Below are 54,544 nucleotides of genomic sequence, written 5' to 3'. Positions count from 1 at the left end.
ATGCCGAAAAATCCTCCTTGGCAATGCGTTCGAAATAGGAGCGCACGAGGCTCATGTAACGCACGTCGTCGAGCAGGAAGGCGTCGTGCCCGTGCGGGGCATCGATTTCCGCGTAGCTCACGCTGCGGCGGTTGTCGAGCAGCGCCTTCACGATCTCGCGGCTGCGCGCGGGCGCGAAGCGCCAGTCGGTCGTGAAGCTCACGAGCAGGAAACGGGCGGTGGCCGGCGCGAGCGCGGCACGCAGATCGCCGCCATGCGCGCGGGCGGGATCGAAGTAGTCGAGCGCACGCGTGATCAACAGGTAGGTGTTGGCGTCGAAGTACTCGCTGAACTTGTCGCCGTTGTAGCGAAGGTAGCTTTCGATCTGGAACTCGACCTCTTGCGTCGAGTAGAGGAAGTCCGTGCCGGCGACCTCGCCCTCCACGGCACTGCGCAGCGCGCGGCCGAACTTCTCGTTCATCAGGTCGTCGCTCTGGTAGGTGATGTGGCCGATCATGCGGGCGATGCGCAGGCCGCGCTTGGGGATGACGCCGTGCTCGTAGAAGTGGCCACCGTTGAAGTCGGGGTCGGTCACGATGGCACGGCGGGCGACCTCGTTGAAGGCGATGTTCTGCGCCGTCAGGCTGGGCGCACTGGCGATGACGACCGCATGGCGCACGCGCTCGGGGTACTGCAGTGTCCACGACAGTGCCTGCATGCCGCCGAGGCTGCCGCCCATCACCGCAGCCAGCGTGTCGATGCCGAGTGCGTCGAGCAGGCCGGCCTGCGCGCGTACCCAGTCCTCGACGGTGACCACCGGGAAGTCGGCGCCGTAGATGCGCCCGGTCGAAGGATTGACGTGCATCGGGCCGGTGGAGCCGAAGCAGGAGCCGAGATTGTTGACGCCGATCACGAAGAAGCGGTCGGTGTCGACCGGCTTGCCCGGGCCGATCATGTTGTCCCACCAGCCCTCGGACTTGCTCTGGCCCAAATACACGCCCGCGACGTGGTGCGAGGCGTTCAGCGCATGGCACACCAGCACCGCATTGTTGCGTTGTGCGTTGAGCGTGCCGTAGGTTTCATAGGCCAGGCTGTAGTCGGCGATGCTCGCGCCGCTGCTGAGCGGCAGCGGGCCCGGGAAAGACATCGATTGCGGAGAAACGACCAAGGACATGGAAAAGAAAAACCCGGCCTCGCCAAAAACGAGCCGGGTCCGGCATCCGTCTTTAGCAGCATTTGTAAAGCGCCCGCAAGCTGGAGCAAATCGGCGCGTCGGGCGAGTATATGCCGCTCAACCCCAGCCGATCAACGCACCCACGCCGAGCAGCAGGAACAGCGCCGCGGAGACGCCGTGCACCAGCTTGATGGGCACGCGCTTCACGATGCGCTCGCCCAGCCACACGACGGGCGCGTTGGCCAACATCATGCCCAGGGTGGTGCCGAGCACGATCCACGCATACGCATCGGCATAGCGCGCGGCAAGCACGACGGTGGCGATCTGCGTCTTGTCGCCCATCTCGGCAAGAAAGAAGGCAATGAGCGTGGTGCCGAAGACGCCGAAGCGCGACGTCTTCGGCAGCTCGTCCTCGTCGAGCTTGTCGGGAATCAGCATCCACAACGCCATGGCGATGAAGGACCCTCCCAGGATCCAGCGCAGCAGTTCGGGCCCCAACGTGTGCGTGACCCAGTTGCCCACCGCTCCGGCGAGCGCGTGGTTGACGACAGTGGCGGCAAAGATGCCCAGCACGATCGGCCATGGCCGGCGAAAGCGCGCCGCGAGCACGAGCGAGAGCAACTGGGTCTTGTCGCCCATTTCGGCGAGCGCGACCACGCCGACCGCGACGAGAAAAGCTTCCATGTGAAAGGGATTCCTTGGGCCGAAGGACGCAATTGACCGTGCAGCACCTTCGGCCACATCCGAAGCTGCACGGTCAAAGGTCTCGCCAGGTTGAACACTGTCTGCGCCATGTCCGGCGCGCGGGCCGGACAAGTCTGTTGACGCACACCCTTCTCGCGATGGAAGGCGGCTACTCCCCAATGACGGGGGCGATTCTAGCCGTGCGCATGAGCTGCTTTGTGAGCGTGCGCAAACTTCCCAATTATTTTTCGTGGGGGTAGCGCTGCGGGCAAATTCCTACTTGCGCGCCAACCATTTCACCCATAATGCACGAGCCTCTCACTTAAGTTCTAGGGGGAGCGGCGATTCGGTGATCGGTCAGTTTCGCGCGGCCCAGCGGCTTTTTCGTGGGTGGTGCTCCCGGGACTCCATCGCTTTTTCTTTGTGTTTATAGGAGTCCCTTCATGGGCAACAAACTGTACGTCGGCAACCTGCCCTATTCGGCACGCGACGGTGATCTGGAGCACGCCTTCAGCCAGTTCGGCACGGTGACCAGCGCCAAGGTCATGATGGAGCGCGACTCCAGCCCGCCTCGTTCCAAGGGTTTCGGCTTCGTTGAAATGGGCAGCGACGCGGAAGCGCAAGCGGCCATCAAGGGCATGAACGGCCAGGACATGGGCGGCCGCAGCGTCGTCGTCAACGAGGCGCGTCCCATGGAAGCACGCCCGCCACGCAGCGGCGGTTACGGTGGTGGCGGCGGTGGCTACGGCGGCGGCGGTAGTGGCGGAGGCGGAGGCGGCTACGGTGGTGGAGGCGGCGGGGGCCGTAGCGGCGGTGGCGGCTATGGTGGTGGTGGCGGCGGCCGCAGTGGCGGCGGCTACGGTGGTGGTGGCGGTGGTGGCGATGGCGGTTTCCGCAGCCCCTACGGCGCCGGCCCACGCGGCGGCGGTCGTGGTGGCTACGGCGGCGGCAGCGGCGGTGGTGGCGGCGGCAACAGCGGCTACTGATCGCGCCCTGCAGATATCAGGAAAGGCTCCCTCGGGAGCCTTTTTCGTTTTGAGGCGCCGCAGTCCGCTCGTCGGGGCCAGGCTCAATCGCTGCGCCGCTTTTTCCGCCCGCGCCCCTGGGCGGCGAGATCGAACAAGGCGTTGGGCAACAGCCGCATGAGCTTGGCCACCACGCCCATCTGCCACGGAATCACACGGTAGCTGGCGCCCGCCTCGATCGCGCGGAAGGCGCGATCGGCAAACGCCTCGGGCTGCAACAGGAAGGGCATGCCGTAGCGATTGCCCCGCGTGAGCGGCGTATCGACGTAGCCCGGCAGCAGGGTCACCACCTTGACACCGCTCGCGCGCAGCTCGCCCCGCAGGCTCTCGCAATAGGCCACCACGCCAGCCTTGCTGGCGCAGTACGCGCCGTGGCCGGGCAGGCCCCGGATGGCCGCGACGCTTGCGATGCCCACCAGCCGGCCGCTGCCGCGCGCGCGCATGGCGGCGACGAAAGGATGGAATGTGGCAGCCAGGCCGACGTTGTTGACGGCCAGCGTTTCGGCCAGCACATCGAGATCGCGCCGGTCTTCTGTATCGATGCCGACGCTGATGCCGGCATTCGCGATGACCACATCGGGCACACCCTGGCGCTCGATGCAGGCGGCGCCGGCCGCCACGATGCTGTCGATCTGCCCCACGTCGGCGCCATAGACCTCGAAATCGCCCGCGCCCAGGCCGCGCGAGGCGGCCCAGGCCTCGATCTCGGCGGTCCGCCGCGCCACCAGCGCAAGCCGATAGCCTGCCTCGTGGAAGCGCGCGGCCAGCGCCTGACCGATGCCGCTCGACGCTCCGGTGATGAAGGCCAGCGCCTTCAATGCTTGACCCCGGGCGTGGAAGGCATGAGCAGGCCCCGCACGCGGCCCTGCAGGTTTGCCACACCCGTGAGATTGTCGTAGTCCATCGAATCGGCAGTGAACCGGTCGGAACCGCGGATCAGCGTGACGGGCTTGTGCGACCTGACCCGCTCGGTATCGAGAAAGGCATGCAGGAACTCGCCGCGGAACTCCAGCCGGGGCATGACCTTGCCGTCCGCCGTGGTGGCGGCTTCCCGCACCACGATCGCGTCGCCGAAGAGCTGGATCTCGCTGCCGTCGGCATTCGAGAGGCCCCGGTTGGCAGTGGCGCGCGTGGTCAGGCCCTCGGGGGACACGGAGCGCACGCGCACCTGGTCGACCTCCATCGTGTCGGTGTCCGGATAGTGTCGGCCCTCGGTCCCGAACAGCTCACTGCGCAGCTCGCCGCTGGGCAGGAAGTTCTTGATGACGAAGTCGCGCATGAAGTAGTCGGGCTCGTGCATCGGGACCTCCTTGGGCACCGGCTCGAGCAGCTTCGGCGCATTGCGCACCAGCCAGTAGGTGCCCAGCGCGAGCAGGGCCGTCAGGATGATCGGCAGGTAGATCGTCACCCTGTCGAAGGCGTCGCGCAGCAGGTCCCAGGCCGCCTTCGCCTTCATGCAGCCGGGCCTCGCGCGATGTCCAGCAGGCGGCGGTAGTGGCCGCCGGCCGTGAGCAGCAGGTCGCAGAATTCGCGCGCCGCGCCCTCGCCGCCGCGAGCCGAGGTCACATGGTGGGCGACTGCGCGAACCTCGGCATGCGCGTTGGCGGGCGCCGCAGCAAAAGCGACGCGCGTGAGCACGGGCAGGTCCGGCCAATCGTCGCCGATGGCTGCGGCCTGCGTCCATTCGAGGCCAAGCAGCGCGACGATCGCCTGCGCGGCCGGCAGCTTGTCCTCGATGCCGAAACGCACATGCTCGATACCCAGCGCCTCGAGTCGCAGGCGCAGCGGCTTCGAGTCCCGGCCGGTGATCACCGCCGGCGTGATGCCCGCCAGGCGCAGCAGCTTGAGGCCATAGCCGTCGAGGATGCTGAAGCGCTTGAGCGTCTCGCCGTGCTCGCTGAAATAGACACCGCCATCCGTCAGCACGCCGTCGACATCGAAGAAGGCGACACGGATGTCTTGTGCGGCGAGCAAAGTCTCCGCCTCGAATGCAAGAGCCATCAGATGACTTTCGCGCGCATCAGGTCGTTGATGCTGAGCGCTCCGATCAGCACGCCCGCCGCGTCGACCACCAGCACGCTGGTGATCCTGTGCTGCTCCATCAGCTCGGCCGCCTCCGCCGCCAGCGCATCGGCGGGCAGCGTGCGCGGACCGGCGTGCATCACGTCGACCGCAGTCAGGGCGCGCAGGTCCGCGCCGGTCTCGATCTGCCGGCGCAGGTCGCCGTCGGTGAAGATGCCGATCGCGCGGCCCTCGCGATCGACGATCGCGGTGGCGCCCAGGCCCTTGGAACTCATCTCGCGCATCAGCTCGCTGAAGCTGGCGCCGGGTCCCACCCGTGGCACCGCGTCCCCGGAGCGCATGACGTCGCCGACATGGGTGAGCAGCTTGCGGCCCAGCGCACCGCCCGGATGGGAGCGCGCGAAGTCCTCGGTGCCGAAGCCGCGTGCATCGAGCAGGGCGACCGCCAGCGCGTCCCCCATGGCCATCTGCGCGGTGGTGCTGGCGGTGGGCGCGAGATTGAGCGGGCAGGCCTCTTTCTCGACGCCGCTGTCGAGCACGATGTCGGCGTGGCGGGCGAGCGTGGAGTCGCCGCGCCCGGTGATGGCGATCAGGGGCACGCCCTGCCGCTTCACGACCGGCAGGATGACCGTGAGTTCGTCGACTTCGCCGCTGTTCGAGATGGCGAGCACCAGGTCGACCTGCTTGATCATGCCGAGGTCGCCGTGGCTCGCCTCGGCCGGATGCACGAACATCGCGGGCGTGCCGGTGGATGCGAGCGTGGCCGCAATCTTGCGGCCGACATGGCCGCTCTTGCCCATGCCCATGACGACCACGCGGCCGCGCACCTCCAGGATCTTCTGCACGGCTTCGACGAAGCTCGCGCCGATGCGCTCCTTGAGGCCGAGAACGGCCGCGGCTTCGATGTCGAAGGTGGTGCGGGCCCGCGCGAGCATCGCGTCGGAGGAGGCCATAAGGGCCGGGTCGGGGCTGGAGCGCATCGCGGGATTTTATCGGCCGCGCGTGAACGAAGGCGCCAGGAGGATTCCATTCAGTAGCATCGGCCCATGTCCTCCTTCGATCTCGCGCTGATGTATCTGCTCGCCGCAGTGATCGGCGTGGTCGCCTGCCGCTTCCTTCGGTTGCCGCCGATGCTGGGCTACCTCGGGGCTGGCGTGCTGATCGGGCCGCATGCGCTGTCGCTGGCGCAGGACGCCGAAGGCATCCGGCACCTGGGCGAGTTCGGTGTCGTCTTCCTGATGTTCGTGATCGGCTTGGAGTTCAACCTGCCCAAGCTGCGGGCCATGCGCAAGCACGTGTTCGGCCTGGGACTGCTGCAGGTCTTGCTGACCATGACGATCGCCACGCTCGGCGCCCTGCTGGTGGCTTCTTGGCTTCCGCCGCCCTGGCGGCTGGGGTGGCAGACCGCGCTGGCGCTTTCCGGGGCGCTCACCATGAGCAGCACCGCGATCGTCGTGAAACTGATGGCCGAGCGCCTGGAGCTCGAGAGCGAGCACGGCAAGCGGGTAATGGGCGTGCTGCTGTTCCAGGATCTGGCAGTGGTGCCGCTGCTGGTGCTGATCCCGGCGCTGGGCGCGCCGCCGGAGGCGATGCTGAAGGCGCTGGGCATCGCCTGGCTGAAGGCCACCTTCCTGGTCGCCGTGCTGCTCTATGGCGGGCCGCGCGTGATGCGCTGGTGGCTGACCCTGGTCGCGCGCCGGCGCAGCGAGGAACTCTTCATGCTCAACCTGCTGCTGGTCACGCTGGGCCTGGCCTGGCTGACGGAGCTCGCGGGGTTGAGCCTGGCCCTCGGTGCCTTCGTCGCCGGGATGCTGGTCTCGGAGACCGAGTTCAAGCACCAGGTCGAGACCGACATCCGGCCCTTCCACGACCTGCTGCTGGGGCTCTTCTTCATCTCGATCGGGATGTCGCTCGACTGGCACATCGTCTTCGAGCGCTGGGCGCTGGTGGGCATCCTGCTGCTTCTGCCGCTGGCCTTCAAGCTGGTGCTCGTGACGCTGCTGGCGCGGCTGCTCGGGGCGACGGCCGGCGTGTCGCTGCGCACCGGGCTGTACCTTGCGCAGGCGGGGGAGTTCGGCTTCGTGCTGCTGAGCCTCGCGCAGGGCCGGAACCTGCTGCCGGACTGGCTGGCGAACCCGGTGCTGGCCTCGATGGTGCTGTCGATGCTCGCGACGCCCTTCATCGTGATGTACAGCGATCGCATCGTGCGCAGCCTGGTGGCGAGCGATTGGCTGCAGCAGTCGCTGCAGATGACTTCGATCGCGCGCAAGACCATCAACACCGCCCGGCACGTGATCATCTGCGGCTATGGGCGCTGCGGGCAGAACCTGGCCCGCATCCTCGAGCGCGAGGGCATCCCCTACCTGGCGCTGGACCTGGACCCCGATCGCGTGCAGCAGGCCGCCGCGGCCGGCGACTCCGTGGTTTTCGGAGATGCGGCGCGGCTGCAGGCGCTGATGGCGGCCGGCCTGGCGCGCGCCAGCGCGGTGGTGGTGACCTACCTCGACACGCCCGGCGCGCTGAAGGTGCTGGCCAACACGCGGGCGCATGCGCCGCAGGTGCCGGTGATCGTGCGCACGAAGGACGACCGCGAACTCGAGAAGCTCCAGGCCGCCGGCGCCACGGAGGTGGTGCCGGAGGCGATCGAAGCCTCATTGATGCTGGCCAGCCACGCGCTGGCGCTGGTCGGCGTGCCGATGCGGCGGGTGATCCGCGTGGTGCAGGACCAGCGGGATGCCCGCTACAACCTGCTGCGCGGCTACTTCCATGGCGCCGACGACGACAACGCCGACGAGCTCGACCACGAGCGCCTCAACACCTTCACCCTCACTGCCGACGCCTGGGCGGTGGGCCGGCCGCTGGACCAGCGGGCGCTGGAGGCGGTGGGCGTTCGGGTAGCCAGCCTGCGCCGGCGCAACGGCAAGGCGGAGACGGTGAGCGACGATCTCATGCTGGCCGACGGCGACACACTGGTCCTGTCGGGCAAGCCCGGCGCCCTCGCCATTGCGGTCGAGCAGTTGCAGAAGGGCTGAGCGCGTGCCCGTCGCTCGGGAGCTGTGAACGAACGTGCGCGGCAGGCGGATTCGTTCCGCCTTGCTTCTCAGTTGGCGAGGCTCGGATTGCGCTTCTCTTCGTCGATCTGCTGCTGACGCCGCACCGCGTCGCACTGGCCATGGGTCCTGTACTCGGCCTTGGCGCACTGCGCAACCATGCAGCGGGTGCGGCCGAAGAATCCCTGGCCGGCGCATGCGACATCCGGATTGGGCGGAGCGGCCGGTTCGATCGGCATCGGCGCCATGGCGACGACTGCGGGGGACGGCGACGGCGGTGACGCAGCTGCCGGGGCAGGTGCGGCCGGTGCAGGCTTGCGTGGCTTGGGCGCCGCGGCGACCACGGGCTTCACCGGCGCTTCGGTCTTGGCGCGCCGCGGGGACGGCGCGGGTGGCGCGGGTGACTCGGCCTTCGCGGCCGTCGTGGCCGGCTGCGGGGCCGAGATGGCTGCTTCAGCTGCTGCGTTCTGCACAAGAGGCGGTGGGCGCGTCGGCTCGGGCGCAGGAGCGGGAGCGGGAGCGGGAGCAGGAGTGGCCGAGGCCGCATCGGGCACGGGAGCAGGCGCCGCGACGGTGACCGGCCCCGCTGTGGCAGCGATCTGGCTCATGGCAGGCGTCCCGGCACCGCGCCGGCTCTGCACGAACCAGCCGCCCGCGGCGACTACGACCAGCAGCAGGGCCAGGACGCCCCATCGCGCGGTAGACCGACGCGGCGCAGCAGGAGCGGCGAGCGCGGCGGGCCGCGATGCCGCCTTGGGGCTGTGAACGGCAGGCGGCGGCGGGACCGACGCAGGGCGGTGTACCGGTGGTGGAGGGGCGGGCGACCGGCTGATCGCAACGGTCTTTTCATCCCCGGCGGAAGAGCTTGTCCCGGGTTTTTCGGGCAGCGGAATCGGCTCCGTGATCGGCCATCCCTCTGTCGCAGCCCGTGAGTCCGCGGCGGCTGGCGCTGGCGCCGGCGCCAGCCGATGGCCACAGCCTCTGCAGAACCTGGCGCCATCGCGGTTGTTCGCCCCGCAGGACGCGCACTCCACACCCATCTTGGAAGTCCTCAACTTGTACATACCATCTTCCAAGCAGCGGGAGATGGCGATCGATGCACTCGGCAGGCCGAGAGGCTCAGGTCACCGCCACGCGCTTGGGCTTGTTGACCATTCTCTTCGCAATCACCGCGCCCAAGGCCATGGTGAGCTCCAGAGCGAGCGCAGGCTGGCGGTTGGACATCTCGGCGAAGCGGATGGCGGTCAGCCGCCAGACGCGGGCCGCGCCGGTCGCCACCACGTTCGCAGAACGCGGCAGCCTGGAGAAGAAGGACCCTTCGCCCACTACCGAGCCGGGGTTGAGGATCGCGAGCCGCATCTGTCCCTGGCTGCCGATCATGTGAACGCTCAGCGCGCCGCGCTCGATGAAAAAGAGCGTGCGGTCATTGGCGCCCTGGTCGATGAGCACCTGGCCGGCATTGAGGTCATAGGGCTGCAGGTAGCCCGCAACTGTTTCCCACTGCAGGGCATTGAAGGCCGGAACGAAAGCGTCGTAGCTGGTGTTCTGTGCGATGGCGCGGCAAAGATCCTGGATGCTCGAAGACATGTTGAGTTCACCTGCTGTGGGGTGCCGGAGCGCAGTATCAACGATTGTGGCAAATCCAAGTGACACAAGTCACGGCTGCTAACTCTTTTCGTCTACTTTCCGATACAGAATCGCGAAAAGATCACACCCAGCAGGTCATCTGCGCCGAACTCGCCGGTAATTTCGTTCAGCGCGTTCTGTGCCAGCCGCAACTCCTCCGCGAGCAGCTCGAGTGACTGGGCACCAGCTGCCAGGTGCTCGGCGGCCCGGGCAAGATGCTCCTCGACCCGCGACAGCGCCTGCACATGGCGCGCCCGCGCCAGATAAAGGCCCTCGGGCACCGCCTGCCACCCTGCCACTTCCAGCAGGCGCTGCCGGAGTGCCTCGATGCCGAAGCCGGTCTTCGCGGACAGGCTGATGCCCGTGGCCGGCGCCGCCGACGGGGCTGCATCCTGCTTGCTCCAGACATCGAGCACCGGCACACCGGCGGCCAGCTTGTCGCTGAGCAGGCGCAGGATGTCTGCGTCCGCCTGCGCGTAGTCGGCCCCGGCCGAACGCGTCAGGTCGTGCAGGAACAGCACGGCGTCGGCGCCTTCGATCTGCCCCCAGGCACGAGCCACACCGATCTGCTCCACCAGGTCGGTGCTGTCGCGCAAGCCGGCGGTGTCGACTACGTGCAAAGGCACGCCCTGGATCTGGATGGTCTGCGACACGACGTCGCGGGTCGTGCCAGGTATCGGGCTCACGATAGCGAGCTCTGCGCCCGCCAGTGCATTGAGCAGCGAGCTCTTGCCCGCATTGGGCTGGCCGGCGATCACCACCTTGATCCCTTCGCGCAGCAGTGCGCCCTGGCGCGCGCGCTTTTGCACCGCGCCCAGCTGTGCCTGGAGCGCGACGAGCTGGCCCTCGGCATCGGCCTTCTGGAGAAAGTCGATCTCCTCCTCCGGGAAATCCAGCGTCGCCTCGACCAGCATGCGAAGGTGGATCAAGGCGTCGCGCAGCGTGTGGATCTCCTGCGAGAAGGCACCCGAGAGCGAGCGCCCGGCGCTGCGGGCCGCCGCCTCGGTGCTGGCGTCGATCAGGTCGGCGATGGCCTCGGCCTGGGCCAGGTCGATCTTGCCGTTGAGAAAGGCGCGCTGGCTGAACTCCCCCGGCTCGGCGACGCGCAGGCCGGCGAGGCGGGGCCGCCCGGTGCTTGCGTCGATGTCGGCGGCGGCTTCCAGGCAACGGGCCAGCAGCAGTTGCAGCACCACCGGGCCGCCGTGCGCCTGCAGCTCGAGGACGTCTTCGCCGGTGTAGGAATGCGGCGCCGGAAAGTGGATGGCCAGGCCATGGTCGATGGCGCCGCCGCCAGCATCGCGAAAGGGCAGGTAGGTAGCCTCGCGCGGCTTGAGGCTGCGCCCGCAGATTGCGGCGATCAGAGGCGCCAGCCGCGCGCCGGACACGCGCACGATCCCGACCGCGCCGCGGCCGGGAGCCGTGGCGATGGCGACGATGGGATCGTTGGTTCGCGCCAGCATGGAGTGGATGATGCTTCAACGAGAAGGGCCGCATTCTGCGGCCCCTGCTCGAGTTCGCCTGGCTCGCGCGCTACTTGCCGAGCACGCCCAGGCGCTTGTTGATGAACCACTGCTGCGCGATCGACAGCACGTTGTTCGTGATCCAGTACAGCACCAGGCCGGCCGGGAAGAAGACGAACATCACGCTGAAGGCCAGCGGCATGATCCACATCAGCTTGGCCTGCATCGGATCCGGCGGCGTAGGGTTGAGCCAGGTCTGGAACAGCGAGGTCAACGTCATCACGATCGGCAGGATGAACCAGGGGTCCGGTGCCGAGAGGTCCTTGATCCAGAGGACCCAGGGCGCATGGCGCATCTCGACAGAGGACAGCAGCACCCAGTACAGCGCGATGAACACCGGGATCTGGACCAGGATCGGGAAGCAGCCGCCCATCGGGTTGACCTTTTCCTCGCGGTAGATGCGCATCATCTCCTGCTGCATCTCCTGCGGCTTGTCCTTGAGCCGCTCGCGCATCTCCATCACCTTGGGATTGATGGCCTTCATCTTCGCCATGCTGGCGTAGGCCTTGGCATTGAGCCAGTAGAACGCGGCCTTCAGCAGCACCACCAGCGCCACGATGGCCCAACCCCAGTTGCCCAGCATGGTGTGCAACTTGTCGAGCAGCCAGAAGAGCGGCTTGGAGATGATGGTGAAGATGCCGTAATCCTTGACCAGCTCGAGCCCCGGCGCCGTGGCCTCCAGCGTCTTCTCGGCCTGCGGGCCCACGAAGAATTCGGCATCGACCGCCTTGGATGCCCCGGGCTCCACCGGGCCCGCCGGCGTGATCATGCCGACCGCGTAGAGGTTGGTGTCGACCTTGCGCGCGAACAGGTCGCGCGGGATGCCGTCCTTCAGCAGCCAGGCGCTCGCGAAGTAGTGCTGCACCATCGCGACATAGCCGTTGGTCGCTTCCTTGACGAAGTCGGCCTTGTTGTTCTCGATGTCCTTGAATTCGATCTTCTGGTACTTCTTGGCCTCGGTGTAGACGGCCGGGCCGGTGAAGGTGGAGTAGAAGGAGGACTCGCCCGGCGGCTTGTTGCCGTCACGCACGATCTGCATGTAGACCTGGGGCGACACCGGCGCGGTGCCGGTGTTGACGATCTCGTGGCGCACCCGCATGTCGTAGCCGCCGCGCTTGAGCGTCCAGGTCTTGACCAGCTTGACGCCGCCCACGTCGGGTGACTCGAAGCGCAGCACCAGCTCGTTGGCCCCTTCCTTGAGCGTGCGCTCGCCGCTGACGCTCATCGGCGTCTTGTGCGTCGGAAAGCTTCCGCCGATCAGGCCGGTCTGGGCCACGTAGTAGCGGTTGGGACTCTGGTCGAGCAGGATGAAGGGCTTGTCTTTCTCCGTGAGGTCGTCGTGCTGGATGAATTCGCTTTGCACCAGCGAGCCGCCCTCGGTGTCGAAGGTCAGCTTGAGCACGTCGGTGGTGACGACCACGCGCTCGCTCGCGGTGGGCGCCGTCGTCTTGCCGTCGGGCACGGTCGCGGCGCCGCTCGCGCCGGCCGGGGTCGTGTTCGTGGCCTGCGGCACCGCGCTCGAGGTTGCACCAGGAGGCGTCGGCGCAGGCGCCGTGGCGGTTACGGGCGGCTTGGTCGACGGCAGGAAGGTGGGATTGCGGCCATTGAAGACCTGCCATTGGTCCCACAGCAGCACCAGCGAGAAACCAAAAACCACCCACAGGATGGTGCGGCGAATATCGTTCATGAAGAAGACTTCTTGTCGTCGGAGAGGAGGGAGGAGAACAGCGCACGCGAATCGCGGGCTCCGGGCTCCTTCCTTGGGGGAACTGGATCGTGGCCGCCCTGGCACCACGGCTGGCAGCGGGCGAGACGGCGCAGAGTGAGATAGCTGCCGACCGCCGCGCCGTGGCGCTCGAGCGCCTCGATGGCATAGACGGAGCAGGTGGGCTCGAAGCGGCAGGCTTGGCCGAGCCAGGGGCTCAGCAACAGGCGGTAGCCTTTGACCAGGCCGATGAGCAGGGCTTTCATGGTGCGCGCACGGCAGCGGCCCGCTCCAGCAACTGCTGGAGTTCGGCACGAACGGCGGCGTTGAGCTTGTCGGAACTCGCGCTTTGGAATTCCTTGCGGTCGAAGCCCGCGCGCAGGCGAACCACGTGCGCGGCGGGCGGCAGCAAGCCCTCCGCGGCCGTGCTCATGCGATAGATCTGGCGCTTGATCGCGTTGCGCGTGACCGCACGGCGCGCCCAGCGCTTGGGCACCATCGCGCCGACCCACACATCCTGCGTGGCGAACAGCAGCGTGGCTCCATGCTGCGCGTCGAGCGCGCAGCGGTGCAATGCGAAATGGGTGGTGCGCGCCACGGTAGCACCTGCGAGGACGGCCTGGAATTGCGCGCGGGTCTTGAGCCGCTGCATGGAAGCCAACCGCAAGGCGCCGGCAGACGATGGCGGCGGCGGTACGACTGGCAACAGAGCCGACGGCGCCTTAGACGGCGAGGCGCTTGCGGCCCTTGGCGCGGCGTGCGTTGATCACGGCGCGGCCGCCACGGGTCTTCATGCGGACCAGGAAGCCGTGGGTACGGGCGCGGCGGACTTTGGATGCTTGGTAAGTGCGTTTCATGATCTGATTCCTGATGGGACCCGGAAGGCTCGGCGGCCACCGGGTTCTGCTGCCATTTGGCTAATGCCGGCTAAACGTAGCTAACCGGCTGAATACCCCGAAACACACAAAGAGGTTTTCAGGGAAACCCGCGATTATCGCAAACATTCGGTCCCGCAACAATCGACAGGCGCCCAGAGGCAGATTCGCCCCATCAGAAAACCATGTGGATAAGGTTTTGACAAGTTAGAATCGTCGGCCCGTCCCAGGGGCCACTATCCACAAGCAGAACGACAAAATGACCGAGGGATCCTCCACCTTTCAGACCCCCCATGCCGAGTGAAGGCATTGGCGACAGCCTTTGGCAGGCCTGTGTCGACCAGCTCGCACAGGAACTGTCGGAACAGCAGTTCAACACCTGGATCAAGCCGCTCACCGCCAGGGTTGCGGACGATCTTTCGCGGGTCACCGTCTTCGTCGCCAACCGCTTCAAGCTGGACTGGATCCGGGCGCAATACGCGGGGAAGATCGCTGCGATGGCCGAGAAGCTCTACGGTCAGCCGGTCATCATCGAGTTAGCGCTTGCTCCGCGGGAAATTGTTGCCAGGCCTATGTCGATGGCAGTTGCTGTCGAGAGCGACGTGCCCCGCGACGTGGCCGGCCCGGGAGAAGATCCGGCAGGCGGCGCCTTCAAGAACAGGCTCAATTCCGGTTTGACTTTCGAGACGCTGGTCGAAGGCACGGCCAACCGGATGGCTCGTGCCGCTGCGATGCACGTGGCGAGCACACCCGGGCATCTCTACAACCCCCTCTTCATTTACGGCGGGGTCGGCCTTGGCAAGACCCACCTGATGCACGCAGTGGGCAACCGCCTGCTGTCCGACCGCCCCGACGCCAAAGTTCTCTACATCCACGCCGAGCAGTTCGTGTCGGATGTGGTCAAGGCTTATCAGCGCAAGACATTCGATGAGTTCAAGGAGCGCTACCACTCGCTGGACCTCCTGCTGATCGACGATGTCCAGTTCTTCGCCAACAAGGACCGGACGCAGGAAGAATTCTTCAACGCCTTCGAGGCCCTGCTGGCCAAGAAGTCGCACATCGTCATGACCAGCGACACCTACCCCAAGGGGCTGGCGGACATCCACGAACGGCTGGTCTCGCGCTTCGATTCCGGGCTCACGGTGGCGATCGAGCCGCCCGAGCTCGAGATGCGCGTGGCAATCCTGATCAACAAGGCGCGCGCCGAGAACGCCGAGATGCCCGAGGAAGTGGCCTTCTTCGTGGCCAAGAACGTGCGTTCCAACGTGCGCGAGCTCGAAGGCGCGCTGCGCAAGATCCTCGCCTACTCGCGCTTCAACCAAAAGGAAATCTCGATCGCCCTGGCACGCGAGGCGCTGCGCGACCTGCTGTCGATCCAGAACCGGCAGATCTCGGTCGAGAACATCCAGAAGACGGTGGCCGACTACTACAAGATCAAGGTCGCCGACATGTACTCGAAGAAGCGGCCGGCCTCGATTGCCCGGCCGCGTCAGATCGCGATGTACCTGGCCAAGGAGCTGACCCAGAAGAGCCTGCCCGAGATCGGCGAACTGTTCGGCGGCCGCGACCACACGACGGTGCTGCACGCGGTGCGCAAGATCTCCGGCGAGCGCCAACAGCTCACCGAGCTCAACCAGCAGCTGCACGTGCTGGAACAAACCCTCAAAGGCTGATGCATGCCTGTCATCGCAGATTCATCGAGGCCTGTCAAAGGACAACTCTGGGGAAAGTTCCGGCACAAGCGGGCGGTTGTCCACAGGCGAGTCGCGCTGCCGAAAGTTGTGCGCCTTGGCGCGACACCGCGGAAGCACGCCTGCACACAGGCAGCCGGCAACCGCAAGTGGCTGTCGGCAAAGCGGAAAATCGCCCTGTCCACAGCGGGGCCCGCCCCTTATCTACTACTACTAATTTGAATTAAAGAAATAAAGGAAGAGGTAAGTCATGATCGTTTTGAAGGCCACACAAGACAAAGTCCTCGCCGCCCTGCAGTCGGTGGCAGGCATCGTGGAGCGGCGGCACACGCTTCCGATCCTGGCCAATGTGCTGATTCGCAAGACCGGCCCGCGGCTGCAGCTGACCACCAGCGACCTGGAGATCCAGATCCGCACCCATGCCGAGCTCGGCGGGGACGACGGCAACTTCACCACCACCGTGGGCGCGCGCAAGCTGATCGACATCCTGCGCACCATGCCGGCCGACCAGACCGTCAGCCTGGAGTCGAGCGCCAGCAAGCTGGTGCTCAAGGGCGGCAAGAGCCGCTTCACGCTGCAATCGTTGCCGGCCGAGGACTTTCCGCTGGTGCAGGAGTCGGCCAACTTCGGCCCCGTGTTCAGCGTGCCGCAGAAGACCCTGAAGGACCTGCTGGGCCAGGTGTCCTTCGCGATGGCGGTGCACGACATCCGCTACTACCTGAACGGCATCCTGTTCGTGGCAGAGGGCAAGCAGCTGAGCCTGGTCGCCACCGATGGCCATCGCCTGGCCTTCGCCTCCGCCATGCTCGACGTCGAAGTGCCCCGCCAGGAGGTGATCCTGCCGCGCAAGACGGTGCTCGAGATGCAGCGCCTGCTGTCGGACGCCGAGGGCGCGATCGAGATGCAGTTCGCCAACAACCAGGCCAAGTTCGCCTTCGAGGGTATGGAGTTCGTCACCAAGCTCGTGGAGGGCAAGTTCCCGGACTACAACCGGGTGATTCCCAAGAACCACAAGAACTCGGTGACGCTGGGCCGCGCGACGCTTTTGGCCAGCCTGCAGCGCACCGCGATCCTGACGAGCGAGAAGTTCAAGGGTGTGCGCCTCAACATCGAGCCCGGCACGCTGCGCATCGCCTCCAACAACGCCGAGCAGGAAGAAGCCCAGGACGAGCTCGACATCGACTACGGCGGCGACGTCATCGAGATCGGCTTCAACGTGAGCTACCTGATCGACGCGCTGGCCAACATGGGCCAGGACATGGTGAAGCTCGACCTCGCCGATTCCAACAGTTCGGTGCTGATGACGATCCCCGAGAACGCTTCCTTCAAGTACGTCGTCATGCCGATGCGCATCTGACGGCGTTCGGCAGGGAGTGAGGAGACCGCCCGCGGCATTCCGCGGGCTTGGTCTTTGACGAGACGAATAAAACCCGGTTTCCGAGAGAGAGAGAGAAAGATCCTGATGAGCGAAGACAACAAGCCGGACGTGCCGCACACCGAGCCCGTCTACACCCCCGAGATCGACAGCGCCATTCCGATCGAAGTGACCCCCGCCGCCGCGGACACCTACGGCGAAGGCTCCATCACGATCCTCGAGGGGCTGGAGGCAGTGCGCAAGCGCCCGGGCATGTACATCGGCGATACCTCGGACGGCACCGGTCTGCATCACCTGGTCTTCGAGGTGGTCGACAACTCCATCGACGAGGCGCTGGCGGGCTATTGCGACGACATCGTCGTCACCATCCACACCGACAACTCGATCTCGGTGGTCGACAACGGCCGCGGCATCCCGACGGGCGTCAAGATGGACGACAAGCACGAGCCCAAGCGCTCGGCCGCCGAGATCGCGCTGACCGAGCTGCATGCCGGCGGCAAGTTCAACCAGAACAGCTACAAGGTCTCGGGCGGCCTGCACGGCGTGGGTGTGAGCTGCGTGAACGCGCTGAGCAAGATGCTGCGTCTCACGGTGCGGCGCGAGGGCAAGGTGCACGTGCTCGAGTTCAGCAGGGGCTTCGTGCAAAACCGCATCGTCGAGACCGCGAACGGCGTCGAGGTGTCGCCGATGAAGATCACGGGCGATACGGAGAAGCGCGGCACCGAGGTGCACTTCCTGCCCGACACCGAGATCTTCAAGGAGAACGCCGACTTCCACTACGAGATCCTGAGCAAGCGGCTGCGTGAGCTGAGCTTCCTCAACAACGGCGTGCGCATCAGGCTGCTGGACGAGCGCACCGGCAAGGAGGACGACTTCTCCGGCACCGGTGGCGTCAAGGGTTTCGTCGAGTTCATCAACAAGGGCAAGACGGTCCTGCACCCCAACGTGTTCTACGCCGCCGGCGAGCGGCCGGCCGATACCTACGGCGGCATCCCGGGCACGCACATCGGCGTCGAGGTCGCGATGCAGTGGAACAGCGGCTACAACGAGCAGGTGCTGTGCTTCACCAACAACATCCCGCAGCGTGACGGCGGCACCCACCTCACCGGCCTGCGCGCCGCGATGACGCGGGTGATCAACAAGTACATCGAGGAAAACGAGCTCGCCAAGAAGGCCAAGGTCGAGGTCACCGGCGACGACATGCGCGAGGGCCTGTGCTGCGTGCTCAGCGTGAAGGTGCCCGAGCCCAAGTTCTCCAGCCAGACCAAGGACAAGCTGGTCTCCAGCGAGGTGCGCGCCCCGGTGGAAGACATCGTCGGGCGGCTGCTCGGCGACTATCTGCAGGAGCGCCCCAACGACGCCAAGATCATCTGCGGCAAGATCGTCGAGGCCGCGCGTGCTCGCGAGGCGGCCCGCAAGGCGCGCGAGATGACGCGCCGCAAGGGCGTACTCGACGGCATGGGCCTGCCCGGCAAGCTGGCCGACTGCCAGGAGAAGGACCCGGCCCTGTGCGAGGTCTACCTGGTCGAGGGCGACTCCGCCGGCGGCTCCGCCAAGCAGGGGCGAGACCGGAAGTTCCAGGCCATCCTCCCGCTGCGCGGCAAGATCCTCAACGTCGAGAAGGCGCGCTACGAGAAGCTGCTGACCAGCAACGAGATCCTGACCATGATCACGGCGCTGGGCACCGGCATCGGCCGGGCGGGCGCGACCACGGCGGGCGGCGGCGCAGACGACTTCAACGTCGCCAAGCTGCGCTACCACCGCATCATCATCATGACGGACGCCGACGTCGACGGTGCCCACATCCGCACGCTGCTGCTGACCTTCTTCTATCGCCAGATGCCCGAGCTGGTCGAGCGCGGCCACATCTACATCGCGCAACCGCCGCTCTACAAGGTGAAGGTCGGCAAGGAGGAGCAGTACCTCAAGGACGGGCCGGCGCTCGACGCCTTCCTGCTCAAGGTCGCCCTCAAGGACGCCAGCATCCAGACCGGCGGCGACAAGCCGACGACGCTCAGCGGAGAGACGCTGGCCGAGCTGGCGCGCAAGCACCAGCTGGCCGAGGCGGTGATCGCGCGACTCGGCAACTTCCTCGATGCCGAGGCGCTGCGTGCCATCGCCGACGGCATCTCGCTCGACCTCGACACCACGCCCACGGCGGAGGCCTCGGCCGTGGCGCTGCAGGCGAAGCTGCGCGAACTCAGCGCGACCGGCGTTCCAGCCGAGGTGGCCAGCGAGTTCGATGCGCGCACCGACAAGCCGCTCTTGCGCATCAGCCGCCGCCATCACGGCAACATCAAGAGCAGCGTCATCACGCAGGACTTCGTGCATGGTGCCGACTACGCCGCGCTGGCCGAGGCCGCCAAGACTTTCCGCGATCTGCTGGGCGAGGGCGCCGTCGTTCGCCGCGGGGAGGGCGAGAAGGCCAAGGAAGAGAAGGTGGGCGATTTCCGCGAGGCCATGCGCTGGCTGATCGGCCAGGCGGAGAACGCCACCTCCCGTCAGCGCTACAAGGGCCTGGGCGAGATGAACCCCGCGCAGCTGTGGGAAACCACCATGGATCCCAACGTGCGTCGCCTGCTCAGAGTGCAGATCGACGATGCGATCGAAGCCGACCGCGTGTTCACCATGCTGATGGGCGACGAGGTCGAGCCGCGGCGGGAGTTCATCGAGCAGAACGCGCTGCGGGCAGCGAACATCGACGTGTAAGGCAGCGACGGCGGCCGGCATTCCATGAGAGCCGCAAAAAGTGCCGCATTCGGGGTCTCGCTGCGCCGCACTGCGCGTAAACGCTATACCTAGCCTGACTTTTGCTAAGCAAGAATTTCGGCCGATTGGACGCCGTTTTTTGGAGCGAGGTAGAAGCGATGAAACCGAACCGGTTCGGGTGGCCCCTGGCGGCACTGGTCTTCCTGGGTGCATGGACTTCGGCGCAGGCGCTGCCTTCGAACCCGCCGATCCTGATGACCCAAGGCATCGAGTACATGTGCGGCGGCAAGAGCAGCGCGGAAGCTGCGTTCATGCGCATGGTGTCGCCGCGCTGGGCGGCCACGCTGGAGTTTTCGGTCAACCGTGCGAAGCCGGGCGACGTGCCCGACGACGTGACGGTGGTGGTGCGCGAGCGCTATACCGGCCGCCCGATCATGGAAGCCGTCGCGGGGGCACCTTTCCTGTTGGCGCGGCTCGATCCGGGCGCCTACGAGGTCGACGCCACCCTGGGCGGCGTCACCCTGCGGCAACCGCTGACGGTGTTCAACGGGGTCCCATCGCGGGCAGTGTTCGTCTGGCCTTCCAACGTCGACTTCGCCAATGCCGGCGGGCTGCGCCGGGCCGAGCAGCAGGCTGCCGCGCGCAGCAGCGACTGATTCAGCGCCCGCGGCACGGCGCCGCCTCGACTTCAGTTTCATCTAAGACTGCCTGACCATAGTTCGGGTGCGGGGCGATCGCTTCGTCTCCGCTTCACCAAACCGAGCAAGGACATGGCTATGAACACAACCCCTTTCTGGCGGCCGGCGGCCGCCCTGGCGCTTGGCGGTGCGTCGCTTCTTGGTGCGCTGTCAGCGCATGCGGCCTTCAACCCGCCCATCCACATGGCCAGCGGCATCGAGTACATGAGCGGCGGCGTCAGCAGCGACGAGGCCGCGCTGATGGAAACCGTGGCACCCCGCTGGCCGGCGACCTTCGAGTTCGCAGTCAAGGACGGCAGCCGTTCGGACTTCGCTGCCGATGTCGCCGTGACGGTGCGCGACGCTGACGGGCGCACCGTGCTGTCGCAGGTAAGGGCGCAAGGCCCCTTCATGGTGGCGCGCCTCGATCCGGGCCGTTATGAGGTGGAGGCAACGCTCGCCGGCCGCACGCTCAAGCAGACGGTCGAGATCCACGCCGGCAGCCCGACCCGGACTCTGTTTCTCTGGCCCGCCGGCACGGACGTCAGCGCCCACTCGTGAGCCCGAGGTCTGTCGTCGCGTGAGGACGCGCGGCTTGCCGGTTTTTCCTCGCTGGCGCGCGCTTGACTGTTGGCACGCGCCTTGAATGTGGCAGAGGCAGCGCCCACATGCGCTCCTTGGCTCCTGCTGGTACCGTGCAAGGCTTCGATGCCGCTTCGCCCCATCACCGTCCTCTTCACACTGCTGCATGTCTACATCGGCCTGCGGCTGCTGCCTGCCCTGGCCATGCTCACCGGTGCCTGGCCGCTGCTGCTGGCAGCGCTGGTGCTGTCGGCCACCACCATGCCGCTGCCCTTCGTCGGTGCGCGCCGCGGGGACGGGCGTTCGGCCCCCTCCAATGGCTGGAAATGGCTGGGCCTGCTGAGCATGGGCTGGTTTTCCTCGATGTTCGTCCTGACCGTGGTACGGGACCTCGGCCTGTTGCTGAGCTGGATCGTTGCCTTCGTCGGCGGATGGGCATTCGACGGCCCGCGCATGCAGGCCTGGAGCGCAGCGGCGGTGCCCTTCATGGCGACGCTGGTCTCGCTGATCGGCTTCTTCAACGCCAGGCGCACCGCGAGCGTGGTGCGCGTGGACGTGCCGATCCGCGACCTGCCGGAAAGCCTCGAGGGCTTCACCATCGCCCAGCTCAGCGACATTCATGTCGGCGCAACCATCCGGCGCGGCTACATCCAGCGCATCGTCGACGCCGTCAACCGGCTGGGCGCCGACATGGTCGCGATCACCGGTGACCTGGTCGACGGCACCGTGGCCGAGTTGCGCGAGCATGTGGCGCCGCTGGCCGGCCTGCGCGCGCGCCACGGCACCTTCGTGGTGACCGGCAACCACGAGTACTACGCCGGCGCCCATGCCTGGATCGACGAGCTGCGGCGCCTGGGCCTGCGCGTGCTCCTCAACGAGCACGTGGTGCTGCAGACGCGCAACGTGAAGGGTGCGCAGACCGACGAGGAGGCGCTCGACAGCGCCCTGGTGGTGGCCGGCGTGACCGACTACACCGCCGTGCATTTCGATGCCGCCCATGCCAGCGATCCCCTGCGTGCCCTGCACGGTGCGCCGCCGCTGGTGCGCACCCGGCTGCTGCTCGCGCACCAGCCGCGCAGTGCGCCGGCCGCGGCCGAGGCGGGCTACCAGCTGCAGCTCTCGGGTCACACGCACGGAGGCCAGTTCTTCCCGTGGAACCTGTTCGTGCCGCTGCAGCAGCCCTTCACTGCCGGCCTGCACAGGTTGCGCGAGATGTGGGTCTACACCAGCCGTGGCACCGGCTACTGGGGTCCGCCCAAGCGCTTCGGCGCGCCCTCCGAAATCACGCTGCTGAGGTTGGTGCCGGAACGGCGCTGAACAACTGCGCCCTCAGCCCGGACGGATGTTGCGTGCCGTCGCCAGCAGCGTGGCGCACAGCGTCTCGCCCCCCTCGGGCGCCACGGCGTAGACGTCCGCCGCGCACACGGTGAGCAGTTGGCCACCGTGCACCACGCGGCCGCGGGCCCGCACGGCGCGGCCGGCTGCGGGCGCCACCAGCTTCAGCGTGGCGTCCACCGTCGCGTTGCGCCAACCTTCGGGCAGCACGCTGCCGGCGGCCGACACCGCGGCAAAATCCGCCGCCGCGAACACCGCAGTCGCCTGCAGGCGGCCCGGGCTGAAGCTGAGAGCTTCGGTGATCGGCAGCTCGATCTCGACCTGCCCGGCTGCGAGCTGCGTGAAGCGCAGTCCCAGCGTGCGCGCCATCGGCATGGCAAGCACGGCCTGCTCGAGTCGCTCGAGCTGAGTGCTGTGGTTCATCGTCTCTTCTCCTTCGCGCCCGGCCAGGGCGCCTGCTTCGCCTTCTTCGATTCCGTCCCGGCGCGCTGCTCGCGTCGTTCTGCGCGCAGCCAGTCCGCGTGTTCGATCACTTGCGCGCGCAATGCCTGCAGCCGGGCAATCTCCTGATCGAGGGCGGCCGCGCGCTCCTCCAATGCATCGGTCATCCGCGTGATGCTCAGGCGGCCGGCACGGTAGGCCGGCAGCAGCTCGCCGATAGCGGGCAGCGAGAAGCCGATGCGTCGCGCCATCGCGATGAACACCACTTCGCGCCGCATCGACTCCGGATAGTCGCGGTAGCCCGAGGCGTTGCGGGCCGGCAGCAGCAGGCCCAGCCTTTCGTAGTGGCGCAGCGCGTGCACCGTGACACCGGCGCGGCGGGCGAGTTCGGAAATCCGCATGGGCCCGAGGCTAGCAAGCCTCGCGCTGCGCGAAGCTTGAGCCTGGGCGATTTTTTTTCTGGCGCCGCGGCGGGGCGTTCAGGCCTGCGGGCCGGCCAGCCGCAGCGCGTTGGCGCTCGCCTTGGCGTAGATCGGCTTGAGGCCGCGTTGCGCGATGCGTGCGCCGGCGCTGGACAGCTGGCTCAGCGTGGCGGCCGAGCGGGTGGCCGCGCCGACGAACGCCTGGCCGTGGATCGAGATCTGCTCCGGCGTGGTGCTGGTGGCCAGCGAAGCCAACGCGACGGCGCCGCCCAGCCAGTGCCGCACGGCGCGGTTGACGAGCGCGAACTGGGTGCTGTGCAGCTGATTGGCGATCGCGACGCCCGACTCCGTGGCCGCCGCCAGCTTCTCATGGCTCATGAGCTGCATCTCGGCCAGGTCCGCATCGCTGGGCGAGAGGCCGGCCTTGGCCATGCGCTCGGTGCGCAGCTGGATCACGGAGCTGGAGTACAGCAGCATCTCCTGCGTCTTGAAGGCCACATCCGCCCACAGCATGAACGGGTTGAAGAACCGGGAGGAGGAGAAGGCTGTGGACATGAACGTCATACGAAAAGGCTGGAACGCACTATAGGCTCATCGAGCGAGCCCGTGGCAGAGCGGCGAGTTTTCGGCGAAGATTTCGTCTCATCTGTCGCGGCGACCTGGCTAAGTCCGCCTCCTGTAAGGTGGCGGTGGTAGGCGCCGTTTCCGTTTCTCCCAGGCCAATTCGAATGACCAATAAAAAATCGCCTTGCGCCAAGGTTCTGCTGTTTGCCGGTCTCTTGTCGCTTTCAGTCTCCGCATCCGCCTTCGAAGATCACTCACCCGCCTTCTATTTCGAGGCGGGTCGCGCGCCGCACAACGACACCAGCACCCGGTCGCTGACGGTCGGCGCGGTCCTGCCCTGGGGCCGACAACATCTCGTCTGGGGCACCCGGGTCACGGCCTATGCGGATCTGTTCCTCAGCCAGTGGCGAGCACCGCAGGTCGATCGAGATGGCCATCACAACTACTCGCAGCTAGGTGTCATCGCGGGCTGGCGCTTTCGCTTCGAGGAGGGCGCCTCGCCCTGGTTCTTCGAGGCGGGCCTCGGTGGCACCTCGATGAACGACCGCTACCAGTCGCCCGATCGCAGCTTCAGCACCCGCTTCCAATTCACCGAGCAACTGGGCGTCGGCCGCAATTTCGGCCCGCGCGGCGAGCACGAGCTCTCGCTGCGCATCCAGCACTTCTCGAACGGCGGCATCCGCAAGCCCAACCCGGGCGAGAATTTCTACAAGGTGCGCTACCTCTACCGCTTCTGAGTGCGGCGCTTGCGCGGGGTCAGGTACTCGTCGGCGACGGCAAGGTCCTGCAGCCACTGCGCATAGGCGGATTCGCGCTGCTCCGGATCGCCCCTGAGCAGCGCGGACGGATGCAGCGTGACCAGCACCGGCAGGCCCCGCGCATCGGTGTGCCACTGGCCGCGCGCCCGCATCACCGGCACCGGTCGCCCCAGCAGGGCACGCGCGGCCGTGGCGCCGAGCGCGATGAGCGCACGCGGGCGAACCTGGGCGATCTCGCCGTCGAGCCAGTGCAGGCAGATGGCGATCTCCCGCTGGGCTGGCGTCTTGTGCATGCGGCGCTTGCCGCGCAACTCGAACTTGAAGTGCTTGACCGCGTTGGTCACATACAGCCGGTCGCGCGACCAGCCCAGGTCCGCCACGGCCTTGTCGAACAGCCGGCCGGCCGGGCCCACGAAGGGGCGGCCTTGCAGGTCCTCCTGATCGCCGGGTTGCTCGCCGACCACCATGACTGCGGCAGCGGCCGGGCCCTCGCCGAACACCGATTGCGTGGCGTGCTCGCCGATCGGGCATGCGCGGCAACGGTCCGTCGCCTGACTCAGCAGTTCCAGCGCCTGCTGCGGGTTCTTCGGGAGTTCGGGTGGGTCGGGGTAGTCGGGGTGGTCGGCGTGATCGGGCATGGCAACCTCCGTCGCCGCACGAGTCGTCAAGTCAAGGTCCGCGCTGCGCCGCACGCCGGCGCTGCCGAGCGCGCACCTCGGTCAAGAAATATGCAGCAGACGCAATGCACAACGGCAGCAGGTAGTAGATTGCGCGATAGGCCAGTAGCGCGCCGAGCAGACGGTCGGTCGGCATCTGGTACAGCAGCGCGACGAACACCGCCTCCAGCACGCCCAGGCCCGCGGGCACATGCGTGATCACGCCTGCCACCGCAGCCACCAGCAGCACCGCAAGCACGTGCGGATAAGGCAGCTGCTGCTGGAGCAGGAACCAGATGACGCCACCGATCAGCGCCCAGTTGGTGCAGGACATCGCCAGCTGCAGCAGCGCCATGCCGAGCGCCGGCGTCTGCAGCTCGTGGCCGCGGATCTCCCAGATGTGCTCCCGCGCCACCGCGCACATCACCAGGTAGGCCAGTGCCAGCACCAGCAGCGTGGCGCCGAGGATGCGCAGCCCGTCCGCCTCGATCTTCCATTCGGGCGGCAGCGCCATCGGCCAGAAGTAGAAGGCGACGCCGGCCACCACCAGGTAGCCGAGCCAGTTCGTCAGCATGCTGAAGCCGAGCACGCGCGTGATCGTGAGGTTGCCCAGGCCGTGGCGCGAATAGAGTCGATAGCGGAAGGCGACGCCGCCGATCAACGATCCGAGGTTGAGGTTGAAGGCATAGCTGATGAAGGTGATGCCCATGACCGTGCGCGCGCCGAGGCGATGGCGCGTCATGTGCCGGCCCAGCAGGTCGTAGGTGCTGTAGAGCGTGAAGCTGCAGGCGGCCAGCAGCAGGGCAGCCAGCAGCGCGGGCAGCGGAATGTCGAGCACTGCCTGGAGCACCTTCGTCCAGTCGATGGTGCGCGCCTGGTGCACGAGCAGCCAGGCCACCAGGCCGAAGAAGCTCCACGTCACGATGCGCTTGAGCCATGGCCACCATGCGCGCGCAGTGAGGCGGCGCCGCCGGGGGGCGGCGCGCAGAGTGGGGCGCGCGCTGTTGCTCATTGGGTAACCTCCGCGCTGTGCGCTGCGGTGCTATTCCACTTGGGAGCGGCCCGGCGTCTCATGCGTTGTCCGTTCGCGTCGCGCCGCCGTGCGGTCCTTGGCCGGCCAGGGGCTCGAGCCGCGGCCGATGGCGTGGCAGCCAGCCCATCCAGGAGGGATACCAGCGCAGCAGGTGGAAGACGAAGAAGCTGCGAACCAGCCGCCAGGCGCTCCATTCGCTGAGATCGGCGGTGTCGATCTTGTTGCAGTGGTGACGCATCAGGTAGTCGAGGCGTTCGTCCAGCTGCAAGGCGAGGGCTGTGTCGCGCACGACCACGTTGGCCTCGAGGTTGAGCGACAGGCTCAACGGGTCGAGGTTGCTGGAGCCGACCGTGCTCCAGCGGTCGTCCACCCGGGCCACCTTCGCGTGCAGCGGCCGCTGGCAGTACTCGTGGATGTGCACGCCGGCGTGCAGCAGGTGGTGGTACAGCATGCTGGCCGCCACCTTGACGATCGGCATGTCGGGCTCGCCCTGCAGGATCAGGTTGACGTCGACCCCGCGGCGCGCTGCACGGCGCAGTGCCTTGATGACGCGGTAGCCGGGGAAGAAGTAGGCGTTGGCGATGACGATGCGCCTCCGGGCGGCGCGGATGGCGGCGAGATAGTGCCGCTCGATGTCGTTGGTATGGTCGCCGTTGTCGCGCGTGACGAACTGCACCTCGGCTTGGCCGGCTGCCGCGTTGGCCATGGGCGGCGCCGCCCTGAGCCGGCGCCGGAACCAGCCGGGGCTCTTGTTGCCGACGGCGATGGCGTGCAGCACGAAGCGATGGATCTCCGAGACGATCGGTCCCTCGAGCTCCACCGCATAGTCCTGCTTGGCCTTGGGCCCGAAATCCATCAGGTGGTCGGCGGAGAAGTTGATGCCGCCCACGAAGGCCAGCCGGCCGTCGATCACCGTGATCTTGCGGTGCATGCGGCGAAAGAGGTTGAGCCGCTGGCCAAGGAAGCGGCGGCCCGGGTCGAACACGCGCACCCGCACGCCCGACATGGTCAGGCCCTGGACGAACTCGTCGGACAGGTCGGGCGAGCCGAAGCCGTCGACCAGCAGGTCCACCTTCACGCCTCGTATCGCAGCCTCGCGGATGGCTTCGTGCAGCGCGAGCCCGACCTTGTCCTCGAACAGGATGAAGGTCTCGATGATCACCTCGCGCTCGGCGTTGCGGATGGCCTCGAAGACACGGGGAAAGAACTGCTCGCCGTTCTCGAGCAGCTCCACGCGGTTGCCGGTTGTCCAGCGCTGGGCCATGGAAGGACTCCCCTTGGCGGTCAGAGCTCGATCTCCGCCACCAGCGGCGCATGGTCGGAGAGGTGCGACCACGGCTTGCGCGGCAACACCACCGGCGCGTGCACGCCCGCATTGCGCACGTAGATGCGGTCCAGCGGCAGCAGGGGGAAGCGCGAGGGGAAGGTCCTCGCGGCGCTGCCGTTGGCTTGCACGAAGACCTCGCGCAGTGACGCGCCCTGTTCGAGGATGTCATGCGCGCGGCCGCGCCAGTCGTTGAAGTCGCCGGCCACGATCAGCGGCGCGTCGGCCGGCACCTCGTCGCGCACGATGTGGCAGAGCAGCTCGAGCTGCTGGATCCGGTGGTTCTCGGCCAGGCCCAGGTGCGCGCAGATCGCATGGACATCGATGGGACGGCCGGGCAGCCGCAGCACGCAATGCAGCAGGCCGCGCTTCTCGGGCCCGACGATCGACACGTCGTGGTTCTTGAAGTGGACGATCGGGAACTTCGACAAGACGGCGTTGCCGTGATGGCCGCGGGGATAGACCGCGTTGCGGCCGTAGGCGAACTGCGGCCACATGGTGTCGGCCAGGAATTCGTAGTGCGGCGCCTCCGGCCAGTTGTCGATCTTGCGCGAGTGGCGCGAATGGGTGCCCAGCACCTCCTGCAGGAACACCACGTCGGCACCGACCGTGCGCACCGCTTCGCGCAGTTCCGGCAGGATGAACCTGCGATTGAGCGCGGTGAAGCCCTTGTGGGTGTTCACCGTCATGACCTTGAGCGAGGTGGGCGTGGTCGCCGTGCCGGCGGCGGGGGTGGAGGGCTTCACATGCTCAGTTGTAAGCCGAGGCAAGCGCCCATGCTGTAGGAGCTTGCCACCTCCTTCGCCGGCCTGCGCCACGCGGCGGCCGGCTCCTACAGGCGGGGCTGCCCCAACCCCACATCGGTGGTGCCGAGGGCCGCCTACGTTGAACTCAGAGCTCGCGCAAGGGGCTCACGCTTACGTTTGTTTGACCTTTGAAAGGGGACATCACCATGAAGAGAGCCTTGATTGCCAGCACCGTGTTCACCGGCCTGATGGGCTTGGCGGGCGCCGGTTTCGCGCAGACCACCACCGTCCCGGCCCAGCCCGACCCGGCCAAGGGCGGACAGGCCAGCACCAAGAGCGTGCCGGGCGGCGTGGCCAATGCCACCCAGCGGCCCGATGGCAGCGACCCCGCCTCCCGCGATGCAGTGAGGGCGGAGGCCCGCGCCCACAACCGCAACAACACGAACAACCCGGTGCCCAAGGGCGAGGCGACGACCACGGTGAACAGCCAGCCCAACGCCATGCCGAGGCCCACCGGCGAGATGTCGCGCGCCGAGGTGAGCGCGGATGCCCGCAAGGTCAAGCCGCGCTTCGGCGAAAGGGGCGAGAGGCCGGAAGTTCCGACCAACCCGAAGGACAGGACGGGTACGCCGCAGTAACTGCAACCTGATCAAAAAAAAACCCGCAGCGATGCGGGCTTTTTCGTAGGGCACGTGCCGCGCTCAGCTCTTGGCGCCTTCGCGCTGGCCTTGGTGCGGGTGGCCATGGCCGCCGCGATACCCGGCGTGCACGGTTTCCGCATCGAAGGTCTTTTGCTGCTCCGGCGACAGCGTCGCGTAGAAGCTGCGCGTGGCCTCGATGCGCTGGGCGAAGCGCGCGCTGCGCTCGGCCTGGCGCGCCTGCATGCGCTCCAGGCGCTGCGGCGTCGTCAGTTTCGCGAACTCGGCGCGGTCCATGCGGGCCTGGCCTGCCGCCCGGGCGGGCCGCTGCTGCGCGGCGGTGAAGCTGTTCCACGCGCCTTCCTGGCTCGCATCGAGCCGCAGCTTCTGCTTGAGCTCGGCCAGCCGTTGCGCGCGCTTGGCTTGCATGCGCTCGATGCGCTGGGCGCGGTCCGCGTGCGGGCGGGAGGGCTTGGCCTCTGCCGGGGCGGCCTGCGCGCTCGCGGCGGGAGCGGTCGTCGCGGCCGGGGATCCCTGCGCGAAGCCGGTGCTGCAGGCGAAGGCGGCCGAGGCGATCAGGCCGGCCATGAGCTTTTTCTGACGAGACGAGATCATGAGAGTGCTTCCTTTCGAAGAAGCCTGCCGATACGGCGGCAGGTGAGGCAAGTTTGGAAGCGCTCTGTATCGCCGCCGTCGCACCGGGGTGAGCGCGACGTAAAGAAAGATATCGCTGCGTTTCGCCCCGCGCCTACTTGGGCCGCGGGGACTCGAGGGCGGCGTCCGGCGGCTGGAGCTGCCCGGCGCGCAGTGCGGCCACCGCGCGGGCGACCGCGCGCGCGACATTGCGCACCTCTTCCTGCAGGCCGGTGTCGCGGTCCAGCGCGTCGTGGCTGGTGGCGTAGGGTTCGTAGTAGCCGACATAGCGGTCCAGCCGCGCCTTCGCACCGGCGTCGATCAGGCCCATCCAGTCCAGCCAGTCGCTGAGGTTGCGCCGCAGGCTTTCGACTCCGGCCACGTCGCCATGTACCACCAGGCCGTAGGCGCGGCCCGCCAGGTGCTTGGGATAGCCCCAGCCCTTGAGCTCGATGGCCTTCGCCTCGTCCGCCTTTTTGCCATGGGTGGACGTGGGGTCCGGATTGCCGCCGTCGGCGCAGACCAGGCGGTCGGCCATCAGCTTGAGCGGGCTGGCGGCCTGGTACCAATGCGTCGGCGTGAACAGGATGACGCCGTGGGCAGCGGCCCAGCGTTCGTAGATCTCGTTCATCCAGTCGCCGGTCTGCCGCAGCGAATGATTCGGGTAGCAGCTGCAGGGCCAGTGGCACAGCGGCATCGCGGTGGAGACGCAGGCCTTGCATGGATGGATATGGCGGCCGTAGTCGGAGGTCAGCCGGCTGAGATCCAGCACATCGCAGTCGAACTGCCGTGGGTCCAGCACCTCGCGGGCCAGCTGCATCAGGCGGAAGGTCTTCGACATCTCGCCGGGGCAGGTGCCGTCGTTGCGCGGCGAGCCGTTGATCAGCAGTATGCGCGACTTGGTCTCCGGCCTGGACCAGGCGGCCTTCGCGCGCTCGATGCGCTCCTTCGCTTCGAGCCACTCGATGGAGAGCTCGTACTCGGGATCGGCATAGCCGGGACCGGCCTTGCGCGTGGTCGGAGCCTTGCGGCCTTGCTGGTAGGCCTCCCATGCAATGACCTCGATGCGTGCCAGTGCCTGCGACTCGGCCTGGAAAGCCGGGTCGCGGTAGGTCTGCATGAAGCGATCGTGGAACTCGGTGCGCTCGATCGGCGGCGGCGCCTGGCCTTTGCGGACTTCTGTCATCGCTTCAATCTACGCAGGGCCTGCGCCCCGCGTTGCACCGCGGCGGACGCGAGCTCCCGTAGGTGCATGACTACATTTCCCGGCCTTGGGCGCCTCAGCCGAGCTTTCCGCTCTGCAGATCGCGCATCGCCTGCGCCAACTGCTCGCGCGTGTTCATGACGAAGGGGCCGTACTGCTCGATCGGCTCGTGCAGCGGCTTGCCCGCGATCAGCAGCGCCCGTGCAAGGCTGTGATTGGAGGCCGGCGCGCGAACCAGCACGCCGTCGCTTTCCTCTTCGTTGGCGAGGATGGCCATGCGCTTGGTCGGGATCTCGCTGTTCCCGATGAAGAGCGACTCGCGGAACACATAGAGCAGCGCGTTGCGCTCCGGCGACATCGGCTGGGCGAACTCGGTGCCGGGCGGCAGCGCGATGTCGAGGCACAGCGGCTCGGTGTGCGCGCGCTGTACGGCGCCGGCAATGCCGTGGCTCTCGCCTGCGATCACGCGCACGCGCACGCCGGCCGGCGTCACGAATTCGGGGATTTCCTCGCTCTGGATGTCGCGGTACGAGGGCTCGCACATCTTGTCCTTGGCCGGCAGGTTGAGCCAGAGCTGGAAGCCTTCCATCAGCCCTTCCTCCTGCTCGGGCAACTCGCTGTGCACCAGGCCGCGGCCGGCGGTCATCCACTGCACGCCGCCGCCGGACAGCAGGCCTTCGTGGCCGGCGCTGTCGCGATGGCGCATGCGGCCCGCGATCATGTAGGTGACGGTCTCGAAGCCGCGGTGCGGATGGCTGGGGAAGCCGCCGATGTAGTCGCCGGGGTTGTCGCTGCCGAAGGCGTCGAGCATCAGGTAGGGGTCGAGCCGCTGCTGAAGCGTCTGGTGCAGCACGCGCGTGAGCTTGACGCCGTCGCCGTCGCTGGTGGAGACGCCGGCGACGATCTGGTCGATGCCGCGCGGGCGCCCCAGCGAGACGGGTTCGACATGGTGCGCAGGGTGGGCCGTGTTGGGTGTGTTCATTGGAGGTACCTTCGGCTGCGGTGCGAGCCCCTCCGGGTCGCGGGTGGCGCTCATCGGCGGCATGGTGGCACGGAGCCGACGACCGCGTCAGGGGTGTGGGTGCCGTCCCGCCAGGGCCTCGAGCTCCCATGACACGCCCTGCCAGGCCACGTCGATGCCGGCGGCGGATGGCCCGGGCGGCGCGCGGCCGGCCTCGATGGCCCAGCGCGCGCCGGCGCCCACGCTGTCGATCAGCGGCACCGGAAGACGGGGCGCAATGGCCGCGGCCAGGCCCGCCAGCCCCGCGCCACCCAGGATCACCGCTTCGGCATCGAAGCGGGCCACCGCCTCCAGGCAGGCGTCGGCCAGCAGCGCATGGGCGCGGGCCGGGTCGGCGGCGAGCTCGGCACCGCTTTGCGCCACCGTGTGGATGCCGGCCAGCGAGCCCGCGTGGCCGAGCGCCAGGGCAAGACGCTCGAGCATCGGCCGCCAACGCTCGCCGCCCGTGACCACCGCGAAGCGCCCGTGCCCGGCCGCGACCGCGAAGGCGGCCTGCGCCAGGCCGCCCACCGGCACGCCGCAGGTCTCGCGCAGGGCGAACAGTCCCGGGTCGCCGAAGCAGCCGATCAGCACCGCATCGGGCCGCTCGCCGTGCTCCACCGCCGCGGCCCAGGCGTCGAGCACGGCGTGCTGCGCCACCGCGTAGCTGGCCTCGCTGGCGATGTAGGGGGCGCCGAAGCGGGCGGTGACGGTGTGCACCTTCAAGGCCGGGCTGACCTCGCTTTGCACATGGCGCTGCAGCAGCGTGCTCACGGTCGCCGAGGTGTTGGGATTGATGATCAGCAGGCGGCCCACTGGAGTTCCTTCGCCTTCGGCTGCGGTGCTATTCGCCTTCGGGCGGCCGTGCGGCTCACTGGAGAACCTTCGCCTCCGGCTACGGTGCTATTCGCCTTCGGAGCGGCCGTGCGGCTCATGGTCATCGGCATCAGGGTCGCCGGCGCGTGGCGCGCCGGCGCAGCCAGGCCGCGGCGCCGAGTGCGATCGCCATCACCGCGAAGGAGACGACGGTGGTGACCGTACCCAGCGCATAGATGGCGGGGGTGGTAACGGTCGAAGTCAGGCCCTGCAGTTCCAGCGGCAAGGTGTTGACGTCGCCGATGGCCTGCGAGGTGCGCGCGATCTCGTCCCAGCTGAGCGTGAAGCCGAACATGCCGATGCCGACGATCGACGGCCCGATCAGCGGCAGCACCACATGCCTGAAGCTCTGCCAGGGCGTGGCGCCGAGGTCGCGCGCGGCCTCCTCGTAGGCCGGATTGAAGCGGTTGAAGACCGCGAACATGATCAGCAGGCCGAAGGGCAGCGTCCAGGTGAGGTGCGCTCCCAGCGCGGAGCTGAGCAGGCCCAGCGCGGTGCCGTAGTTCTCGAGCGCGCCGTTGGCCTCGAGCGCCGTGAGCGCGCCCTTGATGCCGCTGTCGAGCAGGCGGAACTGCAGGCCGATGCCCAGCGACACGATGATGGAGGGCATGACCAGGCTGGCCACCGTGACGAAGAAGAGCGCGTTGCCGCCCGAAAGCTTCTTGCGGAAGGCCAGGCCCGCGAGCACCGAGAGCGCGACGGTGAAGAGCATGACCACCGTGCCCAGCAGCAGCGAGCGCCGGAAGGCCGCTGCGATGTCCACCGTGCCGAGGCCTTCGGCGAGCTTGTGGAACCAGTGCAGCGAGACGCCCCGCAGCGGAAAGGTCAGGCCGCCTTCCGGGCCCTGGAAGCTCAGCACGAAGATCGTGATCATCGGCCCGTAGAGGAAGAGCACGAAGAGCGCGAACACGATCGCAAGCGGCCAGAAGCCTGGGCCGCGCTGTTCGCCGAGCGGGGCGCTGCGCATCAGAGTTCCTTCCGGATGTCCACGAGCCGCGTCAGGCCCCAGATGATCATCAGCACCACCGCCAGCAGGATCATGGCGTTGGCGGCTGCCAGCGGGAACTGGAGGTAGGAGGTCTGGACCTGGATGATCTTGCCGACCGAGGCGATCTGCTGGCCGCCCATCACGCCGATGGTGACGAAGTCGCCCATCACGATGGTGACGACGAAGATCGAGCCGATGAGGATGCCGGTGCGCGAGAGCGGCACGACCACGTTCCACAGCGTCTGCCAGCCGGAGGCGCCGGCGTCGCTGGCGGCTTCGAGCAGCGAGCGGTCGATGCGCATCATCGAGTTGAAGATCGGCACGATCATGAACATCGTGTAGAGGTGCACGAAGGCCAGCACCACCGAGAAGTCCGAGAACAGCAGCCATTCGACGGGTGCGTCGACCAGGCCCAGCCCCACCAGGCCCTGGTTGACGAGCCCGTTGCGCCCGAGCAGGGGGACCCACGAGATCATGCGGATCACGTTCGAGGTCCAGAAGGGCACGGTGCACAACACGAACAGCAGGGTCTGCATGCCGGGCGAGCGCACGTGGAAGGCGAGGAAGTAGGCCACGGCGAAGCCGACGGCCAGCGTGATCGCCCAGACCAGCAGGCAGAACTTGAGCGTGCTCAGGTAGGTGGAGAGCGTGACGCAGAAGTCGCCGTCGTCGGTGAGATGCGAGCAGCCTTCGAAGATGCTCGCGTAGTTGCGCAGCGTGAGCGCCGGGATCAGCTCGTACTCGTTGAAGTTCCAGAGGCTGACCATCGCGATCAGCGCCAGCGGGATCAGGAAGAAGAGCAGGAAGACCGCGGCGAAGGGCGCGGCCTGCCACCAGGGCTTGATGGCGTGCACGGGCATGGTGGCGGTGTGCGCGCTGCCGGGAGAACTCATGATCTAACGAGAGGCGGCTTTTTCGGGGAACACCGCGGAACCGGCTTTGCCGGGCCGCTGGTGTCGCCCCCGGTGGGGGGTGGGCGTCGCGACAAGAAGTGCGCAGCGACCTGGGGGCGAGCCAAAGTCACGCTGCGACGAACTCGTTCCACTTGCGCACCATGTACTCGTTCTCGTCCATCACGGCGTTCCAGCAGGCGATGGCACCCATGCGCTGCTCGTAGCTGCCGCCGTCGCGCACCGCGCCGGTCTTGGCCAGCAGCTCGCCGTTGGGGCTCTTGATGTCCTGCGTCGCGGCCTTGCCCTCCATCCAGTAGGCCCACTCGTAGGGCTCCATCTTCGCCTTCGCGGTTTCCAGCACCGCGCTGTAGTAGCCCTGGCGGTTGAGGTAGGCGCCGGGCCAGCCGTCGAGGAACCAGTTGATGAACTCGTAGGCCCCGTCGAGCTTCCTGCCCGAGAGCGTGGCCGGCAAACCGAAGCCGGCGGCCCAGGCGCGGTAGCCTTCCTTCAGCGGCTGGAAGTTGCAGGAGATGCCCTTGGTGCGCACCGCTGTCACGGCGGGGGACCACATCGACTGGATCACCACCTCGCCCGACGCCATCAGGTTGACCGACTCGTTGAAGTCCTTCCACAGCGCGCGGAACTGGCCGGCCTTCTTGGCCTCGATCAGCGTCTTGATCGTGAGGTCGATCTCGGCCTTGGTCATGTTGCCCTTGTCGGCGTACCTGTGGATGCCCTTGGCCTCCACCACCATCGCCGCATCCATGATGCCGATGGAGGGGATGTTGAGGATCGCGGTCTTGCCCTTGAACTCGGGGTTGAGCAGCTCGGCCCAGGTGTCGATCGGCCGCTTGATCAGGTCGGGCCGGATGCCCAGCGTGTCGGCGTTGTAGACGGTCGGGATCAAGGACATGAACTGGGTCGGCGACTTGGCGAAGACCTTGCTCTTCTCGCCCTCGAGGAACATCACCTTCTTCGGCGCGGTGCCCTGGTCGCCCACCTTCTTGCCGCCCACCTCGCCCTTGGTGAAGAGCGAGGTGATCTTGTCGGCGTTCTTGATCTTCTTCGCGTCGATGCCCTTGAGGTTGCCGGTGGGGACGATCTTCTTCAGCGAGAAGTACTCGGTGTCGATCAGGTCGAAGCTGTTGGGCGCGGTCACCGCGCGCTTGGTGACGTCGTCGGTGGTGACGGCCACGTACTGGATCTCGATGCCGGTGTCGGCCTTGAACTTCTCGGCGATCGCCTTGTCCTGGTTGACCGCGGTGCCGAGGTAGCGCAGCACGATCTTCTCCTGCGCGTGGATGGCGGGGAACACGCCGGCGGCAAGGATGCCCGCGGTGCCCTGAAGCAGGGTGCGGCGCTGCACGCCTTTGCCGGTGGTCGAGTCGATGGGTTCGGACATGGTTTGGCTCCTGATGGCGCGGTGATGAATTGGATGAATAGGGGGTCAGGCCGCCATTGCCGCGAGCGCGGACAAAGGCGCCGGCCGCGACAACGGCCCTGCTGGCGGTTCGCCCTGGGGGCGGACGGCGCCACGGCCAAGCGCACGCGCATCGGCCGGCGACCACGAGAGGCGCACGCCGTCGCCGGCTGCGTAGGGATGCGTGCCGAAGGCCTTCTCCGGCAGCAGCACCGAAACCCCGCTGCGCTCGGGCGCCGCGTCCGCGAGCTGCAGGCCGATCAGCACGTAGGTGCCCTGGTATTCCACGTCGGTGACGCGCGCCGCGTGGCCGGGCTCGCTGCCCTCGGGCGCGATGCGCATGTGGTCGTTGCGCACCGCGATCAGCCCGCCGGGCGTCTCCAGCACGTTGTGCCCGCCCATGAAGCGCGCGACGAATTCGCTGGCCGGGTGGTTGTAGACCGCGTGCGGCGTGCCCACCTGCTCGATCAGCCCGTGGTTCATCACCACCATGGTGTCGGCCAGCGCCATCGCCTCTTCCTGCGAGTGCGTGACGTGGATGAAGGTCAGGCCCAGCTCCTTCTGCCAACGCCGCAGCTCGGCGCGCATCTGGATGCGCAGAAAGGGATCGAGCGCGGACAGGGGCTCGTCGAGCAGCAGCACGCGCGGCTGGGTGATCAGCGCGCGGGCCAGCGCCACGCGCTGCTGCTGCCCGCCCGAGAGCTCGCCCGGCTTGCGCTGCGCCAGGTGTCCCATCGCGACGCGCTCCAGCAGCTGGCCGGCGCGCCGGTGGCGCTCGGCTTTCGAGACGCCCTTCATCTTGAGGCTGAAGGCCACGTTGTCGAGCGCGCAGAGATGCGGGAAGAGGGCGAAGCTCTGGAACATCATGGCCGTGCCGCGGGCCGCGGCCGGCAGGTGGGTGATGTTGCGGTTGTCCAGCAGGATGTCGCCGCTGGTCACCGACTCGTGGCCCGCCACCATGCGCAGCGTGGTGCTCTTGCCGCAGCCGGAGGGGCCGAGCAGGCAGCAATAGCTGCCGCTGGCAATGCGCAGGTCGATCTGGTCGACCGCGGGCGGCGTGCCGGCGGCGTAGCGCTTGCTGAGCGCCACGATCTCGACGGCCGCGGGCGGGAGGGCGGTGACAGCATCCATCGGTACCGGCATCGCAAGATGAATGCCAGCGCCCGCCGAGCTGGGGCGCGTGCGGCTGCGCCGACTTGGTGCGGGCGGTGCCCGCTTCAGGGCGGCGGTGCGAAGCGGGCCGCGGCGATGTTCCTCTGCAGCGACTCGCGCTGGGTGCGGGTGATTCCGCGCAGGCCCTCGACCACCCACTTGGCGCGCTCGCCGTCGATGCGCCCGTCGCGCTGCCATTTCTCGAGCGCAGCGCCCGGGTTGTTCAGCATCGCGGCCAGCCAGACCGCCTGGGCCGGCTCCAGGTTGCGGGCACTGCGCTTGAAGTAGCGGCGCGCCGCAGCCTCCGCGCCGCACAGGCCGTCCGGGCCCCAAGGCGCGTTGTCGAGGTAGAGCTGAAGGATGCGGGGCTTGCCCAGCGTCTGCTCCATCTCCACCGCGTAGAGCAGCTCGCGCAGCTTGCGCTCGGCGCTGCGCTCGCTGCCGGTCACGATCAGCCGGGCCAGCTGCTGGCTGAGGGTGCTGCCGCCGCGCTCGACCTGGGCGGCCTTCTGGTTGGCATCGAGGGCGGCCGTGAGTTCGACCAGGTCGTAGCCGGGATGGCTGAAGAAGCGCTGGTCCTCGGCCGCGATCACCGCGCGCGCGAGCCAGCTGTCGGGCGTCAGCCGGCTCGGCGGGCCGCAGCTGCTGCGGGCGCCGAGCAGGGCTTCGGTGCCCAGGCCCTCGACGCTGAACTGCTCGATGCGCGGATGCAGCGCGAGATGGTGTCCCGGCAGGTCGAGCTGGGCGCGCAGCGCCAGCGTGCCGCCAATGCGCGCCCGCTGCAGCTCGGGGATGGCGGGCGCCAGCACGCTGTACCAGCGGGCGATCGGCGCCTCCGGCGCATCGATGTGGATCTGCAGGGACTTCTGCGTGAGCCTGCCTTCCCAGCGCGCGCGCAGCACGTTGTCGCCCGCGACGCTGGACACGGTGGTCGCGGCCGGCGTGGCTTCGAGCACGCCGTTGAGCGAGCCGGCATCGCGGCGCGCGGTGAAGCGCAGGTTGTCCAGGCGCAGGGGCGTGTTGCCAAGCGCCGGCACGCGGGCGCTGCAGGGCGCGCAGTCCAGCTCGAGGGTGCTGGTGGCCTCGTTCCAGCCGACATGCACCGGGCCGTGCTCGGTCTTGAAGCTGCGGCCCGCCAGCCAGGGCGCGAACCAGGAGGAGGTGGCGAGCCGGATCGCGGTGGGGACGCCGACCTCGAGCGCGAAAGGCCCCGCCTTGATGCGCGTCGGCCACTCGCCCGGACCGGGCGCCAGCGCCAGCTTCACGACCAGGTACATGGCGACCGCGGCAGTCAGCACGAGGGCCAGCAACCCGAATAGCAGGAAGAGCAGCGCTTTCTTCAAAAAAATGTCTCTCAGTCCTCGAACGCGATCGGCCTTGCCAGGGTGACGGCCTGCCACGGCCCCTTGGACCGGCCACCTGCGGCCGCCCAGTACCAGGCTGAAGTGTCGGTGAAAGCCGTGCCCGCGGCATCGACGATGCGCTCGCAGACCCGCAACTTTCGTCCGTCGGGGCCCTGGGTGACGAAACAACGCCACAGTCGGTCCTGCGGATCGCGTTCCAGCCGGGTCTCGCCGATGCGGAAACCCAGCGCCCGGTAGCAATCGGCAGCCGGGTGCAGCATGCGCGTGGGCGCATTCACCTGGCGCAGCACCACGGTCTGGCGGCCGTCGGTCAGGCGGGCGATGGCGCCGGGGAAGCGCTCGGCAAAGCGCTGCTCGACCGCGCCCAGCGCCATCGGCCGCAGCGCGGCGCCATCCCAGTGGCTCGGCCATTCGTGAAAGCTGGCGACCGGCGGCGGCTCCGGAGGCGGGCGCAGCGCCGAGGCGGCGGACCACAGCAGGCACAGCGTCATCGCCAACGCGAACGCTGCCTTGTGCGCGATGCGGTTGAGGAAGCGGTTGCCGAAGCAGCGCTCAAGATAAAGCGGTATCGACACGGCGGGCTCCGGGGGCGGTGATCAGGCCGGGAATGGCGGTGGGACTGAAGGAGGACGCGCGGCGCGCCGGCGCCATCAGTTGCGCGATGGCGCCGCAGACCAGCGCCAGCACGGCCAGGCCCACGGCCTCGTGCATCCAGGGCGCGAGCGCATGGCCCGCGCCTTCGAACGCGACGAGCACGCTGTTGCGCAGGATGTTGCCGCCCAGCACCAGCAGGCCCACTGCCGGCAGCCGGGCGAGGAAGCGCCGGTCGCCATGCCGCGCCCAGAGCGCCACCGCGCACGCCGTGAAATAGCCGAGCCAGGCCATCTGCACGCCCGAGCAGGGCGCATCGACGATGACCAGCCGGCCATCGACCAGCAGGCTGCTGCCCTCGCGCAGCACCGAGAAGCCCGGCGCCAGCAGCCAGCGGCTGGCCTCGGCCGTGATCACGCGCAGCGGGTAGCCGGCGTAGAACTGCAGCGAGGAGAGCAGGGGCAGGGCCAGCACCGCGAGGCCGATGACGGGGAGCCTGGCCACCTGGCGCGGCAGGAAGGCGAGCAGGCCCGCGGCGAGCGCCAGCACGGCGACCAGGCCGGCCGCGAGCGGCGGCAATGCCGACAGGGGGCCGATGCCGGTGCGCAGCAGCGTGGCCGCCACTGTGCCGGCGGCGGCGAGGGCGAGCCAGCCCAGGCGCGGCGCTGCGCGCAGCGACCGGCGCTTCGACCACGCGAAGAGGCCCAGCGCGCCGAGCGCCAGCAGGCCGAGCGGATCGTCGGCGCCGTCCTGCAGCCGGCGCGCCATCCACAGCCAGGTCGGCAGCAGCGCGGCGGCCTGCAGTGCGAGCCAGGCCGCGGCAGGCGCGCGGTCGAGGCGAATGCCCCAGTCGAACAGGCGGGGGTGCGTGCGGGCGAGTTGGTCGAGCGTCATGCGTGCGTCCTCCTCATGCGGTGAAGCGGCGCGGATCGTGGCGGCGCGCGCGGCGGCGCAGCATGGCCAGCATCGACAGCAGCAGGGCGATGGCGCCCCAGGTCTCGGGCTCCGGCGTGCTCGGCACTTCGGCGCCCAGCGTCTGGCCCTGGCCCAGGGCCAGTTCGCTCACCCCCTTGGGCAGCGGCTGCGGCTGGTCGACCGAGGTGCTCGCCTGCGGTGCCGGATTGCGCACCACTTTGTCGACCGCGATGAAGCTGGTGTACTGCGTGAGCAGGCCATAGCGCAGGCCCAGCTCGGTGATGCGCTGCCTGAAGGCATCGCCGCCTTCCAGCGCCTCCTGGTCGCTCAGGCTCGCGATGCGGTGCCGCGCCCAGAGGCTGCGCAGCGCGGCGGCGTCCTGGCGCGTCGTCCCATCGATCAGCAGGTCCTGCCGGTACGGGCCTTCCGCACCCTGGCCCTGGATCACGACACGGCCCTTGGGCTCGCCGCGCCACTTGCCGAACACGATCACCGGGCGCTCGCCCAGCACGTCGGGCAAGGCCTGCGGTTCCACGTCGTATACATCGAGGCCGCCGAAGCTGGCCTTCACGTTGGTGAGCACCGGCGACTCGACCATGCGCTTGAAGCGTGCGGCCTGCTCGGGCGCCTGGACCGGGTCGGTGATGATGAAGGGCTCGCCCATGCCGGCACGCGCCAGGCCTTCCATCAGGTGCCGGTTGACCGAGCTGCCGATGCCGAAGGCGAAGACATTGGCCTTCGACAGGTTCCTGCGCACCAGCTCGAAGGCTTCGCGCTCCACGGTCACGTAGCCGTCGGTCACGACCACCACGGTGCGCGACACCTCTTCGGGCTTGGGCTCGGCATAAACGCGCTTGAGTGCCGGGATGAGCTCGGTGCTGCCGCCGCCGCTGTAGTTCCTGATGGTGGAAAGCGCCTGCTCGATGTTGGCGCGTGTCGCAGGCACAGACTGCGGCGACAGCATCTTGCTGCTGCCCGAGAACAGCAGCACGTTGAAGGTGTCGCTGGGCCGCAGGCCGCCGATCAGCCGCTCCAGCAGCACCTTGGCCGTCTCCAGCGGAAAGCCGTGCATCGAACCCGAGATGTCGACCACGAAGATGTAGTCGCGCGGCGAGATTGCGTTGGCGGCGACGGACTTGGGCGGCTCGACCATCGCGAGGAAGAAGTTCTCGGCATTCTCCCCTTGCCCCCTGTAGAGCATCAGCCCCGATTCGATCTTCTCGCCGGCCAGGCGCCAGTCGAGCACGAAGTCGCGGTTGTTGGCGGACTCGCCGGTGCGCGCCAACGTGATGTCGGCCTGCTGGTCGTTGTCGCGCTTGCCGACATCGATGGCATGGGTGGCGGAGCGCACTTCCTTGATGCCCAGCGGTGTGTCGAGCGCGACCTTCATCTTGAAGCTCGTGTTCGGCGCCACGCCGGCTCGCAGCGCAGGCTGCGCCACCCACCTGGCGTTCCTGTTCTCCGACTGCGGACTGTTGTAGCGCGGTCCCACCACCGTCGGAAACACGAACTGGTAGTTGCCGGCCTGCGGCACCAGCAATTCGGTGTAGCGCAGCTCCACCTTGACGTCGTCGCCGGGCAGGATGTTGGCGACGTTCATCTGGAACACGTTGGGCAGGTGCTGCTCCAGCAGCGCGGCAGTCCGGCCTTCCTTCTTCGCGGCGTCGTAGTCGATGCGCGCCTGCTGCTTCTCGCGGATCTGCGCGGCGATCAGCCGGTCGCCCAGCCGCACGTTGAGTCCGCTGACGGCGGCCCGTGTCGAACCCGGGAACACGTACCGGGCCTCGATGGCGCGCGTGCCCTCGTTGCGGTAGGTCTGCGTGACGGTGACGTCGGCGATCACGCCCGAGACCTTGACGTCGACCTCGGTGGCCTTGAGCGGCAGCGCATCGACGGCCGGGTCGTCGCTCTTGACGAAGAAGTACGGGCTTTCGGTCTTCAGGCGCGGGCCCGGTGCTTCCTGCGCGTGCAGGGGCCGCGCGACGAGCAGCGCGAAGCCCGCGCTCGCGAGGCCGATGGTCGCGAGCCAGAGCCAGCGGCCGGGGCGTGTGGTGGTGGCTTCCATGGCGATGGTCCTTTTCCCTCGATGAATGCGTGCAACGGCGCACGGGGCCCACTGTCGAGAGGGAAGGCGAAGGGAGTTGGAAGCCTTCTTGAAGCGCGCGGTCTTGTGTGAAGTCCGTGTGAAGTCCCATGTCGTGCGCACTTCACATGCGCTTCGGGTCGCGCCGCCAGCATCGGCCCATCGTCATCGATGAGGAGAACTTCCATGCTTGCGCGGCTTCGACATTCCGTGCTCATCAAGGTCCTGGGCCTGCTGGTCCTGACCGTGCTGCTGTGCATCCCGCTGGCCCAGATCGAGGGCCTGACCCGCGAACGCGGCAACAGCCAGCGCGAGGCGGCCGCCGAGCTGGCTTCCACCTACACCGGCGCGCAGACCTTGATCGGGCCCTTCCTGGTGCAGCCCTACGTGGAGCGCTGGATGGAGCCGCAGCGCGATGCGCAGGGCCGGGTCGTGGGCCAGGAGGCGCGCAGCAAGGAAATGGCGCACCTGGTCTTCCCCGACAAGCTGCACATCGAGGGCAGCCTGACGCCACAGGAGCGCTACCGCGGCATCTTCCGCATTCCCTTCTACACGCTGGGCGCAACGCTGGAAGGCGCGTTCTCAGCCTTCGACGCGGCTGCGATGCCGCACAGCGAGAAGGACTCCACCCTCGAGCTCAAGCCGCCCTACGTGGCGCTGCACCTGAGCGACCTGCGCGGCCTCGACGGCTCGCCGGCGTTGCGGCTGGCGGACGAGACGCTGCGCTTCCAGCAACGCCTGCCGGGCGTGGCCGAGGACGCGGCGCTGGCGGGCGGCATCCATGCGCCCCTGGCCGGCACCGCCCTGGCGGCGTGGCAGGCGGGCCGGCCCCTGGATTTCACGCTCAAGCTCGGCGTCGTCGGCCAGGAGCGGCTTGCGATGGTGCCGATCGGCGAAGAGACCACGGCGCACCTGGTCTCGCCCTGGGCCCATCCGAGCTTCGGCGGGCGCTTCCTCGCTTCCGAGCGCAGCGTGACGGCGCAGGGCTTCGACGCGCGCTGGCGCGTGTCCTCGCTGGTGACCACGGCGCGCGAGCAGGTGCGCGAAGGGCTGCGCGGCGGGCGTGATGGCCGGCCTGCTGGTGCGGGCAGCGCGGCCATGCAGAGCTTCGACGTTTCGCTGGCCCAGCCGCTCAACGTCTATGCGATGTCAACGCGCGCGACCAAGTACGGCGTGCTCTTCATCGGGTTGGTGCTGATGGCTGCGTTCATGTTCGAGCTGTTCCGGCGGCTGCCGCTGCACCCGGTGCAGTACGGGCTGGTGGGCCTCTCGATCGCGGTCTTCTTCCTGTTGCTGCTCGCGCTGTCGGAAAAGCTGGCCTTCTGGCTGGCCTATGCCTGCGCCGCGAGCGCCAGCGTGCTGCTGCTGGTGGTCTACTTCAGCGCGGTGCTGCGCGGCTGGCGGCGCGGCGCTTCCTTCGGGGCCTACGTGGCCCTGCTCTATGGCGCGCTCTACGGCTTGCTGGCGTCGGAAAGCAACGCGCTGCTGCTGGGCGCGCTGCTGGTCTTCGGCATGCTCGCGGTGCTGATGCTGGCGACGCGAAAAGTCGACTGGTATGCCTTGTCGATGGGCGATGCCGCCGCCTCCGGTGCGGGAGCGCAATCATGAAGGCCGGCGCGAAGCGCGTGCTGCTGTGGGGCATTGCCGCGATGGCGGTCGGCGCAGGTGCGGCGCTGTGCGCGGGCGGTGTGGCGATCGCGGTGCTGGCCCCGCAGCTGCCCGATGTGTCCGAGCTCTCCGACTACCGGCCCAAGCTGCCGCTGCGCGTCTACACCGCGGATGGCGTGCTGATCGGCGAGTTCGGCGAGGAGCGGCGCGAGCTGGTGCCCATCGCCGAGATGCCGAAGCAGCTCAAGGACGCGGTGGTGGCGGTGGAGGATGCCCGCTTCTACGAGCATCCGGGCATCGATCCAAAGGGCCTGTTGCGCGCGGTGCTCGCCAACCTGCGGCATGGCGTGCACCAGGGCGCCTCCACCATCACGCAGCAGGTGGCGCGCAACGTCTACCTGAGCGCCGAGCGGACGCTGTCGCGCAAGATGCTGGAGGCGCTGCTGGCCTTCCGGCTCGAGCAGCACCTGAGCAAGGACCAGATCCTAGAGATCTACCTGAACCAGATCTTCCTCGGCCATCGCGCCTACGGCTTCGCCTCGGCCTCGGAGCGCTACTTCGGCAAGCCGCTGCGGGAGATCACGCTGGCGGAGGCCGCCATGCTCGCCGGCCTGCCCAAGGCGCCGGGCACCAACGACCCGGTGAGCAATCCGCGCCGTGCACGCGCCCGGCAGCTTTATGTGCTGGACCGCATGGTGGCGACCGGCGCCATCAGCGCGGCACAGGCGGCCGAGGCGAAGCTGGAACCGCTGCGCCTGCGCGACCCTTCCGAGCCGAAGCGCCTGCATGCGGAGCACGCGGCCGAGACCGTGCGCCAGCTGATGGTCGCGCAGTACGGGGCGAGCACCTACACGCGCGGCTTCAAGGTCTTCACCTCGCTGGTGGCGAGCGAGCAGGCGGCAGCCTGGCAGGCTTTGCGCAAGGGCATCCTCGACTACGAACGGCGGCAGCCCTGGCGCGGGCCGGAGCGCTTCGTCGAGCTGCCTGCCGACCCGGCCGGTCAGGCAGCGCTGGACGACGCGGTCGACGAAGCGCTGGCCGAGCACCCCGACAGCGGCGACGTGCTGGCTGCCGTGGTGCTGCAGGCCGATGCGAAGGAGGTGGTGGCGGTGCGCGGCAATGGGGAGCGCGTGCGGATCGCGGGCGAGGGCTTGCGCACGGCCCAGGCCGGCCTGTCGCCGCGGTCCGCGCCGAACCTGCGCGTGCGCCGCGGCGCGGTGATCCGGGTGGCGAAGACGCCCAAGGGTGCCTGGGAGATCACGCAGCCGCCCGAGGTCGAAGGCGCCTTCGTGTCGCTCGACCCGCGCGACGGTGCAATCCGCGCGCTGGTGGGCGGCTTCGACTTCGGCAGGAACAAGTTCAACCATGTGACCCAGGCCTGGCGCCAGCCGGGCTCGAGCTTCAAGCCCTTCATCTATTCGGCGGCGCTCGAGAAGGGCTTCACGCCGGGCACCCTGGTCGACGACGCACCGCTGTTCCTCGATGCCGCGACCACGGGCGGCTCGCCGTGGCAGCCCCGGAACTACGACGGCCGCTTCGAAGGCCCGATGAGCTTGCGCCGCGCGCTCGAGCAGTCGAAGAACATGGTCACCATCCGCGTGCTGCAGTCGATCGGGCCGCGCTATGCGCAGGACTGGATCGGCCGCTTCGGCTTCGAGCGCGCGAAGCACCCGGCCTACCTGCCGATGGCGCTGGGCGCCGGCTCGGTCACGCCGATGCAGATGGCGGCGGCATACGCGGTCTTCGCCAACGGCGGCTATCGCGTGAGCCCCGCTTTGGTGACGCGCATCACCGATCACAAGGGGCAGGTGCTGGTCGAGGCGCCGCCGCCGGTGCGCGACGAGACCACGCGCGCCATCCCCGAGCGCAACGCCTTCGTCGTGAGCTCGCTGCTGCAGAGCGTGGTGCGGCACGGCACCGGCTTCAAGGCGTGGCAGGCGCTGCAGCGCGAGGACCTGCACGGCAAGACCGGCACCACCAACGATTCGATCGACACCTGGTTCGCGGGCTTTGCCTCGACGCGCGTGGGCGTGGCCTGGATCGGCTACGACACGCCGCGCCAGCTCGGCGTGCGAGGCGAGACCGGCGGCAGCATGAGCCTGCCGATCTGGACCGGCTACATGCAGGCGGCCCTGCAGGGCGTGCCGGTTGCGCCCGTGCCGGCGCCGGCGGGCGTCGTGCAGGTGGAGGGCGAGTGGTACTACGACGACTACGCGCCGGGCCGCGGCATCGCGAGCCTGGGGGTGGATGCGGACGCGGGTGCGGGCGCGGTGCCGCCGGCCGAGACGCTGGCCGGCGTGCCCGTCAGCGAGATGCCGACGCCGGAAGAACGCAGCAGCATCCTCGATCTGTTCCGCTGAGCCACGGCCAGGTCAGCCGGGCGAGGCCAGCGGCAGCGTGAGCGTGGCCAGCGCGCCGCCGCGGGGCGCGTTCGCGAGCTCGATGCGCCCGCGGTGCAGCGCCGCGATCTCCTTCACGAAGGCGAGCCCGAGGCCGGTGCTCTTCTTCTGGCTGTGCGGGCGCGCCAGCGAATAGAACTTCTCGAAGACCTTGTCCTTGGCATAGTCGGGAATGCCGCCGCCATGGTCGCGCACCGTGATGCGGGCCTCGCGCGCGCCGGCATGCAGCGCCAGCGCGACCTCGGCGCCTGCGGGCGAGAAGTCGATGGCGTTGTCGAGCAGGTTGCTGAGCGCGCGCCGCAGCAGAAAGGGGTCGCCCTCGACGTGCGCCTCGGTCTCGATGGCCAGGTGCAGGCGGATCTCGCGCGCCGCCGCCGCGCCCTGCGCGCTGGCCGCCACCTCCCGCAGCAGCGGCGCGAGCGCGAGGGTCTCGCTGCGGTCCAGCGCGCGCTGGGTCTCCAGCGCGGTCAGCTCCATCATGCGGTCGACGATTTCCTGGATGCGCTGGGTCTCGCGCGTGATGTTGGCGAGGAAGCGTTCGCGCTCGGCCTGCGGCATCGAGGGTTCCTGCACCAGCTCGGCGGCGCCGCGGATTGCCGACAGCGGGCTCTTGATCTCGTGCGTGAAGGTCTGCACGTAGTCGGCGACGTAGCTGCGTCCGGTGAACGCATCGCGCATTTCGCCGAAGCCGCTGCGCAGCGTGTCCACCGCGCGGCGCAGCATGCGAGACAGGCTCCAGCTGCGCTGGTTGCGCAGCCAGCGCCAGTAGTCCGAGATCAGGCCGAAGGGCCGCACCAGCCAGACGGAGAAGATCAGCGCCCCCACCAGCAGCGCAAGGGCCGAGCCCACGCCCACCCACAGCGTGCGGGCGCGCGCGTCCTCGACGAACTGGCCGAAGCTCTGCACCGGCTTGCCCACGCTGACCACGCCGACGATCTCGTTGTTCCAGCGCACCGGGGCGGCGGCGTACATCACCGAGGTCAGCGGGTCGCCCTCGATGTCGCGCGAGGTGCGCGCGCCGTAGAGGCCGGCCAGGGTGCGGCTGACGTCGCTCCACTTCGAGAAGTCGGCGCCGGTGTTGCGGCCCAGCGAATCGAAGAGCACGCGGCCGCTGCGATCGGTGACGTAGACGCGCAGCTCCACTCGGCTCTTGTGCAGGTTGTAGATCTGGGCCGAGAACCGGCGCGCGTAGACCGAGCGGAACAGCGGCTCCAGCCGCGCGGTGTTGATGGCGCCGGCGATCACGTCCTGCTCGACCAGGCTGGCCATCAACTGGGAGGCCTCGACCAGCGATTCCTCGGCCGACTCGCGGTAGCGCGGGTCGATGTCGGCGACAACGCGGTAGAGCAGGAAGGCGATGCCCGCCGTGTAGACCAGCAGGATGCCGATGAAGATGCGGGTTCTTCTACTCATGTGGCCCCCACGCTCCGCACTTCGTGTCGTCGCTGGACGAGTCGCCGCGAGACGCGGCGGCTCTTCGGCCCGGCGCCGGCCTGACACGCTTCATCGCGAGGGAAGCTCTTCGTTGAGCGCGTAGCCCGTGCCACGCAAGGTGCGGATCGCCTCGACCTCGGGCGCGACGGCGCGCAGCTTGGCGCGCAGGGTCTTGATGTGGGCATCGACCGTGCGGTCGAAGCTCTCGCTGGCGTCGTCCCACACCAGCTCCAGCAGCTCGTCGCGCGTGAACACGCGGCCCGGCCGCTGCACCAGCAGCTTGAGCAGCCCGTACTCGTAGCGCGAGAGCTCGAGCAGGCGGCCGTAGTAGCGGATCTGCATGCGCTCGGCATCGAGCGCGAAGGGGGAAGCCGGCGCGCTGCTCGCTGGAGCGGCTGGGGCCGCCGGCGCAGGGCTCGCCACCGAATGGCCGTTGCCACGTCCGCTGCGCCGCAGGATGGTGCGCACGCGCGCCACCAGCTCCCGCGGCGAGAAGGGCTTGGCCACGTAGTCGTCGGCGCCCAGTTCGAGGCCGACGACGCGATCGATCTCGTCGCTGCGGGCCGTGAGGAAGAGCATCGGCACCTCGGCGCCGCCCTGCTCGCGGTTGAGCGCCTGAAGCCGCTTGAAGAGCTCGAAGCCGTTCATGTCGGGCAGCCCCACGTCCAGGATGGCGAGCGCCGGCGGCTCGGCCGCGAACTGGGCGATGGCCTCCTCGGCGGTGGCGCACCAGACGGGCACGAAGCCGTCGGTCCTGAGCACGTACTGCAGGGTGTCGGCGATGCCGGACTCGTCTTCGGCGATCAGGATCCGCGGATGGGAGAGCATGGGGCGGATGGTAGCGGCCCGGAACCTTTGCGCGGCGCGGCGAACGAACAGGGCCTTTCCATTTCCGGAGACCCCGACCGTGACCCCATCCGAAACCCGGGCCATCGTGAGCCTGAGCCTGCTGGCGGCCTTCGTCGACGGCGAGAAGCACGAGCGCGAGCGCGCCGAGATCAAGCGGATTGCCGAGGGCCTCTCGCAGGCCGACGGCGTGCAGCTGCCCACCCTCTACCAGGACGTGCTGATGAAGCGCGTGTCGCTGGCCTCGGTGGCCGGCGAGCTGAAGAGCCCCGAGGCGCGGCAACTGGCCTACGAGATGGCCGTGTGCGTGTGCGACGCCGACGGCTCGCAGTCGCAGGCCGAGCGCCTGTTCCTCGCCGATGCCCGCACGGCGCTCGCGCTGGATACGGCGGTGGCGACGCAGTTCGCGCAGCAGGCCGAGGAGATCGCATCCGTGCCGCTGGCGCCGGCCGCGGCGGCGGCTCCTGCCGTGGACGGTGCCGCGCTGGACCAGGCCATCCTCAACGCCGCGATCCTGAACGGCGCGCTGGAGTTGCTGCCCGAGACGCTCTCGACGATGGCCATCATCCCGCTGCAGATGAAGCTGGTGTATCGCATCGGCAAGGCTCACGGCTACGAGCTCGACAGCGGCCATGTGAAGGACTTCCTCGCCACCGTCGGCGTCGGCCTGACCTCGCAGTACCTCGAGCAGGCCGGCCGCAAGCTGCTGGGCGGGCTGCTCGGCAGGGTGGGTGGTGGACTGCTGGGCGGCCTGGGCAAGCAAGCGGTGAGCTCGGGCATGAGCTTCGCGAGCACCTACGCGCTGGGCCACGTGGCGAAGCGCTACTACGCGGGCGGACGCACGCTGTCGACGCAGATGCTGAAGGAGGCCTTCGCGAACGTGACGCAGGAGGCCCAGGGCCTGCAGACGCGCTACCTGCCGCAGATCCAGGAGAAGGCCCGCACGCTCGACACGGGCAAGGTGCTGGCGATGGTGCGCGGCGCCTGACATGCGGGCGGACGCGCCGCTGCGCCGGCGGCGCCCGCCCGGGCTTCAGGCCTGGTGGAGGTCGAAGCAGCAGCCCGCGTAGTAGGGCTTGTCGCCGCCGTCCACGAACGGCACCTCGATCGCTTTGCCTTCGTTGCGCCAGGCGTCGCGCCGCTTGTAGCCGGACGCGGCCAGGTCGGCCAGCAACTGGTCATGGTGCTGGATGCGGTAGGGGCAGACAGCGAAGCCGATGCTGTTGAGCGTGTAGAGCGTGCGCTCCGGGTGCACGGCGGTGGTGTTGAGCACGATGCGCCGCGGCTTCACCGGCAGCGCGGCGATGATCTCGGAGATGCGTTGCGGCAGGTACTGCAGGCTGCCCGAGGCGTAGAGCACGTCGTAGCCGCTCGCGTCCCGGAAGTCGGTGCTGAAGCTCAGCTGCGCGGTGGCCTCGCGCTGCACCGCAAGCTCGCGGCCGGTCTTGACCACGGCGGGCACGTCGCAGACCGTCCAGCGCAGATCGGCCGGGTAGTTCAGCATGCGGCGAAAGGCGTAGTACTTGATGCCGACGTGGCCGCCCAGGTCGAAGATGCTGCGCATGCCGTCGTCCAGCGCGCGGCCGATCCAGAACAGGCCGGGATAGTCGTAGGGCGCGACCTGGTGGCTGTAGAAGGCATCGGCGGGGGCGTTGTCGTAGCCGACGGCCTTGGTCGGCGGCGCACCGGCCTCGGCAGCGGCGAAGCTCTCGAAGGAACCCATGAAGAGGTTCTCCTCGCGGTTCTCCAGGAACTTGCGGCGGTAGGCAGCTTCGCGGACCGACGCGGGGAGGAGACTCGTAAGCATGGGTGCTCTTTGCCTTTGTGTTGAATGCAATTGCAGCGCGCATTTTGCACTTTGAAACAAAGGTATTCAACCTCGAACTGCACTGGGCGCAGCCCCAGCCGGTGGGGCGCCGGCTACTCGACCCGGTAGCCCGCGTTCTCGATCGCCAGCACGATGTCCTGGCGCGGCTGCGTGCTCAGCACGTCGACATGGCCCGTTTCGAGGTCCACCGTGACCTGCGCCTTGGGATCGATCGCCTGCACCGCGTTCTGGACCGCGGTGACGCAGTGGTTGCAGCTCATGCCCGACACCTGGAATTTCTGGCTCATCGTTGCTCCTTCATGGGGGTTGAAGCGACAGTGTCGACTTTGCCACGGTGTCAATGTCAAGGTCGACGACATCGCATGTTTGCCGAAGGGGTGATGGCCCTCCGCGAGGAACCGCGGCACATGCCGTGCTGTCGTATCCTCGTGCGCGTTCGTCGCGCCGCCGGCGCGCCACGGACCGGGTCTCCCGGCTTTCCGCCCTTTTTCTCGTTCACCCATGCGAATCCTCCTGGTCGAAGACGATGCCGTGCTGCGCGGCGTGATGTTGCGCAGCTTCGGCGACGCCGGGCACCGCGTCGACGTGGCGGCCAACGCCGAGGACGCGGACCACCTGTGGCGGGTGCAGCTCTTCGATGCCGTGCTGCTCGACCTCAGCCTGCCGGCCACCGCGAGTGCGACCAGCGGGCTCGGAAGCGGGCTGACCGTGCTGCGCCATGCGCGTGCGCGCGGCGACCGCACGCCGGTGCTGGTGCTGACGGCACGCGGCCGGACCGAAGAGCGCATCGCCGGTCTGGATGCCGGCGCCGACGACTACCTGGGCAAGCCCTTCGACCTGGCCGAGGTCGAGGCGCGGCTGCGTGCGCTGGTGCGGCGCGCGCAGGGCACCGAGGACATCTCCCTCCTGGGGCAGCTGAAGCTCGATCGCAAGGCACGCCGCTTCACGGTGGCCGGCGCGCCGCTGGACCTGCCGGCGCGCGAATTCGAGGTGCTGTGGGAGCTGATGAGTCCGCCGGGCCGTACCGTCAGCAAGCGCGCGCTGTCCGACAAGCTCTCGACCTTCGACGATGCGCTGGGCGACAACGCGCTCGAGGCCTTCATCTCGCGACTGCGCAAGAAGTTGACTGGCAGCGGCGCGGCCATCCGCACGCTGCGCGGCATCGGCTATCTGCTGGAAGCGGCTGCGTGACCTGGCCAGGGGCCCCCGCCAAGGTGGGCGCGCCTTCGCTCACCGCACGCGTGCTGCGGCGGGTGCTGCTGCCACTGGCCCTGACCTGGCTGGCGGGCACGGCGGTCGCCGTGGCGGTGGCCAGCCATTTCACCGAGCAGGCTTTCGACCGCTCGCTGCTCGACGATGCCTACGCGGTCTCGGCCAACGTCGAAGCGGGCGAGCGCGACATCCACCTGCGGCTGACGCCGCGCGAGGTCACGAGCGTGCTCTTCGACCAGACCGAGACCATCTACTTCGCGGTGCTGCGGCCGGACGGCTCCCTGCTGGCGGGCCGCGCAGGCCTGCAGGCGCCGCCACCGAAGGAGGGAGCGCGCTACCGCTTCTCCGACATCGAGCACGAGGGCCAGCCGCTGCGCGCGGTCGTGCTGGACCACGAATCGCCCAACGCCTTCCGCGTGGTGATCGCGCAGACGACGCTGGCGCGCAGTGCGCTGGTGGAGCGATTGCTGGGCTACGCGCTGGCGCCGCAGCTGCTGTTGCTGGCGCTGCTCGCGGCCTGGCTGTGGCGTGGCATCGAGCGCGAGCTGCGGCCCCTGGGCGAGTTGCGGCGGACGCTGGACCAGCGCGATGCGCGCGACCTGGCGCCGGTGCCGGTGGCGCACAGCTCGCGCGAGCTGGAGCGCCTGGGGGAAACGCTCAACGCGCTGCTCGAGCGCCTCGGGCACAGCGTGCGCGCGCAGCGGGAGTTCGCGGGCAACGTGGCGCACGAGCTGCGCACGCCGCTGGCGGGCATCCGCGCGCTGGCCGAGTACGGGCTGGCGCAGCACGCCCCGGCGGTCTGGCGCGAGCAGCTGCAGCAGATCGCCGCCAGCCAGTCGCGCGCCAGCCGCCTGGTCGACCAGCTGCTCGGGCTGGCGCTGGCCGACGAGGGACGCACGGGCCTGCAGCGCGAGCCGCTGCGGCTCGACGTGCTGGTGGAACAGGCGGTGCTGCGCCACCTGGCGCGCGCCGACGCGCAGGGCGTGGACCTGGGCGCGCTGGGCTTGGAGGCGCCGGTGACGGTGCAGGCCAACGCCGCGCTGGTAGAAGGCATCCTCGACAACCTGATCGACAACGCACTGCGCTATGGAGGCCGCACCATCACCATCGAGCTGGCCGGGAGCACCCTGGCGGTGATCGACGACGGGCCGGGCATCGCGCCCGAGCTGCAGCGTGTGCTGATGCAGCGCTGGTCGCAGGGCCACGAAGGCATGAAGCTGGGCCAGGGCGCCGGCCTCGGGCTGGCGATCGTGGCGGGCTATGCCGCGCTGCTCGACGCGGAACTGGGCTTCGAGAAAGCCGGCGAGGCCGGCGGGCTGCGAGTCAGCGTGGCCTTCGGCGCGCCGCCTGCCGCCGAGCTTCAGGCCAGCGCCGGGTAGTCGATGTAGCCCTGCTCGCCGCCGCCGTAGAAGGTGCTCTTGTCCCAGGGATTGAGGGGCGCGTCTTCGCGCAGCCTGCGCACCAGGTCGGGGTTGGAGATGAAGGGCTTGCCGAAGGCCACCAGGTCGTCACCTTCCTTCAAGGCGGTTTCGGCCAGCGGCTTGTCGTAGCCGTTGTTCACCATCCAGGCGGCCCGGCCGCCGGCCTTGCGGTAGGCGGCCTTGAGCGCTTCGTAGTCGAAAGGCCGGTCCTCCAGCTCGCGCGGCCCGCCGGTGGCGCCTTCGATGACGTGGACGTAGGCCAGGCCAAGGGGCGCAAGCTGTTTCACGACGTATTCGAAAAGCGCCTGCGGATCCGCGTCGTGCACGTCGTTGGCGGGCGTGACGGGCGACAGCCGGATGCCGGTGATGCCGCCACCGACCGCGTCGACCACCGCCCTTGCCACCTCGAGCAGCAGGCGCGCGCGGTTCTCGATGCTGCCGCCGTAGTCGTCGGTGCGATGGTTGCTGCCGGTCTTGAGAAACTGGTCGAGCAAATAGCCGTTGGCCCCATGGATCTCGACGCCGTCGAAGCCGGCGGTTTGCACCGCATTGCGGGCGGCCGCCGCATAGTCGTGGACGATGCCCGGCAGCTCGCTCGCATCGAGGGCGCGAGGCTCGGAGGTCTCGACGAAGGTCGGCACGCCCTTCTTGATCAGCACCGTCTTGGTCTTGGCCGCGATGGCCGACGGAGCGACCGGCTTGCCGCCGCCGGGCTGCAGCTCGTTGTGCGAGACCCGGCCGACGTGCCACAGCTGCACGACGATCTTGCCGCCCTCGGCATGGACGGCGTCGGTGACGCGCTTCCAGGCCTGGAGCTGCTCCTCGGTGTAGAGGCCGGGTACGTCGGCATAGCCTTGGCCCTGGTGGCTGATGGCTGTGGCTTCGGTGATCAGCAGGCCGGCGCCGGCGCGCTGCGCGTAGTAGGTCGCGGCGATCGGGGGCGGCACCGCCTTGGGCGAACGGTTGCGCGTGAGCGGCGCCATGACGATGCGGTTGGCGAGCTTCAGGTCGCCGGCCTGGATCGGATCGAAAAGAGAAGGCATCCTTTTTTCCTTTTGTTGTGAAGGGAACGCCGCACGGTAATGCGATGCGCACGGCCGCGCTGGCGCGGGGTTGTCGTTTTGCTGGTAGTGCATGCCGCAGAATGGCCGTCCCCGATGACGACCCTTGCCGCCACGCTCACGCCCGCCCGAGCCCTGCGCCTTGCACTCGCACTGTCCCTGGGAGCGGCGGTGTCGCTGGGCATCACGCGCTTTTCCTATGGCCTGCTGTTGCCGCCGATGCGCGCCGACCTCGGCTGGAGCTACACACTGGCAGGCGGCATGAACACCGCCAACGCCGCCGGCTACCTGCTGGGTGCGCTGATGACGCCGGCCTTGATAAGACGTTACGGGCCGTTGCGGCTGCTGGTCGGCGGCGCGGTGTGGGCCAGCATCTTCATGGCGGCCAGCGGCTTCTTCACCTCCGCGCCGGCGTTGCTGGCGCAACGGCTGCTGGCCGGCGTCGCGAGCGCCTGGGTCTTCGTGGCCGGCGGCCTGCTGGCCGTGCGCCTCGGTGCGCTGCAGCCTGAACGCGCCGGCCTGCTGCTGGGGCTCTACTACGGAGGCACGGGCTTCGGCATCACCCTGTCGGCGCTGCTGGTGCCGCCGGTGCTGCGGGTCGCGGAGGGCCAGGCGCATGGCTGGGCCTGGGCCTGGTGGGCGCTGGCGCTGGCGTGTATGGCGGCGACGGCGGTGCTCGGCCTCGCGGCGCGCGCCATGCCGGCCGATGCGCTCCAGGGCGCCTCCGCGGCGCCTGCGGCCGGCGCGGTGCCGCGCGCGGGCGTGTATCGCCTCGGCTGGGCGCTGGGAGGCTACGTCATGTTCGGAGTGGGCTACATCGGCTACATGACCTTCGTGATCGCGCTGCTGCGCGAGCAGGGCGCGAGCGCAGAGGGCATCACGGCCTTTTACGCACTGCTCGGCGTGGCCTGCGTGGCATCGGCAAGGCTGTGGGCCGGGTTGCTGGATCGCTTCCGCGGTGGCGGGCCGCAGGCCATCCTCAATGCATTGCTGGGGCTGGCGACG

General features: G+C 68.5%; 53 protein-coding genes, 1 pseudogene and 1 riboswitch (2 of these 55 running past the window's edge). Of the genes and pseudogenes, 16 read left to right on the top strand and 38 right to left on the bottom strand.

Annotation, left to right across the window (positions count from 1 at the left end):
- Both metX and ACMGEZ_RS20140 read right to left on the bottom strand, forming a co-directional pair.
- Positions 1–1,153 carry the 5' portion of a homoserine O-succinyltransferase MetX gene (gene metX / locus ACMGEZ_RS20145; protein WP_436824044.1) on the bottom strand. 2 nt of this gene lie to the left of the window's left edge, so 1,153 of the gene's 1,155 nt are visible here — the first part of the coding sequence; its start codon is at positions 1,151–1,153; the stop codon is cut by the window's left edge — 1 of its three bases falls inside, at position 1.
- A gap of 117 nt (positions 1,154–1,270) precedes the next feature.
- On the bottom strand, positions 1,271–1,837 hold the full coding sequence (locus ACMGEZ_RS20140) for a TMEM165/GDT1 family protein (protein WP_436824043.1): 567 nt from the start codon (positions 1,835–1,837) through the stop codon (positions 1,271–1,273).
- Between the two features lie 5 nt (positions 1,838–1,842).
- Positions 1,843–2,027: riboswitch (yybP-ykoY riboswitch) on the bottom strand.
- A 253-nt stretch (positions 2,028–2,280) separates the two neighbouring features.
- Between ACMGEZ_RS20140 and ACMGEZ_RS20135 the strand changes: the two genes are divergently transcribed.
- Positions 2,281–2,823 (top strand): RNA recognition motif domain-containing protein, encoded by a 543-nt coding sequence (locus ACMGEZ_RS20135; RefSeq protein ID WP_436824042.1) that lies wholly within the window; start codon positions 2,281–2,283, stop codon positions 2,821–2,823.
- An 83-nt stretch (positions 2,824–2,906) separates the two neighbouring features.
- Here the strand turns inward: ACMGEZ_RS20135 and ACMGEZ_RS20130 are convergent, their stop codons facing one another.
- The 4 genes from ACMGEZ_RS20130 to ACMGEZ_RS20115 are packed head-to-tail and all read right to left on the bottom strand — an operon-like array spanning position 2,907 to position 5,864.
- Positions 2,907–3,680, bottom strand: coding sequence for an SDR family oxidoreductase (locus ACMGEZ_RS20130; RefSeq protein WP_436824041.1), 774 nt, complete (start codon positions 3,678–3,680; stop codon positions 2,907–2,909).
- Positions 3,677–4,318 (bottom strand): LPS export ABC transporter periplasmic protein LptC, encoded by a 642-nt coding sequence (gene lptC / locus ACMGEZ_RS20125; protein WP_436824040.1) that lies wholly within the window; start codon positions 4,316–4,318, stop codon positions 3,677–3,679. Before lptC ends, ACMGEZ_RS20130 begins: the two co-directional genes overlap by 4 nt.
- The gene (locus ACMGEZ_RS20120; RefSeq protein WP_436824039.1) at positions 4,315–4,863 is read right to left on the bottom strand and encodes a KdsC family phosphatase; all 549 of its coding nucleotides are present in this window, start codon (positions 4,861–4,863) and stop codon (positions 4,315–4,317) included. Before ACMGEZ_RS20120 ends, lptC begins: the two co-directional genes overlap by 4 nt.
- Positions 4,863–5,864, bottom strand: a complete 1,002-nt coding sequence (locus tag ACMGEZ_RS20115) for a KpsF/GutQ family sugar-phosphate isomerase (RefSeq protein WP_436824038.1) — start codon at positions 5,862–5,864, stop codon at positions 4,863–4,865. Before ACMGEZ_RS20115 ends, ACMGEZ_RS20120 begins: the two co-directional genes overlap by 1 nt.
- Before the next feature lie 66 nt (positions 5,865–5,930).
- Between ACMGEZ_RS20115 and ACMGEZ_RS20110 the strand changes: the two genes are divergently transcribed.
- On the top strand, positions 5,931–7,916 hold the full coding sequence (locus tag ACMGEZ_RS20110) for a cation:proton antiporter domain-containing protein (RefSeq protein WP_436824037.1): 1,986 nt from the start codon (positions 5,931–5,933) through the stop codon (positions 7,914–7,916).
- A 68-nt stretch (positions 7,917–7,984) separates the two neighbouring features.
- Here ACMGEZ_RS20110 and ACMGEZ_RS20105 read toward each other — a convergent pair whose 3' ends face one another.
- The 8 genes and pseudogenes from ACMGEZ_RS20105 to rpmH all read right to left on the bottom strand — a co-directional run bounded on the left by ACMGEZ_RS20105 (position 7,985) and on the right by rpmH (position 13,642).
- Positions 7,985–8,542 carry a hypothetical protein gene (locus ACMGEZ_RS20105; protein ID WP_436824076.1) on the bottom strand — a complete coding sequence of 186 codons (558 nt, stop codon included), beginning with the start codon at positions 8,540–8,542 and terminating at the stop codon, positions 7,985–7,987.
- Between the two features lie 360 nt (positions 8,543–8,902).
- A pseudogene (locus tag ACMGEZ_RS20100) lies at positions 8,903–8,974 on the bottom strand (zinc-ribbon domain-containing protein); the annotation flags it as partial.
- Between the two features lie 79 nt (positions 8,975–9,053).
- On the bottom strand, positions 9,054–9,521 hold the full coding sequence (locus ACMGEZ_RS20095; protein WP_436824036.1) for a Crp/Fnr family transcriptional regulator: 468 nt from the start codon (positions 9,519–9,521) through the stop codon (positions 9,054–9,056).
- A gap of 92 nt (positions 9,522–9,613) precedes the next feature.
- Positions 9,614–11,020: a tRNA uridine-5-carboxymethylaminomethyl(34) synthesis GTPase MnmE gene (mnmE, locus tag ACMGEZ_RS20090; RefSeq protein ID WP_436824035.1), complete on the bottom strand. Its 1,407-nt coding sequence runs from the start codon at positions 11,018–11,020 to the stop codon at positions 9,614–9,616.
- A 70-nt stretch (positions 11,021–11,090) separates the two neighbouring features.
- On the bottom strand, positions 11,091–12,767 hold the full coding sequence (gene yidC / locus ACMGEZ_RS20085; protein WP_436824034.1) for a membrane protein insertase YidC: 1,677 nt from the start codon (positions 12,765–12,767) through the stop codon (positions 11,091–11,093).
- Complete coding sequence (yidD, locus tag ACMGEZ_RS20080; RefSeq protein WP_436824033.1) at positions 12,764–13,051, bottom strand: membrane protein insertion efficiency factor YidD; 288 nt, start codon at positions 13,049–13,051, stop codon at positions 12,764–12,766. The genes yidC and yidD overlap by 4 nt, the downstream gene beginning before the upstream one ends.
- Positions 13,048–13,437: a ribonuclease P protein component gene (locus tag ACMGEZ_RS20075; RefSeq protein ID WP_436824075.1), complete on the bottom strand. Its 390-nt coding sequence runs from the start codon at positions 13,435–13,437 to the stop codon at positions 13,048–13,050. Before ACMGEZ_RS20075 ends, yidD begins: the two co-directional genes overlap by 4 nt.
- A gap of 70 nt (positions 13,438–13,507) precedes the next feature.
- A complete protein-coding gene (gene rpmH, locus ACMGEZ_RS20070; protein ID WP_007834827.1) occupies positions 13,508–13,642 on the bottom strand; it encodes a 50S ribosomal protein L34 in 135 nt (44 codons plus the stop codon).
- Between the two features lie 311 nt (positions 13,643–13,953).
- On the opposite strand from rpmH, the gene dnaA reads away from it, so the two are divergent.
- From dnaA to ACMGEZ_RS20040, 6 genes are all read left to right on the top strand, one after another.
- A complete protein-coding gene (gene dnaA, locus ACMGEZ_RS20065) occupies positions 13,954–15,333 on the top strand; it encodes a chromosomal replication initiator protein DnaA (protein WP_436824032.1) in 1,380 nt (459 codons plus the stop codon).
- A gap of 268 nt (positions 15,334–15,601) precedes the next feature.
- On the top strand, positions 15,602–16,708 hold the full coding sequence (gene dnaN, locus ACMGEZ_RS20060) for a DNA polymerase III subunit beta (protein ID WP_436824031.1): 1,107 nt from the start codon (positions 15,602–15,604) through the stop codon (positions 16,706–16,708).
- Between the two features lie 105 nt (positions 16,709–16,813).
- Positions 16,814–19,435: a DNA topoisomerase (ATP-hydrolyzing) subunit B gene (gene gyrB / locus ACMGEZ_RS20055; RefSeq protein WP_436824030.1), complete on the top strand. Its 2,622-nt coding sequence runs from the start codon at positions 16,814–16,816 to the stop codon at positions 19,433–19,435.
- A 158-nt stretch (positions 19,436–19,593) separates the two neighbouring features.
- On the top strand, positions 19,594–20,091 hold the full coding sequence (locus ACMGEZ_RS20050; RefSeq protein ID WP_436824029.1) for a hypothetical protein: 498 nt from the start codon (positions 19,594–19,596) through the stop codon (positions 20,089–20,091).
- 120 nt (positions 20,092–20,211) lie between these two features.
- Entirely contained in the window at positions 20,212–20,673 is a 462-nt protein-coding gene (locus ACMGEZ_RS20045) for a hypothetical protein (RefSeq protein WP_436824028.1), read from the top strand.
- Between the two features lie 147 nt (positions 20,674–20,820).
- Positions 20,821–22,011 carry a metallophosphoesterase gene (locus ACMGEZ_RS20040; RefSeq protein ID WP_436824027.1) on the top strand — a complete coding sequence of 397 codons (1,191 nt, stop codon included), beginning with the start codon at positions 20,821–20,823 and terminating at the stop codon, positions 22,009–22,011.
- Positions 22,012–22,023: 12 nt separating this feature from the next.
- Here the strand turns inward: ACMGEZ_RS20040 and ACMGEZ_RS20035 are convergent, their stop codons facing one another.
- The 3 genes from ACMGEZ_RS20035 to ACMGEZ_RS20025 form a co-directional block, all read right to left on the bottom strand.
- Positions 22,024–22,452: a PaaI family thioesterase gene (locus ACMGEZ_RS20035; RefSeq protein ID WP_436824026.1), complete on the bottom strand. Its 429-nt coding sequence runs from the start codon at positions 22,450–22,452 to the stop codon at positions 22,024–22,026.
- On the bottom strand, positions 22,449–22,871 hold the full coding sequence (locus ACMGEZ_RS20030) for a MerR family transcriptional regulator (protein ID WP_436824025.1): 423 nt from the start codon (positions 22,869–22,871) through the stop codon (positions 22,449–22,451). The genes ACMGEZ_RS20035 and ACMGEZ_RS20030 overlap by 4 nt, the downstream gene beginning before the upstream one ends.
- A 78-nt stretch (positions 22,872–22,949) precedes the next feature.
- The gene (locus ACMGEZ_RS20025; RefSeq protein ID WP_436824024.1) at positions 22,950–23,447 is read right to left on the bottom strand and encodes a polyhydroxyalkanoate granule-associated phasin; all 498 of its coding nucleotides are present in this window, start codon (positions 23,445–23,447) and stop codon (positions 22,950–22,952) included.
- A 224-nt stretch (positions 23,448–23,671) separates the two neighbouring features.
- Here ACMGEZ_RS20025 and ACMGEZ_RS20020 point away from each other — a divergent pair, with 224 nt between their 5' ends.
- Entirely contained in the window at positions 23,672–24,193 is a 522-nt protein-coding gene (locus ACMGEZ_RS20020; RefSeq protein WP_436824023.1) for an acyloxyacyl hydrolase, read from the top strand.
- On the opposite strand, the gene ACMGEZ_RS20015 is transcribed toward ACMGEZ_RS20020, so the two are convergent.
- The 4 genes from ACMGEZ_RS20015 to ACMGEZ_RS20000 are packed head-to-tail and all read right to left on the bottom strand — an operon-like array spanning position 24,181 to position 27,916.
- Complete coding sequence (locus ACMGEZ_RS20015) at positions 24,181–24,852, bottom strand: UdgX family uracil-DNA binding protein (protein ID WP_436824022.1); 672 nt, start codon at positions 24,850–24,852, stop codon at positions 24,181–24,183. The two genes, ACMGEZ_RS20020 and ACMGEZ_RS20015, sit on opposite strands and share 13 nt — an antisense overlap.
- A gap of 31 nt (positions 24,853–24,883) precedes the next feature.
- Positions 24,884–25,882: a lysylphosphatidylglycerol synthase domain-containing protein gene (locus ACMGEZ_RS20010; protein WP_436824021.1), complete on the bottom strand. Its 999-nt coding sequence runs from the start codon at positions 25,880–25,882 to the stop codon at positions 24,884–24,886.
- 58 nt (positions 25,883–25,940) lie between these two features.
- On the bottom strand, positions 25,941–27,167 hold the full coding sequence (gene clsB, locus ACMGEZ_RS20005) for a cardiolipin synthase ClsB (RefSeq protein WP_436824020.1): 1,227 nt from the start codon (positions 27,165–27,167) through the stop codon (positions 25,941–25,943).
- Between the two features lie 20 nt (positions 27,168–27,187).
- Entirely contained in the window at positions 27,188–27,916 is a 729-nt protein-coding gene (locus ACMGEZ_RS20000) for an endonuclease/exonuclease/phosphatase family protein (protein ID WP_436824074.1), read from the bottom strand.
- Positions 27,917–28,179: 263 nt separating this feature from the next.
- Here ACMGEZ_RS20000 and ACMGEZ_RS19995 point away from each other — a divergent pair, with 263 nt between their 5' ends.
- On the top strand, positions 28,180–28,611 hold the full coding sequence (locus ACMGEZ_RS19995; protein ID WP_436824019.1) for a serine/threonine protein kinase: 432 nt from the start codon (positions 28,180–28,182) through the stop codon (positions 28,609–28,611).
- A 63-nt stretch (positions 28,612–28,674) separates the two neighbouring features.
- On the opposite strand, the gene ACMGEZ_RS19990 is transcribed toward ACMGEZ_RS19995, so the two are convergent.
- From ACMGEZ_RS19990 to ACMGEZ_RS19935, 12 genes are all read right to left on the bottom strand, one after another.
- Positions 28,675–29,226, bottom strand: coding sequence for a Spy/CpxP family protein refolding chaperone (locus tag ACMGEZ_RS19990; RefSeq protein WP_436824018.1), 552 nt, complete (start codon positions 29,224–29,226; stop codon positions 28,675–28,677).
- A 133-nt stretch (positions 29,227–29,359) separates the two neighbouring features.
- Positions 29,360–30,430, bottom strand: coding sequence for a flavodoxin family protein (locus ACMGEZ_RS19985; RefSeq protein ID WP_436824017.1), 1,071 nt, complete (start codon positions 30,428–30,430; stop codon positions 29,360–29,362).
- A gap of 94 nt (positions 30,431–30,524) precedes the next feature.
- Positions 30,525–31,430, bottom strand: coding sequence for a pirin family protein (locus ACMGEZ_RS19980; RefSeq protein WP_436824016.1), 906 nt, complete (start codon positions 31,428–31,430; stop codon positions 30,525–30,527).
- Between the two features lie 87 nt (positions 31,431–31,517).
- Entirely contained in the window at positions 31,518–32,264 is a 747-nt protein-coding gene (locus ACMGEZ_RS19975; protein WP_436824015.1) for an aspartate/glutamate racemase family protein, read from the bottom strand.
- Between the two features lie 130 nt (positions 32,265–32,394).
- Positions 32,395–33,291 (bottom strand): ABC transporter permease, encoded by an 897-nt coding sequence (locus ACMGEZ_RS19970; protein WP_436824014.1) that lies wholly within the window; start codon positions 33,289–33,291, stop codon positions 32,395–32,397.
- A complete protein-coding gene (locus tag ACMGEZ_RS19965) occupies positions 33,291–34,205 on the bottom strand; it encodes an ABC transporter permease (RefSeq protein ID WP_436824013.1) in 915 nt (304 codons plus the stop codon). The genes ACMGEZ_RS19970 and ACMGEZ_RS19965 overlap by 1 nt, the downstream gene beginning before the upstream one ends.
- 127 nt (positions 34,206–34,332) lie before the next feature.
- Positions 34,333–35,607, bottom strand: coding sequence for an ABC transporter substrate-binding protein (locus tag ACMGEZ_RS19960; RefSeq protein WP_436824012.1), 1,275 nt, complete (start codon positions 35,605–35,607; stop codon positions 34,333–34,335).
- 45 nt (positions 35,608–35,652) lie between these two features.
- Complete coding sequence (locus ACMGEZ_RS19955) at positions 35,653–36,756, bottom strand: ABC transporter ATP-binding protein (RefSeq protein WP_436824011.1); 1,104 nt, start codon at positions 36,754–36,756, stop codon at positions 35,653–35,655.
- Between the two features lie 86 nt (positions 36,757–36,842).
- Positions 36,843–38,120 (bottom strand): biosynthetic peptidoglycan transglycosylase, encoded by a 1,278-nt coding sequence (locus tag ACMGEZ_RS19950; protein ID WP_436824010.1) that lies wholly within the window; start codon positions 38,118–38,120, stop codon positions 36,843–36,845.
- Between the two features lie 11 nt (positions 38,121–38,131).
- On the bottom strand, positions 38,132–38,716 hold the full coding sequence (locus ACMGEZ_RS19945; protein WP_436824009.1) for a hypothetical protein: 585 nt from the start codon (positions 38,714–38,716) through the stop codon (positions 38,132–38,134).
- Positions 38,694–39,626, bottom strand: coding sequence for an exosortase Q (xrtQ, locus tag ACMGEZ_RS19940; RefSeq protein ID WP_436824008.1), 933 nt, complete (start codon positions 39,624–39,626; stop codon positions 38,694–38,696). The genes ACMGEZ_RS19945 and xrtQ overlap by 23 nt, the downstream gene beginning before the upstream one ends.
- Positions 39,627–39,639: 13 nt before the next feature.
- Complete coding sequence (locus tag ACMGEZ_RS19935; RefSeq protein WP_436824007.1) at positions 39,640–41,712, bottom strand: VIT and vWA domain-containing protein; 2,073 nt, start codon at positions 41,710–41,712, stop codon at positions 39,640–39,642.
- 204 nt (positions 41,713–41,916) lie between these two features.
- Between ACMGEZ_RS19935 and creD the strand changes: the two genes are divergently transcribed.
- Both creD and ACMGEZ_RS19925 read left to right on the top strand, forming a co-directional pair.
- Positions 41,917–43,338 carry a cell envelope integrity protein CreD gene (gene creD, locus ACMGEZ_RS19930; protein ID WP_436824006.1) on the top strand — a complete coding sequence of 474 codons (1,422 nt, stop codon included), beginning with the start codon at positions 41,917–41,919 and terminating at the stop codon, positions 43,336–43,338.
- A complete protein-coding gene (locus ACMGEZ_RS19925; RefSeq protein ID WP_436824005.1) occupies positions 43,335–45,698 on the top strand; it encodes a penicillin-binding protein 1A in 2,364 nt (787 codons plus the stop codon). The genes creD and ACMGEZ_RS19925 overlap by 4 nt, the downstream gene beginning before the upstream one ends.
- A gap of 12 nt (positions 45,699–45,710) precedes the next feature.
- Here the strand turns inward: ACMGEZ_RS19925 and creC are convergent, their stop codons facing one another.
- A complete protein-coding gene (creC, locus tag ACMGEZ_RS19920) occupies positions 45,711–47,150 on the bottom strand; it encodes a two-component system sensor histidine kinase CreC (RefSeq protein WP_436824004.1) in 1,440 nt (479 codons plus the stop codon).
- A gap of 90 nt (positions 47,151–47,240) precedes the next feature.
- Positions 47,241–47,999, bottom strand: a complete 759-nt coding sequence (creB, locus tag ACMGEZ_RS19915; RefSeq protein ID WP_436824003.1) for a two-component system response regulator CreB — start codon at positions 47,997–47,999, stop codon at positions 47,241–47,243.
- Between creB and ACMGEZ_RS19910 the strand changes: the two genes are divergently transcribed.
- Positions 47,893–49,005, top strand: a complete 1,113-nt coding sequence (locus ACMGEZ_RS19910) for a YcjF family protein (RefSeq protein WP_436824002.1) — start codon at positions 47,893–47,895, stop codon at positions 49,003–49,005. The genes creB and ACMGEZ_RS19910 overlap by 107 nt on opposite strands.
- Positions 49,006–49,050: 45 nt before the next feature.
- Here the strand turns inward: ACMGEZ_RS19910 and ACMGEZ_RS19905 are convergent, their stop codons facing one another.
- On the bottom strand, positions 49,051–49,824 hold the full coding sequence (locus tag ACMGEZ_RS19905; RefSeq protein ID WP_436824001.1) for a TIGR04325 family methyltransferase: 774 nt from the start codon (positions 49,822–49,824) through the stop codon (positions 49,051–49,053).
- Between the two features lie 113 nt (positions 49,825–49,937).
- On the bottom strand, positions 49,938–50,132 hold the full coding sequence (locus ACMGEZ_RS19900; RefSeq protein WP_436824000.1) for a heavy-metal-associated domain-containing protein: 195 nt from the start codon (positions 50,130–50,132) through the stop codon (positions 49,938–49,940).
- Positions 50,133–50,346: 214 nt separating this feature from the next.
- On the opposite strand from ACMGEZ_RS19900, the gene ACMGEZ_RS19895 reads away from it, so the two are divergent.
- Together ACMGEZ_RS19895 and ACMGEZ_RS19890 are read left to right on the top strand one after the other, a co-directional pair.
- The gene (locus ACMGEZ_RS19895; RefSeq protein WP_436823999.1) at positions 50,347–51,036 is read left to right on the top strand and encodes a response regulator transcription factor; all 690 of its coding nucleotides are present in this window, start codon (positions 50,347–50,349) and stop codon (positions 51,034–51,036) included.
- Positions 51,033–52,436 carry a sensor histidine kinase gene (locus ACMGEZ_RS19890; protein ID WP_436823998.1) on the top strand — a complete coding sequence of 468 codons (1,404 nt, stop codon included), beginning with the start codon at positions 51,033–51,035 and terminating at the stop codon, positions 52,434–52,436. Before ACMGEZ_RS19895 ends, ACMGEZ_RS19890 begins: the two co-directional genes overlap by 4 nt.
- Here ACMGEZ_RS19890 and ACMGEZ_RS19885 read toward each other — a convergent pair.
- On the bottom strand, positions 52,418–53,521 hold the full coding sequence (locus ACMGEZ_RS19885; RefSeq protein ID WP_436823997.1) for an alkene reductase: 1,104 nt from the start codon (positions 53,519–53,521) through the stop codon (positions 52,418–52,420). The two genes, ACMGEZ_RS19890 and ACMGEZ_RS19885, sit on opposite strands and share 19 nt — an antisense overlap.
- Before the next feature lie 114 nt (positions 53,522–53,635).
- Between ACMGEZ_RS19885 and ACMGEZ_RS19880 the strand changes: the two genes are divergently transcribed.
- Positions 53,636–54,544, top strand: partial view of a YbfB/YjiJ family MFS transporter gene (locus ACMGEZ_RS19880; protein WP_436823996.1) — the 5' portion only. Its footprint extends 306 nt past the window's final position; the window shows 909 of its 1,215 coding nt (coding positions 1–909); the start codon lies at positions 53,636–53,638; the stop codon falls past the right edge of the window.

The organism is Variovorax stachyos (assembly GCF_051400855.1).
GTDB lineage: Bacteria > Pseudomonadota > Gammaproteobacteria > Burkholderiales > Burkholderiaceae_C > Variovorax.
Note: the sequence above shows the minus strand (reverse complement) of the source record. Positions and strands in the feature narration are given on the sequence as shown.

What these genes read in the sequence shown, in the direction of transcription:
- ACMGEZ_RS20140 (WP_436824043.1), bottom strand. Translation starts at nt 1,837, where the DNA reads ATGGAAGCTTTTCTCGTCGCGGTCGGCGTGGTCGCGCTCGCCGAAATG.
- yidD (WP_436824033.1), bottom strand. Translation starts at nt 13,051, where the DNA reads ATGAAAGCCCTGCTCATCGGCCTGGTCAAAGGCTACCGCCTGTTGCTG.
- ACMGEZ_RS20075 (WP_436824075.1), bottom strand. Translation starts at nt 13,437, where the DNA reads ATGCAGCGGCTCAAGACCCGCGCGCAATTCCAGGCCGTCCTCGCAGGT.
- ACMGEZ_RS20095 (WP_436824036.1), bottom strand. Translation starts at nt 9,521, where the DNA reads ATGTCTTCGAGCATCCAGGATCTTTGCCGCGCCATCGCACAGAACACC.
- lptC (WP_436824040.1), bottom strand. Translation starts at nt 4,318, where the DNA reads ATGAAGGCGAAGGCGGCCTGGGACCTGCTGCGCGACGCCTTCGACAGG.
- ACMGEZ_RS19900 (WP_436824000.1), bottom strand. Translation starts at nt 50,132, where the DNA reads ATGAGCCAGAAATTCCAGGTGTCGGGCATGAGCTGCAACCACTGCGTC.
- ACMGEZ_RS20015 (WP_436824022.1), bottom strand. Translation starts at nt 24,852, where the DNA reads ATGCCCGATCACGCCGACCACCCCGACTACCCCGACCCACCCGAACTC.
- ACMGEZ_RS19980 (WP_436824016.1), bottom strand. Translation starts at nt 31,430, where the DNA reads ATGAACACACCCAACACGGCCCACCCTGCGCACCATGTCGAACCCGTC.
- ACMGEZ_RS19885 (WP_436823997.1), bottom strand. Translation starts at nt 53,521, where the DNA reads ATGCCTTCTCTTTTCGATCCGATCCAGGCCGGCGACCTGAAGCTCGCC.
- ACMGEZ_RS19965 (WP_436824013.1), bottom strand. Translation starts at nt 34,205, where the DNA reads ATGAGTTCTCCCGGCAGCGCGCACACCGCCACCATGCCCGTGCACGCC.
- ACMGEZ_RS20135 (WP_436824042.1), top strand. Translation starts at nt 2,281, where the DNA reads ATGGGCAACAAACTGTACGTCGGCAACCTGCCCTATTCGGCACGCGAC.
- ACMGEZ_RS19895 (WP_436823999.1), top strand. Translation starts at nt 50,347, where the DNA reads ATGCGAATCCTCCTGGTCGAAGACGATGCCGTGCTGCGCGGCGTGATG.
- ACMGEZ_RS20000 (WP_436824074.1), bottom strand. Translation starts at nt 27,916, where the DNA reads ATGACGGTGAACACCCACAAGGGCTTCACCGCGCTCAATCGCAGGTTC.
- ACMGEZ_RS19970 (WP_436824014.1), bottom strand. Translation starts at nt 33,291, where the DNA reads ATGCGCAGCGCCCCGCTCGGCGAACAGCGCGGCCCAGGCTTCTGGCCG.
- ACMGEZ_RS20105 (WP_436824076.1), bottom strand. Translation starts at nt 8,542, where the DNA reads ATGAGCCAGATCGCTGCCACAGCGGGGCCGGTCACCGTCGCGGCGCCT.
- ACMGEZ_RS20120 (WP_436824039.1), bottom strand. Translation starts at nt 4,863, where the DNA reads ATGGCTCTTGCATTCGAGGCGGAGACTTTGCTCGCCGCACAAGACATC.
- yidC (WP_436824034.1), bottom strand. Translation starts at nt 12,767, where the DNA reads ATGAACGATATTCGCCGCACCATCCTGTGGGTGGTTTTTGGTTTCTCG.
- ACMGEZ_RS20030 (WP_436824025.1), bottom strand. Translation starts at nt 22,871, where the DNA reads ATGCGGATTTCCGAACTCGCCCGCCGCGCCGGTGTCACGGTGCACGCG.
- ACMGEZ_RS19925 (WP_436824005.1), top strand. Translation starts at nt 43,335, where the DNA reads ATGAAGGCCGGCGCGAAGCGCGTGCTGCTGTGGGGCATTGCCGCGATG.
- ACMGEZ_RS19985 (WP_436824017.1), bottom strand. Translation starts at nt 30,430, where the DNA reads ATGACAGAAGTCCGCAAAGGCCAGGCGCCGCCGCCGATCGAGCGCACC.
- ACMGEZ_RS20040 (WP_436824027.1), top strand. Translation starts at nt 20,821, where the DNA reads ATGCCGCTTCGCCCCATCACCGTCCTCTTCACACTGCTGCATGTCTAC.
- ACMGEZ_RS19905 (WP_436824001.1), bottom strand. Translation starts at nt 49,824, where the DNA reads ATGCTTACGAGTCTCCTCCCCGCGTCGGTCCGCGAAGCTGCCTACCGC.
- creC (WP_436824004.1), bottom strand. Translation starts at nt 47,150, where the DNA reads ATGAGTAGAAGAACCCGCATCTTCATCGGCATCCTGCTGGTCTACACG.
- dnaA (WP_436824032.1), top strand. Translation starts at nt 13,954, where the DNA reads ATGCCGAGTGAAGGCATTGGCGACAGCCTTTGGCAGGCCTGTGTCGAC.
- clsB (WP_436824020.1), bottom strand. Translation starts at nt 27,167, where the DNA reads ATGGCCCAGCGCTGGACAACCGGCAACCGCGTGGAGCTGCTCGAGAAC.
- mnmE (WP_436824035.1), bottom strand. Translation starts at nt 11,020, where the DNA reads ATGCTGGCGCGAACCAACGATCCCATCGTCGCCATCGCCACGGCTCCC.
- creB (WP_436824003.1), bottom strand. Translation starts at nt 47,999, where the DNA reads ATGCTCTCCCATCCGCGGATCCTGATCGCCGAAGACGAGTCCGGCATC.
- ACMGEZ_RS20115 (WP_436824038.1), bottom strand. Translation starts at nt 5,864, where the DNA reads ATGCGCTCCAGCCCCGACCCGGCCCTTATGGCCTCCTCCGACGCGATG.
- ACMGEZ_RS19990 (WP_436824018.1), bottom strand. Translation starts at nt 29,226, where the DNA reads ATGATCTCGTCTCGTCAGAAAAAGCTCATGGCCGGCCTGATCGCCTCG.
- ACMGEZ_RS20050 (WP_436824029.1), top strand. Translation starts at nt 19,594, where the DNA reads ATGAAACCGAACCGGTTCGGGTGGCCCCTGGCGGCACTGGTCTTCCTG.
- ACMGEZ_RS19995 (WP_436824019.1), top strand. Translation starts at nt 28,180, where the DNA reads ATGAAGAGAGCCTTGATTGCCAGCACCGTGTTCACCGGCCTGATGGGC.
- ACMGEZ_RS20010 (WP_436824021.1), bottom strand. Translation starts at nt 25,882, where the DNA reads ATGAGCAACAGCGCGCGCCCCACTCTGCGCGCCGCCCCCCGGCGGCGC.
- creD (WP_436824006.1), top strand. Translation starts at nt 41,917, where the DNA reads ATGCTTGCGCGGCTTCGACATTCCGTGCTCATCAAGGTCCTGGGCCTG.
- gyrB (WP_436824030.1), top strand. Translation starts at nt 16,814, where the DNA reads ATGAGCGAAGACAACAAGCCGGACGTGCCGCACACCGAGCCCGTCTAC.
- ACMGEZ_RS19955 (WP_436824011.1), bottom strand. Translation starts at nt 36,756, where the DNA reads ATGGATGCTGTCACCGCCCTCCCGCCCGCGGCCGTCGAGATCGTGGCG.
- dnaN (WP_436824031.1), top strand. Translation starts at nt 15,602, where the DNA reads ATGATCGTTTTGAAGGCCACACAAGACAAAGTCCTCGCCGCCCTGCAG.
- ACMGEZ_RS19960 (WP_436824012.1), bottom strand. Translation starts at nt 35,607, where the DNA reads ATGTCCGAACCCATCGACTCGACCACCGGCAAAGGCGTGCAGCGCCGC.
- ACMGEZ_RS19935 (WP_436824007.1), bottom strand. Translation starts at nt 41,712, where the DNA reads ATGGAAGCCACCACCACACGCCCCGGCCGCTGGCTCTGGCTCGCGACC.
- rpmH (WP_007834827.1), bottom strand. Translation starts at nt 13,642, where the DNA reads ATGAAACGCACTTACCAAGCATCCAAAGTCCGCCGCGCCCGTACCCAC.
- ACMGEZ_RS20025 (WP_436824024.1), bottom strand. Translation starts at nt 23,447, where the DNA reads ATGTCCACAGCCTTCTCCTCCTCCCGGTTCTTCAACCCGTTCATGCTG.
- ACMGEZ_RS20110 (WP_436824037.1), top strand. Translation starts at nt 5,931, where the DNA reads ATGTCCTCCTTCGATCTCGCGCTGATGTATCTGCTCGCCGCAGTGATC.
- ACMGEZ_RS20035 (WP_436824026.1), bottom strand. Translation starts at nt 22,452, where the DNA reads ATGAACCACAGCACTCAGCTCGAGCGACTCGAGCAGGCCGTGCTTGCC.
- xrtQ (WP_436824008.1), bottom strand. Translation starts at nt 39,626, where the DNA reads ATGACGCTCGACCAACTCGCCCGCACGCACCCCCGCCTGTTCGACTGG.
- ACMGEZ_RS20045 (WP_436824028.1), top strand. Translation starts at nt 20,212, where the DNA reads ATGAACACAACCCCTTTCTGGCGGCCGGCGGCCGCCCTGGCGCTTGGC.